The organism is Rhizobium sp. CECT 9324 (assembly GCF_918741265.1).
In the GTDB taxonomy this organism is placed as follows: Bacteria; Pseudomonadota; Alphaproteobacteria; order Rhizobiales; family Rhizobiaceae; genus Allorhizobium.
In genome coordinates this window covers 1,502,463-1,557,693 of sequence record NZ_CAKKMZ010000001.1, presented here as the reverse complement: position 1 = coordinate 1,557,693, position 55,231 = coordinate 1,502,463, and the positions used below count along the sequence as shown (strand labels likewise).

The following is a 55,231-nucleotide window of genomic DNA, read 5'->3' as shown; positions in this document are numbered from 1 at the left end:
GCCGATGCCACCGATGCCGACTATTTCGGCGTTCTCACGCCGGAGGAACACACGGTTCTCAGCCAGACATTGAGAACCCTCGCCGAACGGCGCGGGATCAGGACCATCCCGGTCGACTGAACGCCGACTGACCGCCGACTGACAGTCGCCGGCCACAGCCAATCTTTCAAACACAAGGAGAACCGCCATGGACGCGGAACGCATTTCCATTGCCCAGACCTGCCTGAACGCCGCCCATGACGGCAGCCTCAGCTTTCCCGAGATCGTCGGCCGACTGATCGCCGCCGGCTTCGAGGGCTATACCGTCGACTACCGGCGCGACAGCCAGACCTTTTACCTGCCCGATGGCGACAGCACGGTGCTGGCCATGCCCGCGCATGCCGGGACGATCGGCGCGGCGTTCGACGCCAACGAAATCGAACGCCTCGTGCGCTGGGCGCAATCGGGTGGCGCCGACTACAGCTACCAGGCCTTCAGCGCCGAGGCGAAAACGGCGGGTTGTGCGGGGTATATCGTCTCCTTCCTCGGGCGGCGCGTGGTGTATTTCGGGCGCACGGCCGAGACGCATGTGGAGGTGTTTGCGGGGTGAGTGGGGGAGTGAGCGGGGCGCAACCTCGGCCAAATCAGACTGCGAGCCCACCTTATCTGAAGCCATAGGAAGGGCCCAGCCAAAACACCACGGCGATACGCAGCCACAGATATCTGCAGTCGCGTATATTTGACAAACTCCGCATCGGTCTGATATACGCAATCGCAGATATCTTCGGTCGCGAATAGGTGAAACATGGCTCTGGAATTGCACTACGGCAATGCGGTTAGCGGTGCGCAGCGGTTCGCGCGACCCGACCTGGAAGAGCGCTTCATGCGAACGCTCATGAAGAGCAATGGCATCAAGATGTTCGGGCTGAGGCGAATCGGGAAGTCCACGCTTCGGCAATATGCCATCGAGCAGTTCCAGAGTGCGGGCACGCCCTACGCTTTCTTTAATGGTGAGGGACTGAATTCGCTTTCGGACTTTCTCGCCGGCTGGTTGGGCGCCATGCCCAACCGCAAGGACTTTCTCGCGAAGACGCTCGACGTGGTTGGCAAAAGCCCGGCAAAGAACGTCCTCGACGCATTGACCAACGGGACGCCGTTCGAGGAGACCTCGCTCGAAGCCTATTGGCAAATCGTGGCACAAGCGATCGGGCGAGCGAACAAGGAAGGCACGCCTCCGATCCTCATTATTGATGAATTCTCCACTTTCATGCACAACCTGATCAACAAGCATGGAGCAGAGAAGGCAGATCGGCTACTCGCTTCGATGCGTGAATGGCGCGGGGTCGGCGTCCGAATGCTCCTAACCGGCTCCATCGGCATGAAAGCACTGTCACGCCAGCATGGTCTCAACAGCGAACACCTCAACGACCTTCAGCCTTTCCCCGTCCCGGAATTGACAGAAGAAGAGGCACGAGAATTCGTGCGACAGGCGACCGATTCCGCAGGTTGGACGACGGAACACACAAACGAATTCCTGAAGCAGTCGGGCGTCTTCTATCCCTGTTTTCTGGTCAAAGGCCTCCTGGAGGTTGGGAACAAGGCAGAGCCTGCGGACTTTGCCAAAATTTTTTCCGAACGCGTGCGCCCTCATATGCACGCGGATTTTTTCAATCAGTTCGACAGGCGCTTCAAGGCCTATTCCGGGCTGGCGGCCAACCGGCGCGAAGAGCTGCTGCTGCCCGCTATGAAAGCTGTCATGGCGGTCGAATCCTGTCGCGGCGAGAACCTTCCCTGCGCCGCTGCCTTTGACCGGATCGACCTTATGGAAGCGATGGAAATGCTGGTGGAGGACGGCTTCGTGGATTTCACGGAAGACGCCGACTACGAACGACATTGGAAGGCCGGCTCGCGATTGGCCAAGAACTGGTGGAAAAGGTCGGGGCTGGCATGAACACGAATTCGAGACCCGCAGTCGTGCGCACCTTCATGACGCACGACATGACCGATGCCGATATCGTCGCCGTCTCAACCGGGCGCGAAGAGGAATTCGGCAGGATCATGGCCGCCATCAGCCGCTCCCGCTCGGCGACGCCGGGCGCCCTGCAGCACGTCGTGCTTTATGGCTCACGTGGCTTCGGCAAGTCCTTCATGATGCGACGAGTCGAGATCGCGCTCCAGCAGACACCACCGGACAACAAGCCGATAATCTTCCTGTTGCTCCCGGAAGAACAGCACAACCTCCAGAAAAGTCCGCATGCCTTTCTCGACTACATCACGGTCCTTCTCACGAAGACCGAGGGTGACGAGGCCTTTGCAGAGGCCATGTTTCAGTGGCCGAAACCGGGCGAGGCAGCACGGCGTTGGAAGGAGTCTGTCGCTAGGCTGGAAGCAGCTCTCGATGCGGAATTGCCTGATGGCCAAGGGCTCGTTGTTGTTGCGGTTGAGAATTTCGACAGCCTGCTGGCAACCCTCTTCGCGAACGACGAGGATGAGCAGCGCCTTCGCGACTGGTTGTTTCGACAGAAGAACCGAGTGATGCTGCTTGCCACTGCGACCGGCACCGTCGACATGGATTACGACAAGCCGCTGTTCCAGGCATTTGAGCCGGTACGCTTGCAGCCATGGACGACCGATGACTGCATCACCTATTTCAACCGAAAGCGTGAGAGCGAGAACAAGCCACCACTTGACGGCAGGCAGGAAGCCAAGGCCCGAGCGGTCGCAGAGTTCATCGGCGGCACGCCGAGACTGGCCCAGTTGCTTGCCGAGGTAATTGAGACCGAGGATGCTCTGACGGTTGCGGAAACGATGAACGCGCTGGCCGACCGCCTCGCGGAGTATTACCGCCGTCGTATCGAGGATCTCGCTCCGTTGGTCCGAGGACTGCTGGATGCACTAATCCGCGGGGGCGAACCGGCATCGCAAACACAGCTGGCGGAGCGCGTCGGCGCCGCAGGACAGAGCCAGATTGCGCGAGCCATGTCCGATTTGCAGACGGCCGACATCATCCGTGGCCGCCCTGCCCCAGACAGCCGCGAGACGCTCTACGCCGTTACGGATCGCGTGTTTGCCCACTACTACAGGCGCCGGCAGGGCAGTCGGGTGGCGCAGGAAACACCGCTTGCCAGCATTCTCGATTTTCTCCGTAGCTTCTATGACCGAAAAGAGCAGAAGCAGCAGGGTCTACGCCATTTGCTTGAAGGTAGATTGGCCGAGGGCGCGCTCTTCAGCCGGCTTGCGATGGAGGACGGAACAGATGCAAAAGGCAGTTACGTCAAACAATTTGAGTACGGACTATCAGTTTGGCTAGGCGCCGCCACGACAGACTTGGGCCCAACAATAGATTGGTGCAACCAATTGCTTCAGGCGCCAGAGCAAGTTCTCCATAAATGCAAGGCCTACGCGAGCATCGCATCTGTCGATTCCGCCATACTTGCTTGCTTGAGAGCCCAAGCGCTGTATCGCCTCGGACATGAGGAGCAAGCAGAGACCGAACTGCGCAACGCATTGGATGAGGTTCAGGATGACATATCGGCAACCATTATTGTTTTAGACGCCCTTATGCGTTTTCTTTCGATTGTGAAGGACGACCAGACAGCAATGGCCGCGCTAGGCTTCAGCTTCGTTGAGCTAGAACTCGGCGCCCTCCCCGCACTATTGAGGTGCCTAGCACACCGGATGTTTGGCTGGTCACTGGATGAGTATCTTCACCATGAGGACGCGCTAGCCCATTGGGACCGGATGGTAAAAGCTGCGCGCGAAATTGACGATAAGCTCCAAGAGGCGCTTGCACGCACGCATTGGGGCTGGTCACTCGGCGCCCTCGGGCAGCATATCGAAGCGCTTCGGCAACTGGACCAAGGAATCGAGCTGGCAGAAAAATTCGACGAGCAATCTCTACTGGCAGATGCTCGGCGTTTCGCAGGCTGGTCACTTAAAGAGCTTGGCCGCTATGAAGAAGCACTAGCACAGCTTGACCGAGCGATCCAACTGTCGCGTGAGCGGGGTGCAAAGTATGAAGAGGCGGTTGCTAGACAAACAGCTGCTACGTCGCTTAGCCCCCTCGGCCGTCATGATGAGGCGTTAGCTCACCTGCGAGAGGCAATCCGGTTAGGCAACGAAATCGGAAACAGCTTTGAAACCTGCTGGAGCATTTCTTACACGCTAGACGTGGCAGCACATATCGCGGTACCCGGAATTTCGACCATGTTTACCGACTGGATATTTACATTCCAGGAGGCATCCGACGATGCTCTTCCCGATCCCCGAGGCGAGATATCCGAGTTCACCGTTGCAGCGATGAGGGCAGGTGAGTGGGAGGAGTTTGACAGTGTCATGGACCGGCACGGAGAATGGCTGACAACCTATGAACATCTATTCTTCTACCGTGATCAGGGCGAGATAATTGCTGACATTGCAGATAGGGGTGGGCGCGCAAAGGGATGGCATGCCGTTTCGAACCTTTTGACGCGCGTCGCGCGATTGCAGGCACTTGCGCCTGAGAACCACAGAGATCACACTTGGCTTTCAGACCTAATGGTAGGTTTCGCCGAAAAATGTCGTGATCCCGGCCTACTGCGCGATGTTGCGGGCCTGTTAACGCCCGACCTCTCACCGGAAGCAGAGCAATATTCCGCGCTGCTAATAGACCTCTCTAATATGGACGAGGCAGAAGACCCTGAGCGACTGCTCGCCCGCATGGACCCAGACAGGGCTTTGCTAATCCGCCTCTTGCGTGACTTGCCCGACCCTGAACCACCACGTCCTTCGAAGTCTGGTAGACGGATACGTCGCTGATAACACGCCAGGGACGTCAACTCACCCCCGCGCCTTGATCGCCGCCTGGGCCGCCGACAGCCTGGCAATCGGCACACGAAACGGCGAGCACGAGACATAATCCAGCCCGACATCCTCGCAGAAATGGATCGAGGCCGGGTCGCCGCCGTGTTCGCCGCAGATGCCGAGTTTCATGTCCGGCCTCGTCTTGCGGCCGCGTTCGGCGGCGATGCGGATCAGTTCGCCGACGCCGTCGAAATCCAGCGAGATGAAGGGGTCATGCACGATGATGCCCTTGCGCTGGTAGGTCGGGATGAAGGCGGCAGCATCGTCACGCGACATGCCAAAGGTGGTCTGGGTCAGGTCGTTGGTGCCGAAGGAGAAGAATTCTGCGGCTTCCGCGATGATATGGGCGCGGATGGCGGCGCGCGGCAGTTCGATCATCGTGCCGACGAGATAGGAGATCTCGAGCTTGGCCTCGGTCATCACCTCGCGGGCGACGCGGTCGATGACGGCCTTCACATAATCGAGCTCGGAGCGCAGGCCGACCAGCGGCACCATGATCTCAGGCACGACCGGGGCGCCGGTGTCACGGGCAGCCGTGACGGCGGCCTCGAAGATGGCGCGGGCCTGCATTTCGGCGATTTCCGGATAGGAAATGGCAAGCCGGCAGCCGCGATGGCCGAGCATCGGGTTGAACTCGTGCAGGGCATCGATGCGGCGGCGCATGAAACCGGGCTCGATGCCCATGGCATCGGCGACTTCGTCGATTTCCTCGTCGGTCTTGGGCAGGAATTCATGCAGCGGCGGATCGAGCATGCGGATGGTCACCGGCAGGCCGTGCATGATGGTGAAGAGTTCGGTGAAATCCGAACGCTGCATCGGCAGCAGCTTTTCCAATGCTGCCCTTCGCCCGGTCTCGTCTTCGGCGAGGATCATCTCGCGCATGACGTGAATGCGGTCGCCCTCGAAGAACATGTGTTCGGTGCGGCAGAGGCCGATGCCTTCCGCGCCGAAGGAGCGGGCGGCGCGCGCATCGGTCGGCGTGTCGGCATTGGTGCGCACGGTCATGCGCCGGGTGGCGTCGGCCCATAACATCAGCTTGGCAAAATCGCCCGAGAGTTCGGGCTGCAGCATCGGCACCTCGCCCTTCAGCACCTGGCCGGCCGAGCCGTCTATGGTGATGATATCGCCCTTTTTCAGGGTGACGCCCATGCCGATCAGCTGTTCGTTGCGCAGGTCGACGCGCATGGTGCCGGCACCCGAGACGCAAGGGATGCCCATGCCGCGGGCAACGACGGCTGCATGGCTGGTCATGCCGCCGCGTGTCGTCAGGATGCCTTCGGCGGCATGCATGCCATGAATGTCTTCCGGGCTGGTCTCGACGCGCACGAGGATGACCTTGCGGCCTTCGCTGTCGGCCTCGACCGCCTCTTCGGCGGTAAAGACGATCGCGCCGGTCGCGGCGCCCGGCGATGCGGGAAGACCGGAGCCGATGATGTGGCGCTCAACGCGCGGATCGATGGTCGGGTGCAGCAACTGGTCGAGCGACGAGGGCTCGATGCGCAGCACGGCCTCCTCCTTGGTGATCACGCCCTCCTCGACCATGTCGACGGCGATCTTCATCGCCGCCTTGGTGGTGCGCTTGCCCGAACGGGCCTGCAGCATCCACAGCTTGCCGCGCTCGATGGTGAATTCGAGATCCTGCATGTCGCGGTAATGAGCTTCGAGCCGGTCGCCGATGCGGCCGAATTCGGCAAAGGCCTCCGGCATCAGCTTTTCCAGCGACGGCTTGTCGGAGCCACTGTCGATGCGGGCTTCCTCGGTGATCGACTGCGGCGTGCGAATGCCGGCGACCACGTCCTCCCCTTGCGCATTGACGAGGAATTCGCCGTAAAGCTCCTTGGCGCCGGTCGACGGATTGCGGGTGAAGGCGACGCCGGTGGCAGACGTCGAGCCAAGATTGCCGAAGACCATGGCCTGTACGGTGACGGCCGTGCCCCATTCCTGGGGAATGTTGTGCAGCATGCGATAGGTGACGGCGCGCGGGTTCATCCAGCTTGAAAAGACGGCGCCGATCGCGCCCCAGAGCTGGACATGCGGATCCTGCGGAAAGGGCTGATCCAGTTCCTGCTCGATCGTCTCCTTGTAGAGCGAGACGACATGCTGCCATTCGACGGCGGACAGATCGGTATCGAGCTCGTGGCCGAGGCGGCCCTTCTCGTCTTCGAGGATCTCCTCGAAAACCTCGTGATCGAGGCCCATGACGACATCGCCATACATCTGGATGAAACGGCGATAGCTGTCCCAGGCAAACCGGGCATCGCCGGAATGATGGCCGAGCGCCTCGACGGTGTGGTCGTTCAGGCCGAGATTGAGCACCGTATCCATCATGCCGGGCATGGAGGAGCGCGAGCCCGAGCGCACGGAGAGCAGCAGCGGATGGCTGGTATCGCCGAAGCCGCGACCGCTGATCGCCTCGATACCCTTGATGCCGGCCAGCACTTCGGCCTTCAGATCATCGGGCAGGGTCTTGGCATTGCTGTAATAAAAGCCGCAGGCATCGGAGATAATGGTCAGGCCCGGCGGCACAGGCAGGCCGAGGCTTGCCATCTCGGCGAGATTGGCCCCCTTGCCGCCCAAATGGTCGACATCGGCCATACGCCCCTCGGCCGCTCCTCCGCCGAAGGTGTAAACCCACTTCCTCATTGCCCTCTCCACCCAAACAGGCTTGTTTTTCCATCGTTTACAGCAAATGTGACGGAATGAAAACGCCAAGCGCCGATGTTTATGCTGCAATGCATCATAAATGAGGCAGGCTGCGTGATCCGGGTCACGCCAAAGTGAGTTTGCCGAGACGGCCGTGACGGGCAAAACGAGGGCCCGGGGTGTAAGGCGAAAGCAGTGAGACACAGGATTTGCGGGGGCACGTATGCAGACAGACCTGACGAGACGGCGGCTTTTGACCTTGGCGGGCACGGCGACGCTATCCGGCGCCATGGCCGGTGCGCTCAGGGCCGAGGGAATCGAGATCCAGGCGGTGATGCGCTCGGCGCCCAGCGACCTGCCGTTTGCGCTGACGCGCCCGATGCATGTAGGCGCCGTCTGCCTTCGCGCCCGCGACATGGGCGCGCTGAAGGCCTATTACACCGGCATGCTGGGGCTGGAGGTTTTGCGCGAAGACAAGGACGAGGTGACGCTGGGTGCCGGCGGCGCAGCCTTGCTGCATATCCTCAGCCGGCCGGACGCCGCCCCCGAGGCCAGCGGCCAGGCGGGCCTTTATCACACCGCTTTCCTGATGCCGTCGCGCAGCGATCTCGCCCGCTGGCTGGTGCATGTGGCGCGCAGCCAGTTTCCGCTGGTCGGCTTTGCCGATCACAGCGTGTCGGAGGCCGTCTATCTTGCCGACCCGGAAGGCAATGGCGTCGAGGTCTATAGCGACCGGCCGGTGGAGCGCTGGCTGTGGGCCGGCGACCGGGTGTCGATGGGCACCAAGGAACTCGATATCGACGATATCTTCATCAAGACGAAGACTCGCACCGACCGCGACGACTACAAGACGGTTCCGGCCGGTTTGCGGATCGGGCATATCCATCTGAAGGTCGGGGCACTGGAGGCGGCACGCGGTTTCTACAACGCCGGCCTCGGGCTTGACGTGGTGGCGGGTGACGACCAGCGCGGCGCGACCTTCCTGTCGTCCGGCCGCTACCATCACCATGTCGGCGCCAATATCTGGGAGAGCCCGGACGCCGGCCCGCGGCAGGAGGCGATGGCCGGGCTCGACTGGTTTTCACTGGCCACGACCGACGATGCAATCCTTGCCGCCCGCAAGACGGCGCTTGCCGCCAAGGGCTTCGCCGTCACCGACATCCATGGCGGCTTCGAGGCGCTGGATCCCTGGGGCACGCGGGTAAGGCTGGTCAAGGCATAGCGCAGAAGCCCTGTTCCCTCAGGCGCGAAAAGTAGGGCTCGACACCGTGCGCGGGCTCACATTGCCGGCAGATCGAGACTGTCCGGCCGTGATCGCGGCTGGACACCGCTGACGCATGATGTCACTGCCATGACGTCCCATTCAAACACCTTTGAGTCCCATCATGCCGATGCCCCCGCAGTTTCGCATCTATCTCGCCTTTTTCCTGTTTGCCATGTCGACCGGGGCTTTGTTTGCCCGCATGCCGGACCTGCAGGCAAGCCTCGGGCTGAACAAGGCCGAACTTGGAATGACGCTGATCGGCATGGCGATCGGCACGCTGGTGTCCCTGACATTGTCGTCGTCGGTTATCGTCAGGCTCGGCACGAAAATATCGCTGGCCATCTCCCTACTCGGCATCGTCGCACTGCTGTCGCTCATTCCGCTGATGCCGAATGCGCAGGCGGTGTTCTCGACGCTGTTTTGTATCGGGCTTTTGGCCGGGGCACTGGAAATCACGCTGAATGTCGAGATCGGCCGGATCGAGGCGCAGATCGGCTTTGGCATCATGAACCGTGCGCATGGCTGCTGGAGCCTCGGCTTCTTCATCACCGCCATCACCGCATCTGTGATCCGCCAAGCCGGCATGTCCATGCAACTGCATCTGCATCTGGTGCTCGGACTGGTTTTTGTCATCGCGGCGATCGTCATCGCCGGCATGAAAAACGCGCCGGTCATCGCCATGGCAGACGGCGAGACAGCACCGCATTTCGCGCTGCCGACACTTGCGCTCTTGCCACTCTGCCTGATCGGCACATCTGCCTTCCTGATCGAAGGTGCGGGCATCGACTGGTCGGCGATCTACATGGACGATGTCTTTGACGTTTCGCCGCTGGTCGGTGGCTCGGGGCTGACGCTGTTTGCCTTTTTCATGGCGCTGGCACGGCTTTCGGTCGATCCCGTTGTCGACCGCTACGGGCCAAGGCGCGTCGCACTCGTGCTGCTGGCGACGGCGGCCCTTGGCATCACCCTGGTCTGGCTTGCGCCGCATCCGTATGTCGCACTGGCGGGTTTTTCCCTGATGGGCGGCGGCTGCAGCGCGGTCTATCCGATGGCGGTGACGGCCGCGGCACAGCGCACGGACCGTCCGGCCGTCGTCAATGTCGCGGCGCTGGGGCAGATGGCCTTCGTCGTGTTCTTTCTTGCGCCGCCGCTGCTCGGCTTCGTGGCGGAAGCCTGGGGCATGCGCAACGCCTATCTCGTCTGCCTGCCGCTGATCCTCGGCTCGATCTTTGCCAGCCGCGCGCTGGCGACCAAGGCACCGGTCAGGGGCGAAGTGGTGGTGGCTTGACGGTTCCGCGCGTTCTGCGCATTGGTCTAGAGGCCCAAAGCCCGCAACTCACCAATCGAGGGCTCACCGAACAGCTTTTCGCCAAGCTTGCTATCCGAAATCCGCAGAACCGCACGCTTGCCGTCGGCGGAATAGAGCACCCGTACCCGGCTGTCGTCGCAGCGTTTTGCCTCACAGGCCTCGAACAGCTGCATCGGTTTTCCCGCCACATCGACCTTCTTCGAAGCCAGTGCCACGTAACGCGGCTGCCGCACCATGTTGCGCAACCAGAATGGAGTGCCGGGCTTGCCCTTGATCAAGGCCTGAAGGCTTTCGCGATGCGGCTCGGAGGCGGCCAGCACAGCGGGCAGGAAATTGCCCGACAGCGAAGCGTCAGGCGCTTGCGCATTGGCAGATGTGGCCACAAGCATGGCCATAGAGACTGTCAAAAACCATCTGCGGCCGCGTGCTAATCTCACGCCGCCACGTCTCCGATCAGGGCACCAGGGGGAATGTGCCAGGCACGACTGATCTTCTTGATCTGCTCCAGATTGATTTCACGACGACCATTCAGCAGATCGGCAACCCGCGCCTTGGAACCGATGATTTCAATCAGATCGGCACGGGTATAGCTGTTCGCTTCCATCACCGCCTTGATGACGTCAACGGGAGTGGCTCGTGCGATCGGATAATTGCGATCCTCATATTCCTCGATCAGCAAGACCAGAGCATCGAAATGGGCGGCTTCCACCGTGCCTTCGTCTGGCTCGCAGTGGAAATACGGCCGCACCGCCAACAGCGCAGCCTGATATTCCTCCTCGTTTGCCAATGTCCTGATTGACTGAAGATCCATGTCCCTAGGTTCCCTACAGCTTGGCCACGTCGATCGCATCATACTCGGCGTGGGATCCAACAAACAAAATGAATACACGCCTTGTGCGAAAGCCAATGCGCGCAACGATGCGATATTTGTTGCCGCCCACGTCGAAAACGATCTTGCCGCCCGCAATATAGTCCGCCGAATTGAACGTCGCCTTGACGTCGGAAAACCGGGTCCAGTCGGCATCCGACACCGTCGTGTACCAATCCGCCATTGCCGCTCTGGCTGGGGCCTGCCTGCTTTTTGGCAAGGCGTCACAAAATTTCACCAAAGTCGAGCGAGCGATGACGCGCATGCAATCTTGCTAGCATGTTTCCACCTTGGGAACAATCAAAGTTCCCAAAATGGAAACCCGTCGGGATGTCTCACGGAGACGGCATGCCTCACACGAGATCCCGCTCGCGCAACTGTTCCGCCGTCTGCAGATCGACCGAGACCAGTTGGCTGACGCCCTGCTCGGCCATTGTGACGCCGAAGAGGCGGTTCATGCGGGCCATGGTGATCGGGTTGTGGGTGATGATGACGAAGCGGGTCTCGGTGGAGGCGGCCATTTCGTCCATCAGGTTGCAGTAGCGCTCGACATTGTGGTCGTCGAGCGGGGCATCGACTTCGTCGAGTACGCAGATCGGCGCCGGATTGGTGAGGAAGACGGCGAAGATCAGCGCCATCGCCGTCAGCGCCTGCTCGCCGCCCGACAGCAGCGTCATGGTCTGCGGCTTCTTGCCCGGTGGGCGTGCCAAAATTTCGAGGCCGGCTTCCAGCGGGTCGTCGCTTTCGATCAGCTGCAGTTCGGCCGTGCCGCCGTTGAACAGGTGGGTGAACAGGCGCTGGAACTGGGCGTTGACCACGTCAAAAGCGGCGATCAGCCGTTCGCGGCCCTCGCGGTTGAGGCTCTGGATCGCGCCGCGTAGCTTGCGGATCGCGTCGATGATATCGTCGCGCTCCTTGATCAGGGCAGCAAGCTTTTCCGACAGTTCCTTCTGCTCTTCTTCGGCACGCAGGTTGACGGCACCGAGCCGCTCGCGCTCCATTTTCAAGCGGTCGAGATTGCGCTCGACTTCACGCAGGTCGGTGATCTCGGAGGCATCCTTCAGGCCGGTCAGGCGGAAGGCTTCGTGCGGGGCGACGTTCAGCGCCTCGGCAATGCGGGCCTCGGCGTCCTTTCGCCATTCCCTGGCGGAGACGAGGCGTTCTTCGGCGCGGCCGCGCTTTTCGCGGGTTTCGGCGAGTTCCGCCAAGGCGGATGCCGCCTTCTGGTCGGCCTCGCGCTGGCGGGTTTCGGCCTCGACCAGGCGGTCGGCGGCGTCGCGGCGTTCCTTCTCGGCCTTTTCCAGCGCCGACATCAACTGGCGGCGCTTGTCCTCGAATTCGTCGGGCGCCATTTCCAGCGACATGATCTCGTCGCGGGCTTCCGCCTCGCGGTCGCGCAGCGTGGCGATATGATCCTCGGCGCTCCTGGCGCGGGTCTGCCAGCTGGCGCGCTCCTGCTGGATGGCAAGCACGCGGCGGCGGCGCATGTCGTCTTCACGGGCGAGCCCCTCGAAACGGGCGCGGGCTTCGGCTGCCAGACCGCGGTCGCGGGCGACGGTGGTTTCGGCATCCTTGAGGCGGGCATCGAGTTCGGAAAGGTCCGGCGTCTCCTCCATCTCGATGCGGGCGTTTTCTTCCTGCTCCAGCGCTTCCTCGATCTGCGCCTTCAGGCCATTGACGGCTTCGGCGACCACTTCGCGGCGGCGGATCAGGTCACCTGAGGCTCGCTCGGCCTGGGCCAGCGCATCACGCGCTTCGGCCAGTTGGCGGACCGTCAAGCGCTGGCGATCGCGGGCGTCGGCCAGGCGGCTTTCCTCGGCGCGGATGGTGTCGGCGGCTTCTGCCAGCCGGTCCTCGGCCTCGATCATTGCATCGCGGGCTTCATCGGCCTCGCGCTCGATCTCGGCCAGGCGGTTGCGCTGGGCAAGCCTGAGGGCGGCGGCACTCGGCGCTTCCGAGCCGGTGACATGGCCATCCCAGCGATAGACGGCGCCCTCGCGGGTAACGAGCCGCTGGCCGGGCTGAAGCTTCGCCATCAGGGCAAGGGCGTCGGCATCATCGACGATGCCGATCTGGCGCAATGCGCGGTTGAGCGACGACGGTGCGCGCACATGGGCAAGCAAAGGATCGCAGCCGGACGGCAAAGCGGGATCGGATGCTCCGTCGCCATTGCCATGCCAATGGGCGGGGGCTGCCGGATCGAGCGCGCTTTCGAGATCGTCGCCAAGGGCTGCCCCCAGTGCGGTCTCGAAGCCGCGATCGACGGAGAGTTCGTCGGCAACCGGCGGGAAATCGCCGGTGGTCGCCGAGGCCAGCATGCGGGTGATGGTGCGGGCTTCGGTTTCGAGACCGTTGACCCTGGCGCGGGCGGCCTCGAGCGGGCCGCGCAGCATGGCCTCTGTGCGGCGCGCCGCGTTCAGGGCCGCTTCCGCTTCCATGGCGGCTGATTCCGCATCGGACAGCGCCTGCTCGGCCATCTCGACCATTTCGCGCTTTTCGTCCGGATCCGGCAGCGCGGCAATCTTTGCGGCGACATCGTCGAGTTCGCGAGACGCGTCGCCGATCTGGCGCTCGAGGCGGCCGCGGCGATCGGCGAGATCGCGGATCAGACGTTCGAACTGGTTGCGACCGGCAGCGGCCGCGGCGCGCTCGGCGGTGAGTGCTGTAAAGGCACGTTCGCTGTCGTCAAGGGCGGCGGCAGCCGTATCGAAGGCTTCCTTCGCCTCTTCGCCAAACCGGCCGGAATCGGCGAGCATGTCTTCGAGTTCGGCTTCTTCGCTGGTCAGGCGCTCGATGACCTCGGCATTTTCCGAGACAAGGCGTTCCTCGCGGCGGATGTCCTCGTCGAGTTGGGCGAGACGGCGGGTCAGTTCGTCGCGGCGGCGCAGCAGGCGCGAGGCTTCCTCGTCCAGTTGCGAGCGGGCGATCTGCAGGCGCTGGAGGGCGGCTGCACATTTCGCCTCCTCCTCGCGCAGTTCCGGCAGCTTGAGGCTGGATATGGCCTGGGTCTTGGCCGCCTCCATCTGGGCATTGGCCTTTTCGGCGACGATCGACATCGCCTGATTGAGCGCGCTTTCCGCTTCGCCTTCGGCCTGTTTGGCCTGGGCCCAGCGGATATGCAGCAGCATCGCCTCGTGGCTGCGGATTTCGGCCGACAGCATCTTGAAGCGATTGGCCTGGCGGGCCTGGCGCTTCAGGCTTTCGATCTGGGTCTCGAGCTGGGCGGTGATGTCTTCCAGCCGCTCCAGATTGGTTTCGGCAGCGCGCAGGCGAAGCTCGGCCTCGTGGCGGCGCGAATGCAGGCCGGAAATGCCGGCGGCTTCTTCCAGCAGCTGGCGCCGGGCCTGAGGCTTGGCCGAGATCAGTTCGCCGATACGGCCCTGGCCGACCATCGACGGCGAGCGGGCGCCGGTCGAGGCATCGGCAAACAGCAGCTGCACATCCTTGGCGCGGGCTTCCTTGCCATTGATCCGGTAGACCGAGCCCTGGCCGCGCTCGATGCGGCGCGTGATCTGGATCTCGTCGGCATCGTTGAAGGCGGCGGGCGCCGTGCGGTCGGAATTGTCGAGATAGAGGCCGACTTCGGCGGTGTTGCGCGCCGGGCGGTTGCCGGAGCCGGAGAAGATGACGTCGTCCATGCCGGACGCACGCATGTTCTTGTAGGAATTCTCGCCCATGACCCAGCGCAAGGCCTCGACGAGATTCGACTTGCCGCAGCCGTTCGGGCCGACGACGCCGGTCAGGCCGCGCTCGATGACGAATTCGGAGGGTTCGACGAAGGACTTGAAGCCGAGCAGGCGCAGGCGATTGAACTTCATCGCGCCGCCCTCCCCTTCTCTCCGCTTGCGGGGAGAAGGTGGCCCGCTGGGCCGGATGAGGGGCAAAGTTTGCGCAAGCTCGCCCCCCTCTGCCCTGCCGGGCATCTCCCCCACGCGGGGGGAGATCGGAGGGAGGATGGCTTGCCGGACCTCAAAAGATGTCTTGCGGATGTAAATTCAGAAACACAGGCCGAAAAAGCGGAGGTCGGCGTTAGGCCGATCTCCCCCCTTGTGGGGGAGATGTCCGGCAGGACAGAGGGGGGTGACCCACAGTGCCCAACGCCCCTCATCCGCCTGCCGGCACCTTCTCCCCGCACGCGGGGAGAAGGACGACCAGCGCGAACTTTGTCATTCCCTCGCCCCGCTTGCGGGGAGAGGGTCAGGGTGAGGGGCAAATTCGAAAGATCAGAAGCGGGCGCGCAGCTTCTGCCGCCGCCCGTCATGATGACGAAACGTGGGTCAGAGCAGGCTGTCGATGAGGGCCGACATGGAGTCAACCGACATGTCCCCCGAATAGGCCTTGCCATTGATCAGGAAGGTCGGAGTGGACTGGACCCCGAATTCCTCAGCGCCGCGATCGCGGACTGCCGACACATCACCGGCAAGCTTCGCGTTCGTCAAGCAGGCATCGAAGGTCTCCTGTGTAAAACCACCGAGTTTCGACAATTGCAGCATGGCCGAGCGCACATCGTTGTCAGCCGGGGCGGCCCAGGTGCGCTGCTGCTTGAGGAACATCGAGACAAACGGGAAGTAGCGGTCTTCGGTGGTGCAGCGGGCCAGCATGAAGGCGGCGAGCGATGCGGTGTCCTGCGGGAAGGGGAATTCGCGCAGAACGAAGTAGACCTTGCCGGTGTCGACATACTTGGTCTTGATCGTGTCGAAGGTGGTTTCGTGGAAATGTGCACAATGCGGGCAGGTCATCGACATGTATTCGATGATCTTGACCGGCGCGTTCGGTTCTCCCAGCGCCATTTCCTTCAGCGCACCCGGCTTGAGCGCGGCATCCATGTCGACATCACGGTCGGCCGTCGGCATGTCGACTGCAAAAGCCGTCGGGGCGGCGAAAGTCATGCCTGCAGCAGCCACGGCAATACCGCCCAGAAGACGACGCTTGGTGATCGAAAGTTCAGAAATCGACATGTCTCTTACCCGTTAGGAATGAATTGAACGTGGCCAACCGATATAACGCGAAAGGGTGGCAAACAAGGCACCAGACAAGCGGAAATATCAAAGTTCCGTGACATTTAGGCGCCGCGGCGATTAAACTTTGTCCATGTTCGTTCGAACGCGGATCGATGGCAGGCGCTGAATTGCGGGGCTCATTTGCGTTTGGCGGAAAACACGCCGGTGCCAAGCCGCTCGATGGCGCGGCGCAGGTTTTCGTTTTCGATCCCTTCCATCATGCCCTCGAGCCGGCGGGCCTTTTCGCCTTCGAGCTTGCGCGGGCGGCTGGGCCTCAGGCTGGCATTGGAAACCGGCTTCTGGACGATGCGGATCTGGCCGATGGCCGGATAGCCGAAGAAGCCGTTGATCCGGGCGATCAGTTCGCCTTGGGCATGGGACAGAAACAGCGCGCGCGCGCCTTCGCAGGCAATGGTCAGCACGCCGGGGCGATGACCGCCCTCTTCCGGCAGATCGCCGCGGCGCGGCCAGGCGATCTTTTCCGGCCGGGTACAGTCGGCAAAGCTGTCGCCGGCGATTTCATCCCAGGAGCCGAGCAAAGCCGTATTGATGCCGGCGCGGCGGGCGAGCACCGGGTCGATGATGCCATTGGCGATCTCAGCGATCTGGGTAACACCCTTGCGTGGTGCCATGGAGAATGGGAATCCCTTCGCTTACCCCCTTCAACAGACTTGAACATGGGGGCGATTTGAACAGATATACGTCATTGACCCCCATTCCGGCAAATGAAGCGCGTGACACTGCCCAAATTTCCAAAAATACAAGCAACCGCCGAGACCTTGCTCGGTTGGTATGACCGCCATCACCGCGAATTGCCGTGGCGCATTTCGCCAGCGATGGCCAAGCGGGGCGTCTTGCCCAATCCGTATCACATCTGGATGTCGGAGGTGATGCTGCAGCAGACGACGGTGGCGGCCGTGAAAGCCTATTTCGCCAAGTTCATTGAAAAATGGCCGACGGTCGAGGATCTGGCCCATGCCCCGACTGAGGATGTGATGACCGCCTGGGCCGGCCTTGGCTACTATGCCCGGGCACGCAACCTGAAGAAATGCGCAGAGGCCGTTGCCGTTGACCATGGCGGCACCTTTCCCGACACCGAAATGGACCTCAGGGCACTGCCGGGCATCGGCGACTATACGTCGGCGGCGGTTGCGGCGATCGCCTTCAACCGGCAGGCGGCAGTGATGGACGGCAATGTCGAGCGGGTGATCTCGCGGCTGTTTGCCATCGACGCCCCCCTGCCCGGCTCCAAGCCGCAGATGAAGGCGCGGGTCGCCCAGATGACGCCAGCCGACCGGCCGGGCGATTTTGCCCAGGCAATGATGGATCTTGGCGCGACGATCTGCACGCCGAAGCGCCCGGCCTGCGCGCTCTGTCCGTTCAACGACGCCTGTCTGGCGCTTTTCACCGACGAGCCGGAACGGTTTCCGGTCAAGGCGGCGAAGAAGGAAAAACCGGTGCGACTGGGGGCTGCCTTCATTGCGGTCGATCATGATGGAAGGCTGCTCTTGCGCAAGCGTATCGACAGCGGCCTGCTCGGCGGCATGACCGAGGTGCCGACCACGGCATGGACCTCGCGCATCGACGGCCTGACCGGAACGGAGGCTGCGCCCTTCCCGGCCGACTGGCAGGCGGCGGGCAGCATCGCGCATGTGTTTACCCATTTCGAGCTCCGCCTTTCGATCTTCCGGGTCGGGCCGATCGTGGTACCACCTGGCGATCACGGATTCTGGGTACCCGTCACCGAACTTGATGGGCAAGCGCTGCCCACTGTCATGAAAAAAGCAATTGCGGCGGCTATTCCAACCGCCTTTGCAAACACCAAGGGATAAAACATGCCTGCAGACATCCGCCATATCGTGTTCGACATCGGCAAAGTGCTGATCCACTACGATCCGAACCTGCCTTATTCCCGCATCATTCCGGATGCCGAGGAGCGCCAGTGGTTCTTCGCCAATGTCTGCACCCATGACTGGAATATCGAGCAGGATCGCGGCCGCGACTGGGCGCAAGCCGAGGCGCTGCTGATCGCGCAATATCCCGAGCGCGAAACTCAGATCCGCGCATTCCGGAAGCATTGGGCGGAAATGGTGCCGCATGCCTATGACGACAGCGTCGCGATCATGACCGGGTTGATCGATGCCGGGCATGACGTCACCATGCTGACCAATTTCGCCGCCGATACGTTCAGCGAGGCGCGCCAGATTTATCCGTTCCTCAACATCCCCCGCGGCGTCACCGTGTCCGGCGAGATCGGCCTGATCAAGCCGGATGTGGCGATCTATCAGCGACATGCCAGGGATTTCGGGCTGGAGCCTGCGCATACGATCTTCATCGACGACAGCTACCCGAATGTCGAAGGCGCGCGCGCTGCCGGCTGGCAGGCGGTGCATTTTACCGGGGCTGAGACGCTGAAGGCGGATCTTCTCGCTGCCGGGATTGCTGTGTAAACGGCGGAGGCAGATTCTGGCGCGGGTGGAGTTGGCGGACCCCGGCCCGCGCCAGTTCGGTCGCAAGCGACCAAAGCCTTGGGGAGACGACAATATGCGCGATCATCCCCATGTTTCGCTATCCTGAATACGCGGACCGGCTTGTCCGAAACTGGCGCGCGCGCAAAGATGAGCAGGACGGCCTACGGCGTTTCGGCCTAGGCACCACCACTGCCACACCCATTGCCCCGGAGCCTGCATGCCCTTCGATCCCGTGACTGCTGCCCAGCGTTTTCACCATGCAATCAACGATCTCGACTTTGCCGTCATCGACGATTTCTTTGCCGACGATGCCGTCTACGGCTCGGTGAAAGTCGGCCAGCTCAGCGGCAAGGCGGAGATCATGGCGGCGTTTCGCCGCTATTTCGATACCTATCCGGACCAGGTGGCGGTCGATGAGTTGACAGAGGCGGTTTCGCCGATGGCGGCACGCGCCGTCTGGCGGCTGAAGGCGACACATTCCGAGACCGGCGAGCCGCTGGTGCGCTTCGGCGAAGAGACGATCACGTTCAATGATCAAGGAAAGATCGTTTCGGTCGACGTCACCGACTACAAGGTCTGATCGACCGCGCTGCGGCAGCGCGATCACGGCGCCTGCAAAACAAAAGACGCCCGGTGCGCGAACACCGGGCGTCGGACTTTCCCCGGCAGGACTAGAGGTACAAAACCGCCCGGGAAAGCTCGTCATAAAACCAAGCCGGATGGATCGTTAGTCCAGCTTGGCCATGCCATTGCGGATGACCGTGCGCAATTCGTCGATCGGGCGCAGGGTCGATCCCTCTTCATAGTGCCAGAAGGTCCAGCCGTTGCAGGCATCAAGGCTCTGAACCTTGGCGCCGAGACGATGGATGGAGCCGGCCTCACCACCTGACACCAGCGTACCATCGGCACGAATGATGGCAGAATGCCGGCGCTTGAGGTCGAACAGAACCTGGCCGGGCTTGACCAGGCCACTCTCGACCAACGTGTTGAAGGCAACGCGGGGCTCGGCCTTCTTGCCGGTCAGCACGGTCAGTTCGGTCTTGCCAAGCGGTTCGACGGCGGCAATGCGGGCAGAGGCCGCGTCGATATAATCCTGCTCGCGCTCGATGCCGACGAAATGACGGCCGAGACGCTTGGCGACGGCACCGGTCGTGCCGGAGCCGAAGAACGGGTCGAGCACGATATCGCCGGGCTTGGTCGAGGCCATGATGATGCGGGCGAGCAAAGCTTCCGGCTTCTGGGTCGGATGGACCTTCTTGCCGTCATCGCCCTTCAGGCGCTCGCCACCCGAGCAGATCGGGAACAACCAGTCGGAGCGCATCTGCACGTCGTCGTTCGACGCCTTCAGCGCATCGTAATTGAACGTATAACCCTTGGCCTTCGGATCGGGCGAGGCCCAGATCATCGTCTCATGGGCGTTCTGGAAGCGACGGCCCTTGAAGTTCGGCATCGGATTGGTCTTGCGCCAGACGATGTCGTTGAGGATCCAGAAATTCAGGTCCTGCAATGTCGCGCCGACGCGGAAAATATTGTGGTAGGAACCGATGACCCAGAGGGTGCCACTCGGCTTCAGCACGCGGCGGCAGGCCAAAAGCCAAGCGCGGGTGAAGGCATCATAGGCGGCGAAGGAGGCAAACTGGTCCCACTCGTCGTCGCAGGCATCGACGACACTCTGGTCGGGGCGGTGCAGAGCTCCACCGAGCTGCAGGTTGTAGGGTGGGTCGGCGAAGATCACATCGACAGATTTGTCGGGAAGGGCTTCGAGGGCGGCAACGCAATCGCCCTTGATGATGCTGTCGACCCAGGACAAGGGGTCCGAAGAACGGCGGAGTTCGGCAAGCGGGAATACAGAGGCCATCGGTTACTCACTCTTACGCTGACGCAGCACGGGAATAGAGGCCTATGGTTACTGATCTTGGTTACCAAACACTGAATGGAACCGGAAAAAATCCATTGGTTCCGGAGGGTTCGCGCCGAAACGGTGCGAAACATGGTGAATCACGGATCGAAATTCGTGGCGCGACGTGACGCTTTAAAGCCGCCAGCGGGATGCGTTTACCACACAGCCCGCTCCGGCCATCGTCAGCTTTTTTGCGCGAGCGCAACCGCATCGGGGCCAGCCGGGAACCTGAGTTGGCCCGACAGGTCATGAACGGCACGCCAGACCGCATCGGCGACATCCGTTTCCTTCGTCACCAGCGGCGGATTGGCGAAGGCGGCGAAAATTGGCGCGGCAAAAGTACGATATGGCTCGGGGATCAGGGCATCCAGATCGATATCCGTATTCGCGGCGAAGCGGGTTGTCGGCCCGTATCCAGGCTCCACCAGCTTGACACGCACGTCGAAGATGCCGAGTTCGTGGGCAAGCGAGCCGGTGAAGCCTTCGATCGCCATCTTGCTGGCGGTGTAGGCTGCTGCCAGTGGCATGGGCGCCAGCGTGACGCTGGATGTGACGTTGACCAGGACGCCGGATTTCTGGCTGCGAAAACGCGGCACTATCGCCTGCGTCATCGCCATGACGCCGAAGGTATTGGTCTCGAAAACCTTGCGGACATGATCCATCGGGGTTGCCTCGAATGCGCCGACGACGCCGATGCCGGCATTGTTGACCAGCACATCGATCGGACCGCTGTCGGCCAGGGCGGCGGAAATGCTGGCGGGATCCGTCACGTCGAGCGGCACGAGGCGAAGGCGCGGGCCAGGTGGAAGGATGTCTTCACGCGGTGTTCGCATTGTCGCGATCACATTCCAGCCTTCAGAGAGGAAGCGTCGCGCGGTTTCGAGCCCGTAGCCGGAGGAGCAGCCAGTGATCATGATGGTCTTCATCGAGGTTTCCTTCAGTTCGTGGCGATCACCTCGATCGCCCTGGAAACACCAAAGCAGCTTTCCCGCTCGCAGCGGTATCAATACTCTATCGATCACTTGCCTAATTCTATCATTGCTGAGAGAATTGCTCATGGAGGGTTGCCGGATGGAACTCGATGAACTGCGGATGCTGATCGCACGCCATGTCAGGCCCGACATGAGCACGCCGATCGACCGCGTCATGATTGCGAGCCAGGAAGACGTTGAAAGCCAGCCCTCGATGTCGGGCGCCGTGATGGCGTTGATCGTGCAGGGCGGCAAACGCATAGCCCTGGGAAAACGCGTCTATGAATATCGGGCGGGACAGTATCTGGTTGCCTCCATCGACCTGCCGATCACCGGCCAGTATCTGGATGCCAGCCGCGCAAACCCGGCTCTCGGCTTCGGCCTGACATTGGAGCCGATCCGCATTGCCGAGCTATTGCTCCAGGCACCGGCGGCAAGCCTGCCGGTAGCCGGCGGATATAGCGGTACCAGCATGATCGTCGCCAATGCTTCGCGGCAGTTGCTCGATGCGATCACGCGGCTTTTGCGCCTGCTCGACCAGCCACGCGACATTGCCGTTCTCGCGCCGATGATCAAGCGCGAGATCCTGTGGTGGCTGATCGTCGGCGAACAGGGGGCGGCCGTGCGGCAGCTCGGGCTTGCCGACAGCCATCTCAACCACGTAGCCCGCGCCGTGCGCTGGATCCGTGATCACTATACCGAGGCATTCCGGGTCGAGGATGTCGCGGCATTTGTCGGCATGAGCGTCTCGACCTTCTACCGGAATTTCCAGGCGGCGACCGCGATGAGCCCGATCCAGTTCCAGAAGCAGATCAGGCTGCAGCAAGCGCGACTGCTTCTTGCGGCATATCCGGGCGATGTCACCGGCGCCGGTTTCCGCGTCGGCTACGAAAGCGCTTCCCAGTTCAGCCGCGAATACCGCCGCCAGTTTGGATCAGCGCCCAGCCAGGATGCGGCCTCGCTTAGTCTTCGCAAAGGAGAGCAGGGTCACGGCTGATCCGAGCCGCCCATGGACGGACGGCACAATCACCGTCCCGCATCAAACGCCTTGACCACCGTCTTCTTCGCCTGGGCGCGCCAGACGCGGGCGATGTTGGCCCTCGCCCATTCGATGTCGACGCTGTCGGGACGCGCCAGCACCAAGGGCGACGACCGGTGATGGTCGGTGGTGAAGAAGGTTTGCGGCTCGACCTCGATCAGGTGGTCGCGCTCCTCAAAGGGGACCTTGAAGACCGGGCAGTCGTGGGTCGGGTTCCAGAACAGGATCGCCTTGTTGTTGACCTTGAGGGAGACCGCACCCCAGGAGCGGGTCTCCTCGGTTTCGGGAAAGGCCAGGATGATCGTGCGCAGGTCGTCGAGCGTCAGCATGGGTGCAATCCTCCGGTCGTCAGTCTGCCAGACGCGCACGGCGTCGTCACCTCATGCAACGACCCAGCAAGCGGGCGGGCTCGACAGCCTCGGCAACCGCAATGCGGGCCTTGGCATACCCTTCGGCAGCGACCGTGTCGCAGAGGCCGGACCATTCGCAGCCCGAACAGGCGGCGCGGATATGACCTTCGGCAAAGGCCCGGCGCAGGCGCAGAAGAAGCGATGCGCTTGGTTTGAGGCGGGTACCGGCAGCAACCGGCATGGCCAGAGGCGTGGCCACAGCTTGGGCCGCATTGCGGTCGCGTTCAGTGACACTTTCACCCAGGCAATGGGGTTGCGCGCCGCAGAGCAGCGGCGCGCAGATGTCGTCAGGTCCATCGACGATCACAATGTCTTCGCCTGCCGAGAGACGGGCGGCGATCGCCTCGTAATTGTCGACGAAGGCCGGCGAATAGCCCTTGCCGACATAGGTCAGCATGCAGAGCAGGTGATGGGCGCGGAGCCTGACCGTCATCAGCGGTTCAGATATCGATGCGGCGGGATACGCGGCGACCAAGCGCCATCAGCACGGCGGCGGCGAGTGCGGATTTCAGCACCGCACCGAGGATGAACGGGGTGACGCCGAGCGCAAGACCCTTTTCCAGCCCGATCAACGCGGACAGCCAGACGCCGCCGATGGCAAGGCACAGGATGTTGGCCGAGAGATGGGCGGCGAAACTCAAAACCACGCGCTCGCCGGTCCAGCCCTTCTCCGCCAGGAAACCGGCGACAACCGCAATCAGCGGAAAGGACACGAGATAACCCGCCGTCGGGCCGACAAAGGGCGCCAGACCCGCGCCGCCATTGGCAAGCACCGGCAGGCCGAGCATCGCTTCGCCCAGCCAGGCGAGCACGGTCAGGGCGCCGAGCCGCCAGCCGTAGAGCACGCCGATCATGGTGATGGCGAAGGTCTGCATGGTGATCGGCACCGGGACCATGGGCACGCTGATCTGCGAGGCAATGGCGAGAACGCCGGTGCCGATCAGGAGAAGCACGGCCTGAACGGCGAGAGAGCGGCGCTCGATGCCGAGCGGATCGAAGCGATGAGCGGGCGCAGAAGAGATGTAAGTCATCAAGATCTCCATTTTATAGATAATTTTCTCTACAGGTTTATTTTTATCTATAATCTATGCGTCCGACAAGCGGGCCGAACACAAAACGCTGCCCTGCGGCAGCGGAAGACCGGGCGGAGATCACCGGGACGACGATCAATACGCGGAGATTTTATCCGTAAAATCAACGCGAACGGAGACGCCACGGAGACGCCACGGAGACGCTATCCACAGGTCGCGAATTTTTATCTATAGTTTTGAAATTCAGCCGACGATGGCAAAACCTTCATCGTCACGGGCACCGGACTGCGGCATCGGCGCGCGGCCGATCCACTGTACATGGCGCTCCAGAATGCGGCAGGCTTCGTTGGTATCGCCCGCGCGCAGGGCGCCGAGAATGGCGCGATGGTCGTGGTCGGTGCGCGCTTCCCAGGCGGCGCGCCAGGCGATGAACAGAAAGCGGGCGCTGACAGCATGCAGGTCATCGATGACGGTCAGCAGGCGCGGCATGTCGCAGGTCGAGACGATCAGCCGGTGAAAGCGGCGATTGGCCTCTTCCCAGCTGCGCACATCCTTGGCGTTGTCGGCGTCACTTGCCGCCTGCTCTGCCGCATCCAGCACGTCCGATGTCAGGTTCGGCGCGGCATGGCGGAGCGCCAGAACCTCCAGCGCGGCGCGCATTTCAGCCACTTCGCGGACCTGCTTCAGATCAAACGAGGCGACACGCACGCCGCGGCGGGGAATGCTGACGACCAGCCCTTGCGCCTCCAGCTTTCGAAAGGCCTCGCGCACCGGCACATGGCTTGCGCCGAATTCCTCGGCGATGTGATCCTGGCCGAGACGTGAGCCGGGGATCAGTTCGCCATGGATGATGCGCTCCGCCAGGGCGCGGCTGATGCGGCTTGCAAGGGTATCGTCCCGATCCTTTTCCATGGATCCTTGCATAGTCAGCCAACCGGCGCTTGTCGAGCATGGCGCACAAGGACAATCAGTCCGCGCAGGCGGCGATCTCAGCCATGCAGCGCACGACTGTCGACCGGCGCCTCGTCGCGCGCCTCGAGACCATAATCGCGCAGCACATGGGCGACGCGCAGGCGGTAATCGGCAAAGACGCCGCCTCTGCCTGCCGATTGCGCCGCGCGATGGGCGTCCGTCTCGCGCCAGCGGCGGACGGCTTCCTCGTCGCGCCAGAAGGACAAAGACAGGAGCTTGCCACGCAAGGTGAGGCTTTCGAAACGCTCGACGGAAATGAAGCCGTCGATCTTTTCCAGTTTGCCGCGCAAATCGCCGGCGAGATCGAGATAGCGATGGCGCTCGCCGAGAAACGGCGTCACTTCGAAAATCACGGCGATCATGGCTGCACCCGATCGGACGGCAGGTCGGAGACATTTTTCAGGAAGAGACGATCCTCCTTGAGGATGAAGCGCTCGCTGGCGGCAAAATCATAGTTGGCCTTGCCGAGCGGATCGATGGCCAGCCTTTTACGATAGGCTTCGTAGGCCGCCAGATCCTTGACGTGATAAATGCCGTAGGCGGTGGTGGCGGAGCCCTCATGCGGGGCGAAATAGCCGACGAGATCGGCACCGCAACGCGGGATCGCCTCGCCCCAGTTGCGGGCATAGGTGGCAAAGGCATCCTTGGCAAACGGGTCGATCTGGTAGCGGATGATGCAGGTGATCATGGGTGGTCCTCGCGTTTCGGGAGGCCCGGTGTGACACGGCAGGAATGCGCCTTGCTTCGTTCGGGATCGAAGTGTCGAGCCTGAAACCTCCATGACGACAGTTCGACGGGGATCGAAGCATCTGCTACATTGGCAAGCTAGAAAAGCATAGATGGGCTAATCGGCTTCGTGCTCCGTCTCATCCGCCGGGAGCGATATTGGGCCTCACTCCAGTGCTCAAGCAGTCCGGCGAAATGAGCCGGGTTGGCCATGTCTCTCTACGCGGGGACGCCATGATGCGGCGACTGCTCTATGAGGCCGCACAGTCGATGATGACGCGCGTGGCGAAATGGTGCTGGCTGAAGGCATGGGCCATGAACATTGCCAAGCGCCATGGCAGCAAGAAGGCCAAGGTTGCGTTGGCCCGCCGCCTCGCGGTCGTCATGCACCGCATGTGGGTGGATGGCACCGAGTTTCGCTGGACGAGGGAGGACACCGTCTCAACGGTCGCGGCATGACGATCGGCTATAGAGGCGAGAGAGACATTCGAATCCAAGGTTCCGTGTAGCAGCGGAAGACGTCCTTCGCGGACGATGGTGATGTGAGTTCGCGGCGTCGCTTATAACGATGATCCGTCATCAGGATGCAGCATAGATTGGACCACTTCATCTACTGGACCCCATCATGGGAGGGCCGAGTGCCGATCCCGGAGAGAAGCGCGGGCCGCGAAACGATGTTTAACGTTGCACAAGCCGGACGCAGACAGTGAACACCTGCTTCCGTAGAGCAGCGATTTCGGCTTAAAAGCGTATGAACTTGACATTTGCGGCATCGTGATAAATGGATTCAAGCATGGTTGAGAAGGACATTCACATTGTCGCCCGGTTGGCCGGTATTCCCTTGGCGGGATGCCGGGATGCCGATCACGCGAACTAACCACGCTGATTGCCAGCCTCGGCCTCGCCCCTTCGGACGAGGTTTTCAGGCGTTGAAACCTGCCTCGTCCTCCTTTTCTTTGGAGACAAACATGGCACAGAATATCTACGACAATCCCGATTTCTTCGCTGGCTACAGCCAGCTTCCCCGACAGGTGAACGGACTGGACGGTGCGCCAGAATGGCCAGCAATCCGGACCTTACTACCTAAACTGGCCGATCGGCGGGTGGCCGACTTGGGTTGCGGCTTCGGATGGGCCGCACGCTGGTTCCGTGGTCAGAGAGCGTCCTCGGTTCTCGGTTTCGATCTGTCACAGAACATGATCGAGCGTGCGAGGGCCGACACAGATGATGCCGGTATTGAATACAGGATTGCCGATCTTGAAACACTTGAACTGCCCGAGGCTGCCTTTGATCTGGTCTACAGTGCACTGACCTTCCACTATGTGCGGGATTTCGAGCGGCTGATCCGCGTGATCCACGCGGCGCTGGCTCCTGGTGGAGACTTGGTTTTCACGATCGAACACCCGATCTTCATGGCAGCCGCTCATCCGCAATGGACGTTGGAAAAAGACGGTCGCAAAACATGGCCGGTCAATGGCTATGCCCTCGAAGGCGAACGCCGCACTGACTGGTTCGCAAAAGGTGTGCTGAAGCACCATCGAACCCTGGCCACCACGCTCAACACACTGATCGGCACGGGGTTCGAGTTGCGCAGATTGGAAGAATTTGCGCCCACGCCTGAACAGATCGCGTCGATACCGGAGCTAGTCGAAGAGCTGGAGCGACCGATGATGGCGTTGGTTTCGGCGCACAAACGTTGATCCCACCCGTCGCCCAGCCTTTTTGTCTGGGCGACGGGAAATCGAATGACTGGAAAGGGACGACTGCGGACGATGATCTTGCCTCGTCCCGCCCAGGAAAAAGCCAGAAAAGAGCTTGACCTCACCACGCCGATTAGAGAAGCGACGCCCGTGGCACGGCACTGAGCAGAGACCCCTGAAACAGAGAGCAAGACCATGGCAGAAGGCCCCGACATTGCCCGCATCGCCTCCCTGATCGGCGATCCTGCCCGCTCCAACATGCTGCTCGCCCTGCTCGGCGGCAAGGCGCTGACGGCCACGGAACTGGCGGGCGCTGCCGGCGTCACGCTGCAGACCGCGAGTTCGCATCTCTCCAAGCTCGAAGACGGCGGCCTGCTGACGTTGCGCAAGCAGGGGCGCCATCGCTATTTCGCACTGGCCGATGCCACCGTCGGTACGATGATCGAAAACCTGATGGGCTTTGCCGCCAGCCGTGGGCACCTGCGCCACCGGATTGGACCGAAGGAGCCCGCGCTGCGCAAGGCGCGGATCTGCTACGACCACCTGGCCGGCGACTATGGCGTGCGCATGCTCGACAGCCTGATTGCTCAGGGCGCCATCGAAGCCGAGGATGATGCACTGCGGGTCACGTCCTCCGGCGAACGCCTGTTCGACCGGTACGGGATCGCCCTTGCCCCGATGCGCGCACTGCGCCGTCCTCTCTGCCGCTCCTGCCTCGACTGGAGCGAGCGGCGGGCCCATATGGCCGGTTCGCTCGGCAAGGCGCTGCTGTGCCATTTCACCGACACGGGCCATGCCCGCAGGATCGAGGGCAGCCGCGTTATTCAGTTTTCTCCGGAAGGCGACCGGCGTTTCCAGCAGATGTTTCCAACAGCCGGCTGAACCGCCTCTTCCGGGGAGCGTGACGCGCAGCCCCGACAGCATCTTGCCACTGTCGCCGTCAGTGCGAACATATCTGAATTTCTGGCCTGTTGCAAAGAAACCGTCCAGACGGTATCTTTTGGTCCAATCGCCCCTTGCTTGAGAGATCCGCCATGAACCCCACCATGCTCGTCTATGGTTCCCTTGCCGCCGCCATCGTCTTCGAAGTGATCGGCACGACCTTCCTGCAGAAGTCGGAGCAATTCAGCAAACTGGTGCCGACAGCGGCCATGGTGCTGTTCTACGTGGCATCCTTCTACCTCCTGTCACAGGCCTTGAAGGGACTGCCGCTCGGCATCGCCTATGCCATGTGGAGCGGGCTCGGGATCGTGCTGACGGCGGCCGTCGGCCTGCTGGTGTTCAAGCAGTCGCTGGACATGCCGGCGCTGATCGGCATGAGTCTGATCATTGCCGGTGTCGTGGTGATGAACGTGTTTTCCACTTCGGTGTCGCACTGAGATGGCAAAGGCCCATCAGCGCAAGAAGCAACCGGAACAGGTCAGGCGCGCGCTGCTCGACTGCGTCGCCCAGATTGCCATTGAACAAGGACTTGGCGCCCTGACCATTCAGGCCGTCGCCGAACGTGCCGGGGTGACGAAGGGCGGATTGCTGCATCATTTCGACAGCAAGCAGGCGCTGATCGAAGCGGTGTTTGCCGATCTGCTGGAAAAGCTCGATCGGCAGATCGACCAGGCGATCGAGGCCGATCCGGAGCCGCGGGGAAGCTTCACCCGCGGCTATATTCGCGCCTGCTTTGCAGACCGGACACATGGCACGCAGAACCTCTGGGCGGCGCTTTCGGTCGCCACGCTGTCGGAGCCCGCCCTGCGTGCCCTCTGGTCGGCTTGGCTGGACGCCCGGCTGGCGCGTCACCACGCAACCGACAACACGCCGACACTGACGATCGCGCGACTTGCCGCCGACGGCGTCTGGCTCGCCGACATGCTGGAAAAGGAGGCGGGTCTGCAGCGCTATCCAATGGAACTGGAGGCACAGTTGCTCGCCATTGCCTCTGCCGCGACCAGCGATGACTGACAGACGCAGAGTGACCGGCAGCCATGCGTCGGTGCGGATTGTCCTTGCCCGGTTATTGGTGTAGTCAGGCCGCCTCCCTGACGACAAACGGATTTCCCCACATGAGCGGTTTCGACCTCATCCTTTTCGACTGCGACGGCGTTCTGGTCGATTCCGAAATCATCGCTGCCAAGGTCGAATCGAAGCTTCTGACCGAAGCCGGCTATCCGATCTCCACCGAAGAGATGGGCGAGCGTTTTGCCGGCATGACCTGGAAGAACATCCTTCTGTCGATCGAGAAGGAAATCGATATTCCTCTTTCGGCCAGCCTGATCGACAAGTCGGAAGCGCTGCTGGACCAGCGGCTCGCACGCGAAGTCAAGGCAATCGAGGGCGTTGCCTTTGCGCTGGCACGGCTGAAAGGCCCGCGCTGCATCTGCTCCAATTCCTCGTCGGCCCGGCTCGACATGATGCTGAGCAAGGTCGGCCTGAAGGAGCAGTTCGCCCCGCATATCTATTCCGCCAAGGATCTCGGTGCAGACCGGGTCAAGCCGAAGCCGGATATCTTCCTGCATGGCGCTGCCCAGTTCGGCGTTGCGCCGGCCCGCTGCGTGGTGATCGAGGATTCGGTGCATGGCGTGCACGCCGCACGCGCAGCCGGCATGCGGGTGATCGGCTTTACCGGCGCCTCGCATACCTATCCGTCGCATGCCGACCGGCTGACCGATGCCGGCGCGGAAACCGTGATCGCCCGCATGGTCGACCTGCCGGCGGTGATTGCCGCGATGGAGAACTGGGTCGGCGCCCTCTGAGGCGCCGCACCTTTCGGGAAAATGGCTGATCAGGTCTGACTGGTTAGAGCCGTATGGTCAGGGCGCCCGGCTGTATCTCGGCAACGAACCCACCCTCGACGAGGGTTTCGCCATCGACTTCTACCGGAAAGCGCTTCGGCACGAGCGGCTGGATCTCGACCTTGCGACCGCGGTGAAAGCTCAGTTTTGGATGGCCGATATGGCTTGCCGAATACAGCCTGCCGAGCAGGTCGAGCAGTCCCAGAACCGTATCCTGGCGCATGACGGCGACATCAAACAGACCATCGGACAGATCCGCCTGCGGCACGCAATGCATGCCGCCGCCGAACCAGCCGCCATTGGCGATTGCCGCTATCGCCAGCGGCCCTTCATAGACCAGAACGCCATCGATCCGGATCGAGAACAGATAGGGGCGGAATTTCAGGATCGAACGAATGGAATGATAGAGAAAGCGGGCAGGGCCGGCGAGCAGCTTGCGTTTGCCCGGCGCGTTGACCGCATCGACAATCTCACCTGAAATGCCGACGCTGGTGATATTGGCGAAGTAGCGCGTCACCGTTTCGCCGCTCCTGGTGCGGCTGGTCACCCGGCCGGCATCGATGCGGCGGCTTGAGGCATTGGCAATGCGCTCGGCAAGCGCTGCCGGATCCTTGGGCAGGACGAAGTTGCGGACAAAATCGCAGCCGGTGCCGAGCGGCATCAGCGCAATCGCCGTCTGCGGCCGTGTCGATTTCAGCACGCCATCAACCACTTCGTTGATCGTGCCGTCTCCGCCTGCAGCGATGATCAGATCATAACCCGCGTCGGCGAGTTCGCCGGCCAGGCGGGCGACGTCACCTTGGGACCGGCTCTCGCGGATGTCGATATCGGGGAAACGCCCGACAAAGGCATCACGGGCCGGATTCCAGAACTTGGCGTTCCTGCCGCCGCCTGCGGCCGGATTCCTGATGATGGCGATTTTCACGCGGCCGTATCCCCTGCCCTATCCAAGCTGTCTGCCCCAGCCGACGAAAACCGGCTCGACAAATCCCGGGCGCGCCTTGCGATGAGGGCGCGCTCAGTCAAGGGGATGACACTAAACCAGCAGGCGTTACTTTTTCTTGTTGTTTTCGAAGCCGACATAGACGCGGGTCGCACCGGAAACGTCGCCCGGAACAGTGACCTGATTGCTGAAGACGAATTGCGTCGGCTGGTTCACGTCGGTCAGCGACACCGCCTGCTGCACCACTTGCGAGCTGACTTCATTGTCACCATCGAGCACGGTCACACGGATCGGCAGGTTGAAGGTTCCCGCCTTGCCCTGCGGCCCGGCAACAAGGCGCCCCTGCAGCACGGCCGTGATGGTCAGCGAGGTATCGGTGCGGGCGCAGGCACGCGTGCTGTCGGCGAGCGAGGCCTGATAGACAACCTGCTTCGGATCGTCCTGCTTGCCGCCAGCGTAGCTGCGATGAAAGGCCGTGCCGTCGCGCAGGATCACCGTCGGGCAGAAGCCCTGGACGACGGCGCCGGTTTCGGCCGTGGCTGTGGTTGAGACCCTTCTGTAGCGCGTGGCCGGGTCTCCGGTCGCCTTCATAGGGTCAGTATTGACCGTCGACACGACAAGATCGCCACCGGGATCGCTGGAATTGCACCCAGCGAGAAGCATCATAAGCGAAACGGCCACTACACCGCGCGACACCAATACAGACACGAGACTCCACCTTCCGCATGCTCGGCTCAAAGAGCCGCAAAACTGTCGAACTTGAGGCTTTTCAGCGCCCTTGCGGATGGTCTATACCAGCGGCGCTGATAAAAATCGATTGGGTAGCCGGCGTTTTGATTCAAATTTCACCGCATCTCCAGCGCCGTCTCCAGCGTTGGCCGTTCACGACGCGAAGCCTCAAACCTTGCGGCACTGCCGAGCCTGCGAAATCGAGCCGCCGAGTCTGGCGCAAACTGGCAAACCTCTTTATCGAAAACGCCATAGTCTCGGGGCAAGCACTCCCCGCTTCTACTGATCAAGGATAATGCTCGTGGAATATATCTCGACCCGCGGCGAGGCCGAAAGCCTCGGTTTCTGTGACGCATTGCTCGCTGGCCTTGCCCGCGACGGCGGTCTCTATGTGCCACGCACCTTTCCGCAGATGTCGAAAAAAGCCATCCGTGGCTTGCGCGGCAAGAGCTATCAGGACGTCGCCTTCGAGGTTCTGTCGCCCTTTGTCGATGGCGAGATCGAGCCGGACGTATTCCGCAAGATGATCGACGACGCCTATGCGACGTTCCGCCATCCGGCCGTGGCACCGTTGGTGCAGACCGGTCCGAACACCTATGTGCTGGAACTCTTCCACGGCACGACGCTTGCCTTCAAGGACGTGGCGATGCAGCTGATTGCGCGTCTGATGGACCATGTTCTGGAGAAGCGCGGCGAGCGCGCCACCATCGTCGGCGCCACCTCGGGCGACACCGGCGGGGCTGCGATCGACGCCTTTGCCGGCCGGTCGCGCACCGATATCTTCATCCTCTTCCCGCATGGCAAGGTCTCGCCGGTGCAGCAGCGCCAGATGACCTCGTCGACCGCCGACAACGTGCGTGCCGTCGCGATCGAGGGCAATTTCGACGATTGCCAGAACCTCGTCAAAGCGATGTTCAACGACATTGCGTTTCGCGACCGGATCAAGCTGTCGGGCGTCAACTCGATCAACTGGGCACGCATCATGGCGCAGGTGGTCTATTATTTCACCGCCGCCGTCTCACTCGGTGCACCGGACCGGAAGATTTCCTTCACCGTGCCGACCGGCAATTTCGGCGACATCTTCGCCGGATACGTTGCCAAGAAGATGGGCCTGCCGATCGACAAGCTGGTGATCGCCACCAATGACAACGACATCCTGGCGCGCACGATGAAGACCGGCCGCTACGAGATGAAGGGCGTTTCGGCAACGACCTCGCCGTCGATGGACATCCAGATCTCGTCGAATTTCGAACGTCTGCTGTTTGAAGCTTACGGACGCGACGCCGCGTCGATCCGCTCCTCAATGGAAAGCCTGAAGCAATCCGGCGCCTTCGAAATCAAGGACAAGGCGCTGAAATTCATCCGCAAGGATTTTCGCGCCGGCCGTGCGACGCAGAAGGAAGTTGCCAAGACAATCAAGGCGGTACTGGACGATACCGGCTATCTTCTCGACCCGCATACGGCCGTTGCCGTGCATGTGGCAAAGAAATTCGAAAAGCCGCAAAGCCCCATGGTGGTGCTGGCAACAGCCCATCCGGCGAAGTTTCCGGCCGCAGTAAAATCAGCCTCCGGTATTGACCCCGCGCTTCCATCGTGGCTTGCTGATCTGATGGACAGGGAGGAGCGTTTCGATATCCTGCCCGCGGAACTTAAAGCCGTCGAAAGCTTTGTCGGCTTACATGCCCGGGCGGATAAATAAGAAACGCAGAAAGACGGACCATGAATGTTGAGTGCACCCGGCTGCCTTCGGGGTTGACGGTCGTAACAGAGAATATGCCGCATCTCGAGAGCGTGGCGCTCGGAACCTGGATCAAGTCTGGTTCACGCAACGAGACGGAGGCCGAACATGGTATCGCGCATCTTCTCGAGCACATGGCATTCAAGGGCACAAGCCGACGCGGCGCCCGGCAGATCGCCGAGGAAATCGAGAATGTCGGCGGCGAACTGAACGCCGCCACCTCCACCGAGACGACCTCCTATTATGCCCGCGTGCTGAAGGACGACGTGCCGCTTGCCGTCGATATCCTCGCCGACATCCTGACGGAATCGGTGTTCGACGAGGAAGAACTGGCCCGCGAAAAGCATGTCATCCTGCAGGAAATCGGTGCTGCCGACGATACGCCGGACGATGTCGTGTTCGACCGCTTCTCCGAGCGCGCCTTCCAGAACCAGACGCTCGGCCGCAGCATTCTCGGCACGCCGGAATCGGTGCTGTCTTTTAGCAGTGACGAGATCCGCGGCTATCTTTCGCGCAATTACACCACCGACCGGATGTTCGTCGTGGCAGCAGGTGCTGTCGACCACGACGCATTCGTCAAGCAGGTCGAACAGCGGTTTGCCGGCCTGCCGACCCAACCATCGGCGGCACCGGTAATGGATGTCGCACATTATACCGGCGGCGAGGCGCGCGAGGAGCGCGACCTGATGGATACGCAGGTGCTTCTCGGCTTCGAGGGCAAGGCCTATCACATGCGCGACTTCTACTGTTCGCAGATCCTCGCCAACATCCTCGGCGGCGGCATGTCGTCGCGGCTGTTCCAGGAAGTGCGCGAGATCCGCGGGCTGTGCTACTCGGTCTATGCCTTCCACTGGGGCTTTTCCGACACCGGCATCTTCGGGATTCATGCTGCCACCGGCGGCGAGAACCTGCCTGAGCTTGTGCCTGTGATCATCGACGAGTTGCGCAAGGCGTCGCAGTCGATCGACCAGCAGGAAATCGAACGGTCGCGGGCGCAGATCCGTGCACAGCTGCTGATGGGCCAGGAAAGCCCTGCAGCCCGTGCCGGACAGATTGCCCGCCAGATGATGCTCTACGGCCGGACCATTCCGAACGCGGAAATGATGGAACGGCTTGCCGGCATCACGACGCAGCGGCTGACCGATCTTGCCGGACGCCTGTTCTTCGACACCGTGCCGACGCTTTCGGCGATCGGCCCGGTCGAGCAACTGGTGTCGCTGGACGAAATCGCCGGCGCACTGTCCGCACGCAACACCACCTCGCTGAAGGCGGCGGGCTGAAACGAGCACGAAACTTGATCTGCCGGCGGTATAAAACCGCCGGCGCTTTCTTTTTGGGGACGGCAAATGACGCGCTCGGTCTTTCGGTTTCTGTCCCGGCAGCCGGAGCCACCGGAGCTGACCAGCGAACGGCATCTGCTGCGCCTGCCCCGCTACCGCGACTTCGACCAGTGGCATGAACTGCGCCGCGACAGCCGCGCCTTCCTGCAGCCATGGGAACCGAGCTGGCGCTCGGACGAGCTGACCGAACGGTCTTTCCGGCAGCGAGTGATCCGCAACGAACAGGAATTTCACTCCGGGCTGGCGGTGCCGTTCCTGCTGTTTTCACGCGATGACGAGACCTTGATCGGCGGACTGACGATCGGCCTCATCCGTCGGGGGGCCGCGCAAGGCTGCATGATCGGATACTGGATGGGCGAGCGTCATGCGGGAAAAGGCCATATGTTTGCCGCACTTCAATTGGCTATTCCGTACATCTTCGGGCCTCTTGAGTTGCACCGAATTGAAGCAGCCTGTATTCCGGACAATGTCAGCAGCATACGGCTACTCGAAAAATCGGGATTTGAGCGAGAAGGTCTCTTGCGCGAATATCTGAAAATCAACGGACAGTGGCGCGATCACATGCTGTTTTCCAAAATAAGAGACCAGAAGACACGGAACGGCAAAGCAGCTTCATGACGCGTTTCTGGAATAACACCCCGAAGGCCGGCCGTTCGCAATTGCCGTTCCTCGTCACTCTGTTGCTTGCATCCCTGTTTGCATCGCTCTTTGCACCCCTGGCCCATGCCGTCGAGCCGGTGAAGATCGCCCGTGACGACACTGCGCTCGACCTGACCGCCACAACGGAAATCTACACCAACCAGGGCGAGGCCTTCCAGGTTTCGACCGCCGCCGGCACCGACGGCATCCGACGGCGCATCGAGGTCCGCTCCAGCACCCCCGAGCACCAGGGCGACTGGGCCGTGTTTGCGCTTGCCAATGTCTCGGAGGAACAGCTGGAGCGCGTCATCGTCGCGCCGCATTTCCGGCTGGCCGGATCGCGGATGTTCTGGCCGGATCTCGGCTCGCAGCGCATCATGGCGATCACGCCGTCGGAAGGCTTTGCGCTCGACCGCGTGGCAAGCCCCGATGCCGACGTCTTTCGCATCACGCTCAACCCGGGTGCCGTGATCACCTTCGTGGCCGAGCTGGCGACACCGAACCTGCCGCAGATCTATCTGTGGGAACCGGACGCCTACAAGGATACGGTCAACGCCTTCACGCTCTATCGCGGCATCGTGCTCGGCATCGCCGGCCTGCTTGCGGTGTTCCTGACCATCCTGTTCGTGGTCAAGGGAACGTCGATGCTGCCGGCAGCAGCGGCACTCGCATGGGCGGTGCTCGCTTACATATGCGTCGACTTCGGCTTCCTCGAAAAGCTGATCAGCATCACCTCCGGCGACACGCGAATATGGCGCGCGAGCGCGGAAGTGGCGCTTGCCTCATCGCTCGTCATCTTTCTGTTCACCTATCTCAATCTCAATCGCTGGCATGTGCATCTCGGCTACGCGACGTTTGCCTGGATCCTCGGCCTTGCTCTTCTGTTCGGGGTGGCGATCTACGATCCGTCGATCGCATCCGGCATCGCGCGTCTTTCCTTCGCGCTGACCGCGACCGCCGGGATCGGGCTGATCATCTATCTCGGCATCAACCGCTATGACCGGGCGATCCTGCTGGTGCCGACCTGGGCGTTGATCATGGTCTGGTTGTTCGGCGGCTGGCTGACGGTGACGGGCCGACTCGACAACGACATCATCCAGCCGGCGCTCGGCGGCGGCCTGGTTCTGATCGTGCTTCTGATCGGCTTCACGGTCATGCAGCATGCCTTTGCCGGTGGCGCCTATCAGCAGGGTTTGTTCTCCGATCTCGAACGCCAATCCTTGGCGCTGACGGGATCCGGCGATACCGTCTGGGACTGGGACGTGGCGCGCGACCGCGTCGTCACCAGCCCTGATGTCTCGGTGCGCCTCGGCCTGTCTCCCGGCACGATGCATGGACCGGCGCGCAACTGGCTGCCGCGGCTGCATCCCGACGACCGCGATCGTTTCCGCGCGACGCTCGACGTGCTGCTCGAACACCGCAAGGGACGCCTCAGCCACGAATTCCGCATCCGCGCCGAAGACGGCCATTTCCACTGGCTGAAGATCCGCGCCCGGCCGGTGCTCGGCTCGAACGGCGAAGTGATCCGCTGCGTCGGCACGATCATCGACGTGACCGAGCAGAAGAACTCGATCGACCGGCTGCTGACCGATGCGATGCATGACAACCTGACGGGGCTTCCCAACCGCGAGGTCTTCCTCGACCGGTTGCAGAGCGTGCTGTCGCTGGCGGGTACATCGGAAACGGTGCGGCCGACGGTTCTGGCTATCGACATCGACCGCTACAAGCAGGTCAATGACAGCCTCGGCATTGCCGCCGGCGACAATATCCTGATTGCCATCACCCGCCGCCTGCGCCGCCTGTTGAAGCCGCAGGACACGCTGGCGCGGCTCTCCGGCGACGAATTCGGCCTGATCCTGGTCTCCGAACGCGATCCGGCCAAGGTCGCCGATTTTGCCGACGCGGTCTCCAAGGCGATCATGGTGCCGCTCAATTTCGCCAATCGCGAAATCGTGCTGACCGCCTCGATCGGCCTCGTCTCCTGGGTCGACCAGCAGGAAAGTGCGGCCAGCCTTCTGTCGGATGCGGAGCTCGCGATGTACCGGGCCAAGCGTGGTGGCGGCAACAAGGTCGAGCCGTTCCGCCCAGCTTTCCGCAGTGTCAGCACCGACCGGCTGCAGCTCGAAACCGATCTGCGCCGGGCCATCGAGCGCAAGGAGCTGACGATGGCCTATCAGCCGATCGTCAAGCTGGCCAATGGCGAGATCGCTGGTTTCGAAGCGCTGATGCGTTGGGATCATCCCAAGCGCGGCAGCATTCCGCCGTCGGAATTCATCCCGATCGCGGAAATGTCGGACCTGATCGAACCGCTCGGCATGTTTGCCTTGGAGCGCTCGACGACAGACCTGATGGACTGGGAGAGGCAGACCGGTGAATTGCCGATCTTCCTGTCGGTCAACCTGTCCTCGGCGCAGCTGATCTCGAGCGAAATCTACAACGACGTGCGGGCAATGCTCGCCAAGACCCAATGCGATCCGAAGCGGATCAAGCTGGAACTCACCGAATCCGTCGTGATGGAAAACCCGGAACAGGCGCGCCTGATGCTGGAAAAGCTGAAGGAAACCGGCATCAGCCTGGCACTCGACGACTTCGGCACCGGCTATTCCTCGCTTGCCTACCTGACCCGCTTCCCCTTCGACACGATCAAGCTCGACAAGGCACTGGTCTGCGACCAATCTGAGAAACGCTCGATCCTGCTCAAATCCGTCGTTGCCATGGCGCGCGGGCTGGAGATGCAGGTGGTGGCAGAAGGCATCGAGACCGACCAGGATGCCGCAGAACTTGCCAAGATGGGCTGCGATTTCGGGCAGAGCTTCCTGTTCGGGCCGCCGCTCGGTTCGGAATCGGTGCTGCGGCTGTTGAAGGAACGCTTTCCGCTGATGAAGCGGGCTTAGCCGCTTTCTCGTCCTTCGAGGATCAGCTGCGCTGGAAGGCGACGTGCAGGCCAAGGCCGACCAGCACGGCGCCACCTGCCCTTTGCAGATTGCGCTGCAGCGAGGAAATCCGCGCCAGCCGCTTGGTCACGAGACCGGCGGCGAGGACGCAGATCACGTCGGCGAACGAGAACATCAGGTTGACCACCGTTCCGAGGATGAGGAACTGCAGCCAGACGGGGAAGCTTGCACCCGCGTCGACAAATTGCGGCAGGAAGGCGAGGAAGAAGATCGCCGTCTTCGGGTTCAAGACCTCGACCAGGATACTTTCGGCAAAGGCCTGCGCGGCCGATTTCTTCTCGAATGCGGGCACGGTGTTGCCGGCTGCCTGACGGCTGGCGCGGAACATGCGGATGCCGAGAAAGATCAGGTAGGCTGCACCGGCGAGCTTGACCGCGAGATACAGCGTCGGCACCAGATGAAACAGGATCGACAGGCCGGCCGCGGCTGCGATCACATGCACATAACAACCGATATGGATACCCAAGGTGGCCATAAGCCCGGCGCGCCGATCGGCCGCCAGCGTGCGGGCGGCGACATACAGCATGGCAGGCCCCGGGATGAAGGCGAAGACCGCGGTGGTCAGCATGAAGGCAAGCAGGATATCGATCGAGGGCATATAACTTTCTCACAGTGTCGGCACCATCAGCCGAAGCGCACGACACTGACTGAACTACCCACGGCATGCAAGCGAAGCCCCTGATTGATCGGTGAGCTTCATCACTTCAACGAAGTGGCGCCGAATCCAATGTCTGTTGATCCAGCCATGAATGCCATGCGTCTTTGCACTCCGCCATCGCTCTCGGCGCCCTGTGTTGGTTCAGCTGTTCGTTCCAGTAGGAAAGACTGCGGGCCATACTAGGCCAGGCACCCGGATCGGTACATGAGGCTACGTGCTGCGTGTCCAAGCATCCCGCATTTTCATAACGTTCAAAGTCAGACTTGCTCCAGGCCTCTTTGAGAAATTGACGCTTCATGTCCATCGACGCCTTTGTGTAGACTTCGTCGGCCGAAGAGATTTCGATACGCACGGAGAAAGCAAGATCGGTCAAAAATCCCAGGTACTTCACCCATCGAGGATCCATTTCCCCCTCAGGCCCCGTCAATGGAGCGAAAGGCGGTAAAATACGTCCGAAAGCGGCTTCATCGATGATCATCGCAGCCGCATCTGACGAACCGCCCAAGGCATGTTTCCACAGAATGTCCCATGCCGCGTCACATTGCTTCTTTTCCAGAAGCGCAACGACATATCCCGCTTCCGCGTCGCCGAAGGTCTGCACTCTATCCGCATTCTCAGAAAATGCGACCGCTGGCATTGCAAGAACAGCCATTGTCACGCTGAGCATTCTGATCTTCACGCGTGGCCCGCATCCATCGACAGCATGGCCGGGTTGATGCCCATCAGGGACAAAGCGCGCTCGTATTTGTTGTCGAGCGAGCGGTCGAAGATCAGCTCTTCGCTGGCGGGACAATTGAGCCAGCCGTTGTTGGCGATCTCGAGTTCGAGCTGACCGGCACCCCAGCCGGCATAACCGAGCAGCATGGTGGCGCGGACCGGGCCACGACCGTCGGAGATCGCGCGGACGATATCGAGCGTGGCGGTGAGCGAGATATCATCGCTGACAGGGATGCTGCTGTCGGAGAGATAATCGTCGGAATGCAGCACGAAACCACGGCCTTGTTCGACCGGGCCGCCGCACTGGATGGGGAAATGGCGCGCATGGTCTGGCAGCATGATCGCATCGTTGCGATCGATCAGTTCCAGATGCAGCAGGATGTCGGCGAATGTCACCGCCTGGGCGCGATTGATGATGAAACCCATGGCACCGGCCGGCGAATGGGCGCAGATATAGACGACCGAGCGGGCGAAATTACCATCAGGCATTCCGGGCATCGCAATCAGGAACTGGCCATCCAGAAAGCCGCGTTCCCGTTCACCTTTGATCGACGACAAAGCCATGCCTGCCTCCCTCAACTTGCCCATGGGCAATGGACCGGATGCGTGGTTTAAAAGGCCCTCTCCATCAAGATGGGGCAGAAGGGCTTTGCGATCAACCGAAAATGATGACAATTTCATAACCGTGACTGGCAGCCCGCCGAGCGATCCTCTAGAGCCGATGGCCATGATGAACACGATCCGCCACAGCTCGAACCTTGCGCTTCACCGGCGCACACTTGGGCTCATCTTTGGGCTCATGCTTGGGTTTGCAACCCTTGCGCTTGCTTTGGGCCATGCTCACGCGGCGAGCAGCGACTGGGCCGTCAATGAGGGTGGACGCATGCGCCTCGTTCTTCTGCCCGCCGATCCGGACGGTCGGCGCGAGGGTGCCCTGGTGATCGAGCCAAACCCCGGCTGGATCACCTATTGGAAGGAACCCGGCGATGTCGGCATTCCGCCGGCGCTGACGCTTGCACCGGGCAGCACGGCGGTGATCGAAAGCATCGGCTTTCCGGTGCCCAAGGTGCTCGACAACAGCGGCATGCGCGATGTCGGCTACGATCATGCAGTGACTTTGCCGCTTATGATTGCGGGTCTCGGTGCAGACACCGATACGCTGACTGTCAACGCCTTCGTCGGCGTCTGCAAGAATATCTGCATCCCGTTTCAGGCCGATCTGAGCGTCGCACTCAGCCATGACGATGCTGTTGCAACGGATGAGGCCCAGCTAATCGCGACCGCCAAACAGAGTTTGCCGGAAGTCCCTTCCGACGATTTCGCCGTAACCCATTATGCGATGCGCGCCGATCTCAAGCAGCTCGACCTGACGCTGCGATTGCCGGCCGGAACGACCGGCCCGCAAGTCTTCGTCAGCGGCCCGAGCGGCCACGTGTTTCTCGATGGCAAGGCGGAAATTCTGGAAGACGGCAAGGTTCAGGTGTCCGTGCCGATCGGCAAGCTGCCGAAAACCTACACGATGAGCGGCAAACGCTGGGGCATCCTGGTGCTGGCCGGTGGGCGGGCGATGGAAACCGCACTTGCCTTTGATTGACCCGCTTCTATATTCGCCAGCGACGTCCACAGCACCCCTGTGCCGCTGGGCAAACCCTAAAGCGAGGAGACTTACATGACGATTGCGATTGGCGAAAAGCTGCCCACGGCGACGTTCAAGGAAAAGACGGCCGACGGCCCGGTGGAAACCACCACCGAACAGCTGTTTGCCGGCAAGAAGGTCGTTGTCTTTGCCGTTCCGGGTGCTTTCACGCCGACCTGCACGCTCAACCACCTGCCCGGCTATCTGGAAAACCGCGACCAGATCCTTGCCCGCGGCGTCGATGATATCGCCGTGATCGCCGTCAATGACTGGCATGTGATGGGCGCCTGGGCGCAGCATACCGGCGGGCTTGGCAAGATCCACTTCCTCGCCGACTGGGATGCCTCGTTCACCAAGGCGCTCGGCCTTGATGCCGACCTGTCTGCCGGCGCGCTCGGCGTGCGCTCCAAGCGCTATTCGATGCTGGTCGAGGATGGCGTGCTCAAGAGCCTGAATGTCGAGGAAAATCCTGGCCAGGCAACCGTTTCTTCGGCTGCGACGATGATCGAACAGCTCTGATCGTCAATCGATTCTGATGCGAAGGCCCGGCTTCTCGTGAAGCCGGGCCTTCGTTTTTTCAAGCAGGATCAGGTTTCGAGATCGAATACCAGGATGCCGGCGAGGCCGCCGTCGGTTGCATGCACGATGCGCTCGCCGACCGCGACATGGGCGGGGTGTTTCAGGTAATAATCACGCACCATCGCATCCTCGAAGGTGACGATGAAGCCGTCATTGTAGCCGCTGCTCAGGCCTTCCGGCGATGTGTTCGGCCCGGCCTTCACATCCAGCATGCCCGGCACGACATCCTTCAGCTCGGCGATCGCTGCATAGATCGCCTTTTTCTCGGGTTCCTGGACAGCGGCCTTGAAGCGCAAAAATACGCAGTGCTGGATCATCGATATCTCCCTTGACGTGTTTTGTCGGAGCATAGGGAGAATGGGGGAAAGGGCAAGGTCACCGCGTGACCGCATTTTCGTCGTCGACAGAAGACAGGCTTTGGAGGCAGGGCCTCACTTCACCAGCAGCGACTTGCCGAATGTCGAGGCCTTGAACGGCTCCATGCCGCGGCGGGCCAGTTCATCGGCGCGTTCGTTTTCCGGATGGCCGGCATGGCCCTTGACCCAGTGCCACTTGACCTTGTGGGCCTGGTTGGCGGCATCAAGCTGCTGCCAGAGTTCGCCATTCTTGACCGGCTTCTTGTCGGCGGTCTTCCAACCGTTCTTCTTCCAGCCGAAGATCCATTTCGAAATGCCGTCCATGACATATTTGCTGTCGGTGTGCAGATCGATCTCGCAGGGCGTCTTCAGGGCGTTCAGCGCCGAGATCGCCGCCATCAGCTCCATGCGGTTGTTGGTGGTATCGGCTTCGCCGCCGAACAGTTCCTTTTCGACCTCGCCGTAGCGCAGGACCGCGCCCCAGCCGCCGGGGCCGGGATTTCCCGAGCAGGCGCCATCGGTATAGATCTCGACATGTTTCATGACAGCAGCCCATATTCGGCGGCGCTTTCCACCGCCCGGTGGAAGCGCAGTTTCTTCAGATATTCCAGCGGATCCTTCTTCACCACCAGCGCGCCCTCCGGCGTCGTCAGCCAGTCGTAGAGACGGGTGAGGAAAAATCGCAGGGCGGAACCGCGCGCGAGAATCGGCAGGGCCAGGATCTCGTCATTCGACAGCGGGCGCACCGACAGGTAACCCTCGATCATCGCCTTGCCCTTGGTGATGTTGAAGGCGCCATCCTTCTCGAAGCACCAGGCATTCAGGCAGATCGACAGGTCGTAGACGAGGTAGTCGTTGCAAGCGAAATAGAAGTCGATCAGGCCCGAGAGAGTGTCACCGAGGAAGAAGACATTGTCGGGAAAGAGATCGGCATGAATGACGCCTGACGGCAGGTCCTTCGGCCAATGGGCGGCAAGATAGGCAAGCTCCGCGCCGATCTCGTCTTCCAGTCCTGCCTCGACCTCATCGGCGCGATCCTTCGACCTCGCCCAGAGCGTCTGCCATCCGTCGAGCGAGAGCGCATTCGGACGCGCAATCTCGAAGCCCTCGCCGGCGATATGCATCTGCGCCAGCGCCTTGCCGACCTCGCGGCAATGCTGCGCCTCGGGTTTTCTCAGCCACATGCCTTCAAGGAAGGAGATCAGCGCCGCCGGACGGCCGGACAGCTCGCCGAGAAGCGCGCCATCCTTGCGCGGCAGCGGCAGCGGGCAGGACAGGCCACGCTCGGACAGATGGTGCATCAGGCCGAGGAAAAAGGGCAGATCGTTCTTCTCGACGCGCTTTTCATAGAGGGTCAGGATCAACGGATCTTTGGTCGTGTGCAGCAGGAAATTGGTGTTTTCCACGCCTTCGGCAATGCCCTTGTAGGAGGTCAGCTCGCCCGCATCATATTGCTCGAGAAAGGCCTTGAGATCGCCTTCGGAAATGTCGGTATAGACTGCCACAGCGATTTTCCCGTGCTGCTTGAATTGAAGCTGAACGCATAGCGCGCGCGACCGGCAAGTGCCAGTCCTCAAGCGACATCCGGCACAGGAAATGGGGGAAGAGAGAACCGCGACTGCGCCTCGCACACATATGCCGGGTGCCGGTCTCGCTTGAGCCATGTACCAGGGGTCTGCCGCGGCGCAGCCCCCTGGCGATATCGACGACTACCTTGCCAGTGCCGCTGCGGCAAAGAACTCCTCCGGCCCCTCGACCTCAACTAGGCGCTTTCGGTCGATCTGCCAGAAGCGGTTGCCGATGGCGCGGACGAAACTGCGGTCGTGCGAGACTAGCAGGCAGCTTGCCTGGTGCTTCATCAGTTCGCTTTCAAGCGCTTCCTGCCCCTCGATGTCGAGATGGTTGGTCGGTTCGTCGAGCAGGTAGAAATTCGGTTCCGTGAGCCTCAGAACCAGCATGCCGAGCCGCGCCTTCTGGCCGCCGGACAGGCGGCCGATCGGGCGCGCCTGCATGTCGATGCTCATGCCGGCACCAGCCAGGAGAGCCCGTGCCCGCTGGTCGCCGATATCGAAGCGATGGATGATCGCCTGCATCGGCGTGTCGGTGTCACGCAGATCGGCAAGCGCCTGGTCGCCGTAGCCCAAGACCAGCGACGGCGTCGCCTTGATTCCGTCCTGCGTGATGTCGGGCTTGTCGATCGCCTGGCGCAGCATGGCGATCAGGCGGGTCTTGCCGACGCCATTGGCGCCGAGCAGGACAATCCTGTCGCCCTGGCAGATGAACTGCTTGCCGGTGCGAAACAGTACCGTGCCATCGGGGGTGCGCACGTCCGCATCGTCGAGCGTCACCAGAACCTTGGCATGGGTGCCGCGATTGGCAAGCCTGATGGCTCCGGCCGAACGTTCGAGATGAGCGGGCTTTGCCGCATCCTCAAGCCTTTCGGCGCGCTCGCGCAACTGCTTGGTTTTCACCACCAGCAGGTCGCTGCCGGAATTGATGCCTATATTGTTGAGTTTGGCGGCCTGCTTGCGTAGCTGATCGGCCGTTTTCATGTCGCGCTCGTAGCGACGTGCATCGGCCGCATCCGCCTCCTCCAGCGTCAGACGCGCCCGCGAATAAGAAAGCGCGAAGACCTGCGACTGCTCAGCCCTGAGAAAGACGGTGCGGTTGGTGACGGCATCGAGAAAGGCGCGGTCGTGGCTGGCCAGGATCACCGGCACGTCGCGCGGCAGGGCATTCAGCCACGCCTCGAGGGCGGCGATCTTGCCGAGGTCGAGGTGGTTGGTGGGCTCGTCCATCAGAAGCACATCCGGCTCGGTGACACAGACGCGGGCAATCAGCGCCATGCGCTGCCAGCCGCCACTCAGCGCCTTCAGCGGCCGTTGGTGGAATTCCATCGGTACGTCGAGTTCACCGAGTACCACGTCGACGCGCCAGCTCTCGCTTTCGGCCTGTTCGGGTGAAAGCGCATCCAGCACAGCGTAGTAGAAAGTCAGATCGAGAAGGTGCGGCGGCACATTCTGCTCGACATAGCCGATGGTCAGGCCACGCGCCTTGGTGATCTCGCCCTCGCTCGCATCGAGCGTGCCGGCGATGCAGCGAAAGAGCGTCGACTTGCCACGGCCATTGGCGGCGGCAAGGCCGATGCGATCACCGGCATTGACGACGAGGTTGAGATTGGAAAACAGCGGGCTCGACAGGGTGATGCCGAGGTTGCGGATATTGATCAGGGACATGATGGTTCTCTGGTCTTGCCGCGCGACGGCCCGGACAGGCCTTTCGCCTTGTCGAATGGATGTCGCTGCGGTCGGAAATTCACTGCAGAGCGCAAGCCGGAATGGCTTGGCGCTGCGGGCCACGAAGGGCAGACCAGGAGAAGGTGTCGCTGAGAAACAGTCTCTGATCAGCCCTGCAAACGCATTTGCAGGGCCTGGACGGGACCACGTTGCCGGTTGAACCGGAAATAACGATTGTGCACGGGATCCCTCCTTTCTTTAAAGCGCAGGGACAAATCTACATGATGGGCGGGGCGGAAGGCAAGGAGGTCGTCGCTCAGTTGTCACCTTTGTCTTGCGGAAGGTCATCGAATTGACTGGCGACATCCCTGTGGCCTTCAAGAATATTGACGATCTCCAAGGTCTCGCTGGTATAACGGAGAAAGATCACATACCCGCGGAAGGCGAAGCTGCAAATATCCGGCCGCAACTCTGGACGAGGCCGTCCGACACGGCCGGGCAGATCCGCCAGATGCCGACATTTTTGCCGCAAGATGCCGACAAACTGCTGAGCGACCGATATGGATCTGCTTTCACTGGCGATGTAGCGCAGTATTCCAACAAGGTCATTTTTCGCGCTTTCGAGAAAGATCAGGCGCCGCGTCAAAGGCCTTGACGGGACAGCCTGTCCGCCTCTGCTGCCAGCGCCGTATCGAGCTCATCCTCGCCTACGATGCCACCGTGCTCGATCGAGGCGGTCAACATTTCCCGCAGAGCCGTCAGTTTGACTTCGCGCTCTTCAACCAGTCGCAAGCCTTCGCGCACGACTTCGCTCGCGGAGCCGTAACGACCGGTCTGCACGGTCGCCTCGACAAACTTCTCCCAACGCTCTCCCAAAGATACATTCATTCTGATGTCTCCGTTGCCATCCCACGATAGCGAATAACCAAAAATGCGCAAGTTTGGCCATCAGGCGCGAGCAAAAGCATTTCGCCAGCAAAAACCGGCTGTCGACGCGAACTTCACTTGTCGTGCCTCAGCCGTTGACCCAGGCCATGTCGTCGCGGGTCAGTTCGACCTCGCGCAGCTCGCGATTGACGAGGAAGTGTTCGTTTTCTTCCGTGGTGATCGCCAGTTCGACCTTGGCGTCAAAGCGGGTGCGGAAGGCTTCGATGATCTCGTCGACGATGACTTCCGGGGCCGAGGCTCCGGCGGAAATGCCGAGTGTGCCAATCGTGCCGACATAATCCCAGTCGATTTCGGCGGCGCGCTGGACGAGCAGGGAGCGGGTTGCCCCTGCCCTCAGCGCCACTTCGACAAGCCGCTTGGAATTGGACGAGTTGGGGGCACCGACGACGATGAACAGGTCGCAGCCGGGTGCCGCCTGCTTCACCGCTTCCTGGCGGTTGGTCGTCGCATAGCAGATGCTGTCGGCAGACGGCGCGGTCAGATTGGGGAAACGTTCGTGCAGCTTGGCAATGACGCCGGCGGTGTCATCGACGGACAGCGTGGTCTGGGTGACGAAGCCGAGATTGTCAGGGTCGAGCGGCTGGTAAGCCTCGGCATCCTCGATGGTCTCGACCAGCGACACGGTTCCCGGTGGCAATTGCCCCATGGTGCCGACCACTTCGGGATGACCGGCATGACCGATCAGGATGACATGGCGGCCGAGGCGCTCGTGGCGCATAGCCTGCTTGTGGACCTTGGAGACCAGCGGGCATGTGGCATCGAGATAGAAGAGGTTGCGGCTCTGGGCATCCTCCGGCACCGATTTCGGCACGCCATGGGCCGAAAAGACAACCGGCTGCTGGCGATGCTCGGCGGGGATCTCGTCCAGTTCCTCGACAAAGATCGCGCCCTTGGCTTCCAGGCCTTCGACAACGTAGCGATTGTGGACGATCTCGTGGCGCACATAGACCGGCGCCCCATAACGCTTGAGGGCAAGCACGACGATCTGGATGGCACGGTCGACGCCGGCGCAGAAGCCGCGCGGGCCGCAAAGCCTGATCGTCAGAGGTGGTCGGTCGATATGCATGTTCATTCAGTTCAGCCAGCGATCAGGACAGCAAGGATGGCGAGGGTGGCGGGCAAGGCCTGGACGAAAAGGATCTTGCGCGACGCCGTCATCCCCCCATATAGGCCAGCGACCAGCACACAGCCAAGGAAAAACAGCTGGAGCTGATAACCGACGGAGAGATCCGGATGCAGCAGGCCCCAGATCAGGCCGATGGCGAGGAAGCCATTGTAGAGCCCCTGATTGGCGGCGAGAACCTTGGTCGCCTCGGCTTGCTCGGGCTTCATGCCGAAGGCCTTGCGGCCATAGGGCGTGGTCCAGAGAAACATTTCGAGGATCAGGATGTAGATATGCTCGAGCGCGACGAGCGCTACCAGTGTCGAAGCCAGAAATCCCATTGTGTCAGTGTCCCCCATGCGCCAGCGCGAATCCGGCCTGGCGTCTGTTCTAGCGGAATTTGACGCTTGTCACGAGTGGGACGCGCCCGACCGCTTCCTTCGACCGAACAGGCCGGTGATCGACACGGCGAGCAGGGCGACGGCAAGGCCATACCAGGTGACGGCATATTGCAGATGGCTGTTGGGCAGGTCGATCTGGGTCACGCCGCCCATGGGCAGACCGCCCGGCACGGGGGTCGCATCGGCGTCGAGGAAAAATGGCAGCACCTTGCCATCCGGCAGGTTCGTGGTCGCTGCCATGCGGGTCAGGTCCTTCCAGAAGAAGATGTTGCGGCCTTCGTCATTGTCGGGAACCATGGAGGACGGCTTTTCGCCCAGACGCGCGCGGGCAAGACCGGTCACCTTCACAGGCCCTTCGATGAGGCTTTGCGGACGGGTGGATGCCTCTTTGCGGTCGTAGGGCACGAAGCCGCGATTGACGAAGAGATAACGCCCGTCGGCCAGTTGCAGCGGCGTATAGAGGTAAAAGCCCGACTGGCCCTGGAAGGTGGCGAGGAAATGGCGCTCCTTGTCATGCAGGAAGCGGCCCTCCGCGGTGGCGGCCCGATAGTCGACATCGTCGCCCGCGGCCAGCATTGCCTCGATCCCGACTGCATCCAGCGGCTGCGCATGGCGGCGCTGCTCGATCGAGGCGATCAGGGCTTCCTTCCAATAGAGACGCTGGACCTGCCAGGTGCCGAGCGACACCAGGATCGCCAGCGCCACGGGCACCAGCACGAGACCGGTCCAGAAGCGCCAGCGGCGCGCCGGTGCCGGCGGCTCGACAGGTTCTGTCGGCTGATCAGCCACGGTCGATCGCCCCTTCGGAGGCATTGTGCTTGTACTGCATGGCAATCAGCCAGGCCTTCAGGGTGCGCATCAGCCACAGCGAGAGGGCGACGGCGAGCGGCGCAAAGACCAGCAGATGCAGCCAGATCGACGGCTGGTAGTTGATCTCCACCCAGACAGCGAGACCGACGACGAGGAAGTCGACGAGCAGGATGACAAAGATCGCCGGACCATCGCCGGCATCGATAAAGGAATAGTCGAGACCACAGCTCGAACACTGGGTCTTCGGCTTGGTCAGGCCATCGAACAGGCGGCCATTGCCGCAGCGTGGGCAGGAGGCGGACAATGCCGCCTTGACCGGATCGACGGGCGGAAACTGGGCTGTATCTTCGGTCATGGTTTTCTCCCATAGGGCGTGCATTTGGCTTTTGCCAAGCATTAGACCAATGCGCCGCTGCACTCTATTGGCCCGATGGTCGCAGGCACCAAGAAAATTCGGCAAGAAAAAGGGCGGCACACGGGCCGCCCTTGATCCGGTTTTCGACGCGCGGCGCTCAATGCGCCAGCGGTGCGCCCCAATCGCCCCAGATATAGATGGCGAAGAAGAGGAACAGCCAGACGACGTCGACGAAATGCCAGTACCAGGCAGCGGCTTCGAAGCCGAAATGCTGCTGCGGGGTAAAGTGACCGGCGAGCGCCCGGAACAGGCAGACGATCAGAAAGATCGTGCCGACCAGAACGTGGAAGCCGTGGAAACCAGTCGCCATGAAGAAGGTCGCGCCATAGATCGAATTCTTGAAGTCGAATGGCGAGTGCATGTACTCGTAAGCCTGAACGAAGGAGAACAGGACACCGAGCAGAACCGTCAGGGTCAGGCCGGAGATCAGGCCCTTGCGGTCGTTGTGCAGCATGGCGTGGTGCGCCCAGGTGACACAAGTGCCGGACAGCAGCAGGATGATGGTGTTGTAGAGCGGCAGATGCCACGGATCGACAACCTCGATGCCAACAGGCGGCCACTGACCACCGGTGAACTCGACGCGGCTTGCCTGGATCGCTTCGTGCGGGAAGAGGCTGGCGTCGAAGAAGGCCCAGAACCAGGCGACGAAGAACATCACTTCCGACGCGATGAACATGATCATGCCATAGCGCAGATGCAGCGACACCACGCGGGTATGATGACCGGCATGGGCTTCCTTGATCGTGTCGGCCCACCAGGCGAACATGGTGAACAGGATGATCGCCAGGCCGATGAAGAACAGCCACGGGCTCGCCATTTCCAGGCCGAACAGCTTGAACGAGCCACCCGACAGGAAGCGCATATAGGCTACGCCGCCAAAGGTGATGATGAATGCACCGATCGATGCCAAAAGCGGCCAGGGGCTCGGATCGATGATGTGGTAGTCGTGGTTCTTGGTGTGCGCTTCGGCCATCTCAGCAATCCCCGAATGTCAATTTCATAACGAGACCCGGCGAACCGGACCCCTCTCTCACAGTTTCGGCTGTCCAACCTCTTCCCCGGCCGACAGAGCGGCCACCGGCTTCTGATCCTCGCGCGGATAGAAGGTGTAGGACAGGGTAATCGTGCCGAGGCCTTTCGTCTCTTCCGCGTCAACAATCGCGGGATCGACAAAAAACACGACCGGCATTTCCATGGTTTCGCCCGGCTGCAACGTGGTCTCGGTGAAGCAGAAGCACTGGACCTTGTTGAAGTAGGCGCCGGCTTCGCCCGGCGTGACGTTGAAGATCGCCTCGCCGGTGACCGGACGCGACGAATGATTCGTCGCGACATAACGAATTTCGACAGTCTCACCGATACGCGGGCTGATCTCCTTGTCGACCGGGCGGAAATCCCAGTTGAGACCGTTCGAGACATTGGCATCGAAGGTGACATCAATGGTACGGTCAAGCACGACATCGGAGGCCTGCTCGACACGCTTGGTCGTGCCGCCGTAACCGGTCACCTGACAAAACAGTTGATAGAGCGGCACCGCGGCATAGGCTGCGCCGACCATCGCGCCGACGAAGACGAAACAGGCCGTCGCAACCCCGAGGTCGCGGCGCTTGGCGGTCTTGTCTTTCTGGATGAATTCGCTCACGTCCGCTGTTCCCTAATGCCCGACGCTGCCGATCTTGACGATCGTGACGACGTAAAAGATCACAACAAGCGCTGCCAGCAGCACGCCGAGCGCAACATTGCGGCCGCGACGCGATTTCTTCTGGCTTTCGTTCAGCTTGACGGTTTCCATCAGGCGGCACCTCCGAAGAACTGGGCAAACGGCGCGATGTAATGGTCGACCAGAAGGGCCGAAAAGATCGCGAAGAGATAAAAGATCGAATAGGCGAAGAGCTTCTTGGCCGGCACCATCTTTTCGTCGCCGTCAGGCATGCGCCAGACGGCGATGGAACAGAGGACGAAGACGATGCCGAGACCGCCGGCAAACAGGCCGTAGCCGATCGAGGCAAGCCCGGTCACGGTCGGGATGACGCCGGTCACGGCTGTCAGCACCGCATAGGCGGCGATCTGGCGCTTGGTCGAGGGGACGCCGGCAACATTCGGCATCATCGGCACACCGACGGCGCCATAGTCCTTCATCTTGAACAGCGCCAGCGCCCAGAAATGGGCCGGCGTCCACAGGAAGATGATCATGAACAGAACGACGCTGTCGAGCGACACGCCACCGGTGACACAGGCCCAGCCGACCATGGGCGGGAAAGCGCCGGCGGCGCCACCGATGACGATGTTCTGCGGTGTCGAGCGCTTCAGCCACATCGTGTAGACGACGGCGTAGAAGAAGATGGTGAATGCCAGGATCCCGGCCGAGAACCAATTGACTGCGAGACCGAGAATGACGACCGAGAACACCGAAAGCACGAGGCCGAAGGCCAGAGCCTCGGTCGGATGGATGCGGCCAGCGGGAATCGGGCGGTTTGCCGTGCGGGTCATGACCGCGTCGATATCGGCGTCATACCACATGTTAAGCGCGCCAGAGGCGCCGGCACCGACGGCGATGCAGAGGATCGCGATGGCGCCGAGAAAAGGATTGATCGAACCCGGCGCGAGCACCAGGCCGGCAAAGGCGGTGAAAACCACAAGCGACATGACGCGCGGCTTCAGCAGTTCGAAATAATCGCGCGGGCCGGCCTCGGACAGGCGGACTTCGCCTTCCATGCCGAATACGTCGCGATTGTCGATGACTGTCATAATCTTAAACTCGCCTTCCAAGGTCTTGACGGGCGCCGCGATCTTGAAGGTCGCGGCGCCCGGTTTCTGTCTGTCGGCTGAACCGGCGCTTACTTGATGCGCGGCAGCTGTTCCCACTGGTGGAACGGCGGCGGCGACGACAGCTGCCATTCCAGCGTGGTCGCACCTTCACCCCACGGATTGTCGCCGGCGACGCGCTTCTTGGCGAAGGCTTCGAAGACGCCGTAGAGGAAGATCAGGACCGCGAAGGCCGAGATGTAGGAGCCGATCGACGACACGAGATTCCAGCCGGCAAAGGCATCCGGATAGTCGATGTAACGGCGCGGCATGCCGGCGAGACCGAGGAAGTGCTGCGGGAAGAATACCATGTTCACGCCAATGAACATGACCCAGAAATGCAGCTTGCCGACGAACTCGTTGTACATGTAGCCGGACATCTTGGGGAACCAGTAGTACCAGCCCGCGAAGATGGCGAAGACGGCGCCGAGCGACAGAACGTAGTGGAAGTGGGCCACGACGTAATAGGTGTCATGCAGCGAACGGTCGAGGCCGGCATTGGCGAGCTGCACGCCCGTCACGCCGCCGACGGTGAACAGGAAGATGAAGCCGATCGCCCAGACCATCGGAGTGCGGAAGGTCAGCGAGCCACCCCACATCGTCGCGATCCAGGAGAAGATCTTGATGCCGGTCGGCACCGCGATGACCATGGTTGCGAAGAGGAAGTAACGCTGTGCCTGCAGCGACAGGCCGACCGTGTACATGTGGTGCGCCCAGACGACGAAGCCGACAGCGCCGATGCCGACCATGGCATAGGCCATGCCGAGATAACCGAAGACCGGCTTCTTGGAGAAGGTCGAGACGATGTGGCTGACGATGCCGAAACCGGGCAGGATCAGGATGTAGACTTCCGGGTGACCGAAGAACCAGAAAAGGTGCTGGTAGAGGATCGGGTCGCCGCCGCCTTCCGGCGCGAAGAAGGTCGTGCCGAAGTTGCGGTCGGTCAGGAGCATGGTGATGCCGCCGGCAAGAACGGGCAACGACAGAAGCAGCAGGAATGCGGTGACCAGAACGGCCCAGGCAAACAGCGGCATCTTGTGGATCGTCATGCCCGGAGCGCGCATGTTGAGGATCGTGGTGATGAAGTTGATCGCACCGAGGATCGACGAGGCACCCGAAACATGGAGCGCGAAGATCGCAAGGTCAACCGCAGGTCCCGGCTGGCCCGAGGTCGCGAGCGGCGGATAGAGCGTCCAGCCACCACCGACGCCATAGGCGCCTGCCGGACCTTCGACGAACATCGACAGGATCAGCAGCAGGAAAGCCGGCACGATCAGCCAGAAGGAGATGTTGTTCAGACGCGGGAACGCCATGTCCGGCGCGCCGATCATGATCGGGATCATCCAGTTGGCAAAACCGCCGATCAGGGCCGGCATCACCATGAAGAAGATCATCACGAGCGCATGCGCCGTGGTGAAGACGTTGAACATGTGCTTGCCGCCGTCGATGGCAGCGTCGCCCTCGAAGCCGTAGACCATGGATGCCAGACCGTGGAAGATCTGGATGCCAGGCTCCTGAAGCTCCATGCGCATGGCAACCGACAGCGCACCGCCGATGATGCCGGCGATGATCGCGAAGATCAGATAGAGCGTGCCGATGTCCTTGTGGTTCGTCGACAGGAACCAGCGAGCGAAGAAGCTCGGCTTGTGATCGTGGTGATGGTCATGATGCGCGCCATGGGCGTGATCGTCGTGGGCAACAGGTCCAGCCATTGTCCGCACTCCTTGTTAGTTCGAAACGTTTGCGGCGGTCTGGACGGCAGCCGGAGCACCGTCGACAGCTGCCATGAGCGCCTTGTTTGCGCCAGCGAGGTCGCTCGTTGCCGCCTGAGCCCAGGCAGCATATTTGTCTTCCGAGACCACGCGGATGGCGATCGGCATGAACGCATGGTCCTTGCCGCACAGCTCCGAACACTGGCCGTAGTAGAGACCTTCGCGCTCGGCTGTGAACCAGGTCTCGTTCAGACGACCGGGGATCGCATCGATCTTGATGCCGAAGGCCGGCATGGCAAAGGCGTGGATGACGTCGGTCGGAGCAGCGGTGATCAGCATGCGCACCGTCTTGCCGATCGGAACGACCACTTCGTTGTCGACGGCGAGCAGACGCGGATAACGGGCCATGTCTTCCTTGCCGGCAGCAGCGCGGTCGGTATCCTTGAGCAGATAGCTGTCGAAGGAAACGGCCTGTTCGCCCTGATATTCATAGCTCCACAGCCACTGGGTGGCGGTCGCCTTGATCGTCAGGTCGGGATTTTCCGGCATCTTCAGCTGATAGGTCAGCAGGTTGAAGGACGGAATGGCAATCGCGAAGAGAATGAGTACCGGCGCAACCGTCCAGACAATCTCGATCAGCGTGTTGTGGCTGGTCTTCGAGGGAACCGGGTTGGCCTTGGCGCGAAACTTGACGCCCACCACGATGAGAAGGATCAGAACGAAAATCGTGACCGGCACGATGAACCAGAGCGTATACTGCTCAAACCATCTGATCTGCGACATCACTGGCGTTGCCGCATCCTGTAGCGTCATCTGCCAGGGCCTGGGCTGGTCGGCGAAGCTTACAGAAGCGAAAAGCAGACAGGCCAGCGCGGCCAATGCTGCATAGGTTCTCTTCATCACGGTTAGGTCTCCCACAAGCGCTTGATCCACATCAAACCATAGCGCAAAAATCATGCTAGTGTCGTCGTTTCAAATCATAGATTGGCCGCATTCGCAATACGCCTCAGGCAAAGCCCGTGCGGCATTTTGCGCATCATCAATTGCCAATGCTCTCAATTGCATGGCTTTCGCCCGTTGCGGTTGGCCAAGGCGGCAATCTTGCTCCCGCAAGGCGAAACGCGGTCCCAATTATGCCGCACTCAACCTTAAAACAAGCGGCGGGGCTTTCATTTCCCAACCCCCACGACGACAATGTGCGGGATGATTCGTTTTCCAGAGGTATCCATGGGTCTCCCAAGACTTCTTTGGTCCGGCTTGACCGCAGGCGCCCTTTTCCTTGGCGCGCTTTCCATGCCGGCCCAGAGCCAACAGCCACAACAACCGCCCGGCACGATCCGCTCCAACCATGGTGCGTGGTCGGTGATCTGCGACAAACCGGCCGGCGCGACGGTCGAACAATGTGCACTGATGCAGAACGTCATTGCCGACGACCGGCCGGAAGTCGGCCTGTCCGTCGTGGTGCTGAAGACCGCCGACCGCAAGGCCCGCATCCTTCGCATCCTTGCGCCGCTCGGCGTGCTGCTCAAGGACGGCATGGAGCTGTTCGTCGACGGCAATAATATCGGCCGTGCCTATTTCACCCGCTGCTTCTCCGAGGGCTGT

General features: G+C 61.6%; 58 protein-coding genes and 1 pseudogene (2 of these 59 only partly in view). 23 read left to right on the top strand and 36 right to left on the bottom strand.

Annotated elements, in window-relative coordinates; all coding sequences use genetic code 11:
• From LQ231_RS07630 to LQ231_RS07615, 4 genes are all read left to right on the top strand, one after another.
• Positions 1–120, top strand: the 3' portion of a protein-coding gene (locus tag LQ231_RS07630; protein ID WP_230170890.1) for a MarR family transcriptional regulator. The gene continues 333 nt to the left of window position 1, outside the view; only the last 120 of its 453 coding nucleotides appear in the window; its start codon lies beyond the left edge, outside the window; it ends in the stop codon at positions 118–120.
• Between the two features lie 67 nt (positions 121–187).
• On the top strand, positions 188–589 hold the full coding sequence (locus LQ231_RS07625) for a DUF1398 domain-containing protein (protein WP_230170889.1): 402 nt from the start codon (positions 188–190) through the stop codon (positions 587–589).
• A gap of 207 nt (positions 590–796) precedes the next feature.
• Positions 797–1,930: an ATP-binding protein gene (locus LQ231_RS07620; RefSeq protein WP_230170888.1), complete on the top strand. Its 1,134-nt coding sequence runs from the start codon at positions 797–799 to the stop codon at positions 1,928–1,930.
• Positions 1,927–4,776: a tetratricopeptide repeat protein gene (locus tag LQ231_RS07615; RefSeq protein WP_230170887.1), complete on the top strand. Its 2,850-nt coding sequence runs from the start codon at positions 1,927–1,929 to the stop codon at positions 4,774–4,776. The genes LQ231_RS07620 and LQ231_RS07615 overlap by 4 nt, the downstream gene beginning before the upstream one ends.
• Positions 4,777–4,797: 21 nt before the next feature.
• Here LQ231_RS07615 and ppdK read toward each other — a convergent pair whose 3' ends face one another.
• Positions 4,798–7,464: a pyruvate, phosphate dikinase gene (ppdK, locus tag LQ231_RS07610; RefSeq protein ID WP_230170886.1), complete on the bottom strand. Its 2,667-nt coding sequence runs from the start codon at positions 7,462–7,464 to the stop codon at positions 4,798–4,800.
• Between the two features lie 223 nt (positions 7,465–7,687).
• Between ppdK and LQ231_RS07605 the strand changes: the two genes are divergently transcribed.
• Positions 7,688–8,686 carry a VOC family protein gene (locus LQ231_RS07605; protein ID WP_230170885.1) on the top strand — a complete coding sequence of 333 codons (999 nt, stop codon included), beginning with the start codon at positions 7,688–7,690 and terminating at the stop codon, positions 8,684–8,686.
• Between the two features lie 163 nt (positions 8,687–8,849).
• A complete protein-coding gene (locus tag LQ231_RS07600) occupies positions 8,850–10,016 on the top strand; it encodes an MFS transporter (protein WP_230170884.1) in 1,167 nt (388 codons plus the stop codon).
• A gap of 26 nt (positions 10,017–10,042) precedes the next feature.
• Here the strand turns inward: LQ231_RS07600 and LQ231_RS07595 are convergent, their stop codons facing one another.
• The 6 genes from LQ231_RS07595 to LQ231_RS07570 form a co-directional block, all read right to left on the bottom strand.
• Positions 10,043–10,432, bottom strand: coding sequence for an Ivy family c-type lysozyme inhibitor (locus tag LQ231_RS07595; RefSeq protein ID WP_230170883.1), 390 nt, complete (start codon positions 10,430–10,432; stop codon positions 10,043–10,045).
• Between the two features lie 38 nt (positions 10,433–10,470).
• Complete coding sequence (locus LQ231_RS07590; protein WP_230170882.1) at positions 10,471–10,848, bottom strand: helix-turn-helix domain-containing protein; 378 nt, start codon at positions 10,846–10,848, stop codon at positions 10,471–10,473.
• 13 nt (positions 10,849–10,861) lie between these two features.
• Positions 10,862–11,170 carry a type II toxin-antitoxin system HigB family toxin gene (locus tag LQ231_RS07585; RefSeq protein WP_230170881.1) on the bottom strand — a complete coding sequence of 103 codons (309 nt, stop codon included), beginning with the start codon at positions 11,168–11,170 and terminating at the stop codon, positions 10,862–10,864.
• An 88-nt stretch (positions 11,171–11,258) separates the two neighbouring features.
• Positions 11,259–14,723 (bottom strand): chromosome segregation SMC family protein, encoded by a 3,465-nt coding sequence (locus LQ231_RS07580; protein ID WP_230170880.1) that lies wholly within the window; start codon positions 14,721–14,723, stop codon positions 11,259–11,261.
• Positions 14,724–15,182: 459 nt separating this feature from the next.
• A complete protein-coding gene (locus LQ231_RS07575) occupies positions 15,183–15,863 on the bottom strand; it encodes a DsbA family protein (RefSeq protein ID WP_230170879.1) in 681 nt (226 codons plus the stop codon).
• Between the two features lie 179 nt (positions 15,864–16,042).
• Positions 16,043–16,537 carry a DUF721 domain-containing protein gene (locus LQ231_RS07570; RefSeq protein WP_113140583.1) on the bottom strand — a complete coding sequence of 165 codons (495 nt, stop codon included), beginning with the start codon at positions 16,535–16,537 and terminating at the stop codon, positions 16,043–16,045.
• 93 nt (positions 16,538–16,630) lie between these two features.
• Here LQ231_RS07570 and mutY point away from each other — a divergent pair, with 93 nt between their 5' ends.
• The 3 genes from mutY to LQ231_RS07555 all read left to right on the top strand — a co-directional run bounded on the left by mutY (position 16,631) and on the right by LQ231_RS07555 (position 18,956).
• Positions 16,631–17,737 carry an A/G-specific adenine glycosylase gene (gene mutY, locus LQ231_RS07565; RefSeq protein WP_230170878.1) on the top strand — a complete coding sequence of 369 codons (1,107 nt, stop codon included), beginning with the start codon at positions 16,631–16,633 and terminating at the stop codon, positions 17,735–17,737.
• A gap of 3 nt (positions 17,738–17,740) precedes the next feature.
• Positions 17,741–18,355 (top strand): HAD family phosphatase, encoded by a 615-nt coding sequence (locus LQ231_RS07560; protein ID WP_230170877.1) that lies wholly within the window; start codon positions 17,741–17,743, stop codon positions 18,353–18,355.
• 238 nt (positions 18,356–18,593) lie between these two features.
• Complete coding sequence (locus tag LQ231_RS07555; protein ID WP_230170876.1) at positions 18,594–18,956, top strand: nuclear transport factor 2 family protein; 363 nt, start codon at positions 18,594–18,596, stop codon at positions 18,954–18,956.
• A gap of 147 nt (positions 18,957–19,103) precedes the next feature.
• On the opposite strand, the gene LQ231_RS07550 is transcribed toward LQ231_RS07555, so the two are convergent.
• The gene (locus tag LQ231_RS07550) at positions 19,104–20,234 is read right to left on the bottom strand and encodes a site-specific DNA-methyltransferase (RefSeq protein ID WP_113140579.1); all 1,131 of its coding nucleotides are present in this window, start codon (positions 20,232–20,234) and stop codon (positions 19,104–19,106) included.
• A gap of 224 nt (positions 20,235–20,458) precedes the next feature.
• The gene (locus tag LQ231_RS07545) at positions 20,459–21,202 is read right to left on the bottom strand and encodes an SDR family oxidoreductase (protein ID WP_230170875.1); all 744 of its coding nucleotides are present in this window, start codon (positions 21,200–21,202) and stop codon (positions 20,459–20,461) included.
• Between the two features lie 145 nt (positions 21,203–21,347).
• Here LQ231_RS07545 and LQ231_RS07540 point away from each other — a divergent pair, with 145 nt between their 5' ends.
• Positions 21,348–22,244, top strand: coding sequence for an AraC family transcriptional regulator (locus LQ231_RS07540; protein ID WP_230170874.1), 897 nt, complete (start codon positions 21,348–21,350; stop codon positions 22,242–22,244).
• 29 nt (positions 22,245–22,273) lie between these two features.
• On the opposite strand, the gene LQ231_RS07535 is transcribed toward LQ231_RS07540, so the two are convergent.
• The 6 genes from LQ231_RS07535 to LQ231_RS07510 all read right to left on the bottom strand — a co-directional run bounded on the left by LQ231_RS07535 (position 22,274) and on the right by LQ231_RS07510 (position 25,387).
• Positions 22,274–22,615: an MmcQ/YjbR family DNA-binding protein gene (locus LQ231_RS07535; RefSeq protein ID WP_230170873.1), complete on the bottom strand. Its 342-nt coding sequence runs from the start codon at positions 22,613–22,615 to the stop codon at positions 22,274–22,276.
• Between the two features lie 46 nt (positions 22,616–22,661).
• Complete coding sequence (locus LQ231_RS07530; RefSeq protein WP_230170872.1) at positions 22,662–23,129, bottom strand: DUF1284 domain-containing protein; 468 nt, start codon at positions 23,127–23,129, stop codon at positions 22,662–22,664.
• Between the two features lie 7 nt (positions 23,130–23,136).
• Positions 23,137–23,727, bottom strand: coding sequence for a biotin transporter BioY (locus LQ231_RS07525; RefSeq protein ID WP_230170871.1), 591 nt, complete (start codon positions 23,725–23,727; stop codon positions 23,137–23,139).
• Between the two features lie 243 nt (positions 23,728–23,970).
• Positions 23,971–24,639, bottom strand: a complete 669-nt coding sequence (locus LQ231_RS07520) for a GntR family transcriptional regulator (protein ID WP_230170870.1) — start codon at positions 24,637–24,639, stop codon at positions 23,971–23,973.
• A gap of 77 nt (positions 24,640–24,716) precedes the next feature.
• Complete coding sequence (locus tag LQ231_RS07515; protein WP_230170869.1) at positions 24,717–25,061, bottom strand: antibiotic biosynthesis monooxygenase; 345 nt, start codon at positions 25,059–25,061, stop codon at positions 24,717–24,719.
• Positions 25,058–25,387: an NIPSNAP family protein gene (locus LQ231_RS07510; protein ID WP_230170868.1), complete on the bottom strand. Its 330-nt coding sequence runs from the start codon at positions 25,385–25,387 to the stop codon at positions 25,058–25,060. Before LQ231_RS07510 ends, LQ231_RS07515 begins: the two co-directional genes overlap by 4 nt.
• Before the next feature lie 188 nt (positions 25,388–25,575).
• Here LQ231_RS07510 and LQ231_RS07505 point away from each other — a divergent pair.
• The 6 genes and pseudogenes from LQ231_RS07505 to LQ231_RS07480 all read left to right on the top strand — a co-directional run.
• Positions 25,576–25,884 (top strand): annotated as a pseudogene (locus tag LQ231_RS07505) (transposase); the annotation flags it as partial.
• Positions 25,885–26,393: 509 nt separating this feature from the next.
• Positions 26,394–27,125 (top strand): class I SAM-dependent methyltransferase, encoded by a 732-nt coding sequence (locus LQ231_RS07500; RefSeq protein ID WP_230173272.1) that lies wholly within the window; start codon positions 26,394–26,396, stop codon positions 27,123–27,125.
• A gap of 195 nt (positions 27,126–27,320) precedes the next feature.
• Positions 27,321–28,007 (top strand): winged helix-turn-helix domain-containing protein, encoded by a 687-nt coding sequence (locus LQ231_RS07495; RefSeq protein ID WP_113140570.1) that lies wholly within the window; start codon positions 27,321–27,323, stop codon positions 28,005–28,007.
• A gap of 152 nt (positions 28,008–28,159) precedes the next feature.
• A complete protein-coding gene (locus LQ231_RS07490; protein ID WP_230170867.1) occupies positions 28,160–28,504 on the top strand; it encodes a multidrug efflux SMR transporter in 345 nt (114 codons plus the stop codon).
• A 1-nt stretch (position 28,505) separates the two neighbouring features.
• Positions 28,506–29,081 carry a TetR/AcrR family transcriptional regulator gene (locus LQ231_RS07485; RefSeq protein ID WP_230170866.1) on the top strand — a complete coding sequence of 192 codons (576 nt, stop codon included), beginning with the start codon at positions 28,506–28,508 and terminating at the stop codon, positions 29,079–29,081.
• 101 nt (positions 29,082–29,182) lie between these two features.
• A complete protein-coding gene (locus LQ231_RS07480) occupies positions 29,183–29,872 on the top strand; it encodes an HAD family hydrolase (RefSeq protein WP_113140567.1) in 690 nt (229 codons plus the stop codon).
• 43 nt (positions 29,873–29,915) lie between these two features.
• Here LQ231_RS07480 and LQ231_RS07475 read toward each other — a convergent pair whose 3' ends face one another.
• Positions 29,916–30,836: a diacylglycerol kinase family protein gene (locus LQ231_RS07475; protein ID WP_230170865.1), complete on the bottom strand. Its 921-nt coding sequence runs from the start codon at positions 30,834–30,836 to the stop codon at positions 29,916–29,918.
• Positions 30,837–30,962: 126 nt separating this feature from the next.
• Positions 30,963–31,562, bottom strand: a complete 600-nt coding sequence (locus LQ231_RS07470; protein WP_230170864.1) for a hypothetical protein — start codon at positions 31,560–31,562, stop codon at positions 30,963–30,965.
• Positions 31,563–31,884: 322 nt separating this feature from the next.
• Between LQ231_RS07470 and thrC the strand changes: the two genes are divergently transcribed.
• The 4 genes from thrC (at position 31,885) to LQ231_RS07450 (ending at position 38,194) form a co-directional block, all read left to right on the top strand.
• Positions 31,885–33,282 (top strand): threonine synthase, encoded by a 1,398-nt coding sequence (gene thrC, locus LQ231_RS07465; RefSeq protein WP_230170863.1) that lies wholly within the window; start codon positions 31,885–31,887, stop codon positions 33,280–33,282.
• A gap of 20 nt (positions 33,283–33,302) precedes the next feature.
• Positions 33,303–34,601, top strand: coding sequence for a pitrilysin family protein (locus LQ231_RS07460; RefSeq protein ID WP_113140564.1), 1,299 nt, complete (start codon positions 33,303–33,305; stop codon positions 34,599–34,601).
• Positions 34,602–34,667: 66 nt separating this feature from the next.
• The gene (locus tag LQ231_RS07455) at positions 34,668–35,279 is read left to right on the top strand and encodes a GNAT family protein (protein ID WP_230170862.1); all 612 of its coding nucleotides are present in this window, start codon (positions 34,668–34,670) and stop codon (positions 35,277–35,279) included.
• On the top strand, positions 35,276–38,194 hold the full coding sequence (locus LQ231_RS07450) for an EAL domain-containing protein (protein ID WP_230170861.1): 2,919 nt from the start codon (positions 35,276–35,278) through the stop codon (positions 38,192–38,194). The genes LQ231_RS07455 and LQ231_RS07450 overlap by 4 nt, the downstream gene beginning before the upstream one ends.
• Positions 38,195–38,216: 22 nt before the next feature.
• Here the strand turns inward: LQ231_RS07450 and LQ231_RS07445 are convergent, their stop codons facing one another.
• The 3 genes from LQ231_RS07445 to LQ231_RS07435 all read right to left on the bottom strand — a co-directional run bounded on the left by LQ231_RS07445 (position 38,217) and on the right by LQ231_RS07435 (position 40,193).
• Positions 38,217–38,852, bottom strand: a complete 636-nt coding sequence (locus LQ231_RS07445; RefSeq protein ID WP_230170860.1) for a LysE family translocator — start codon at positions 38,850–38,852, stop codon at positions 38,217–38,219.
• Positions 38,853–38,958: 106 nt separating this feature from the next.
• Complete coding sequence (locus LQ231_RS07440; protein ID WP_113140561.1) at positions 38,959–39,579, bottom strand: hypothetical protein; 621 nt, start codon at positions 39,577–39,579, stop codon at positions 38,959–38,961.
• A gap of 8 nt (positions 39,580–39,587) precedes the next feature.
• Positions 39,588–40,193 (bottom strand): YqgE/AlgH family protein, encoded by a 606-nt coding sequence (locus LQ231_RS07435; protein ID WP_113140741.1) that lies wholly within the window; start codon positions 40,191–40,193, stop codon positions 39,588–39,590.
• Positions 40,194–40,512: 319 nt separating this feature from the next.
• On the opposite strand from LQ231_RS07435, the gene LQ231_RS07430 reads away from it, so the two are divergent.
• Positions 40,513–41,223, top strand: a complete 711-nt coding sequence (locus tag LQ231_RS07430; RefSeq protein WP_230170859.1) for a protein-disulfide reductase DsbD domain-containing protein — start codon at positions 40,513–40,515, stop codon at positions 41,221–41,223.
• Positions 41,224–41,298: 75 nt separating this feature from the next.
• Complete coding sequence (locus tag LQ231_RS07425) at positions 41,299–41,784, top strand: peroxiredoxin (protein WP_113140560.1); 486 nt, start codon at positions 41,299–41,301, stop codon at positions 41,782–41,784.
• Positions 41,785–41,852: 68 nt separating this feature from the next.
• Here the strand turns inward: LQ231_RS07425 and LQ231_RS07420 are convergent, their stop codons facing one another.
• From LQ231_RS07420 to coxB, 16 genes are all read right to left on the bottom strand, one after another.
• On the bottom strand, positions 41,853–42,161 hold the full coding sequence (locus LQ231_RS07420; protein WP_113140559.1) for a Dabb family protein: 309 nt from the start codon (positions 42,159–42,161) through the stop codon (positions 41,853–41,855).
• A 114-nt stretch (positions 42,162–42,275) separates the two neighbouring features.
• Positions 42,276–42,743 carry a ribonuclease HI gene (gene rnhA, locus LQ231_RS07415; protein ID WP_230170858.1) on the bottom strand — a complete coding sequence of 156 codons (468 nt, stop codon included), beginning with the start codon at positions 42,741–42,743 and terminating at the stop codon, positions 42,276–42,278.
• Positions 42,740–43,705: a homoserine kinase gene (locus LQ231_RS07410; RefSeq protein WP_230170857.1), complete on the bottom strand. Its 966-nt coding sequence runs from the start codon at positions 43,703–43,705 to the stop codon at positions 42,740–42,742. Before LQ231_RS07410 ends, rnhA begins: the two co-directional genes overlap by 4 nt.
• A 204-nt stretch (positions 43,706–43,909) precedes the next feature.
• On the bottom strand, positions 43,910–45,436 hold the full coding sequence (locus LQ231_RS07405; protein ID WP_230170856.1) for an ABC-F family ATP-binding cassette domain-containing protein: 1,527 nt from the start codon (positions 45,434–45,436) through the stop codon (positions 43,910–43,912).
• Between the two features lie 316 nt (positions 45,437–45,752).
• Positions 45,753–46,082: a type II toxin-antitoxin system RelE/ParE family toxin gene (locus tag LQ231_RS07400; protein ID WP_230170855.1), complete on the bottom strand. Its 330-nt coding sequence runs from the start codon at positions 46,080–46,082 to the stop codon at positions 45,753–45,755.
• The gene (locus LQ231_RS07395; protein ID WP_230170854.1) at positions 46,079–46,324 is read right to left on the bottom strand and encodes a type II toxin-antitoxin system ParD family antitoxin; all 246 of its coding nucleotides are present in this window, start codon (positions 46,322–46,324) and stop codon (positions 46,079–46,081) included. Before LQ231_RS07395 ends, LQ231_RS07400 begins: the two co-directional genes overlap by 4 nt.
• Before the next feature lie 127 nt (positions 46,325–46,451).
• Positions 46,452–47,456, bottom strand: a complete 1,005-nt coding sequence (ispH, locus tag LQ231_RS07390; RefSeq protein ID WP_230170853.1) for a 4-hydroxy-3-methylbut-2-enyl diphosphate reductase — start codon at positions 47,454–47,456, stop codon at positions 46,452–46,454.
• A 5-nt stretch (positions 47,457–47,461) separates the two neighbouring features.
• On the bottom strand, positions 47,462–47,827 hold the full coding sequence (locus LQ231_RS07385) for a DUF1304 domain-containing protein (RefSeq protein WP_230170852.1): 366 nt from the start codon (positions 47,825–47,827) through the stop codon (positions 47,462–47,464).
• Between the two features lie 69 nt (positions 47,828–47,896).
• The gene (locus LQ231_RS07380; protein WP_230170851.1) at positions 47,897–48,700 is read right to left on the bottom strand and encodes an SURF1 family protein; all 804 of its coding nucleotides are present in this window, start codon (positions 48,698–48,700) and stop codon (positions 47,897–47,899) included.
• Positions 48,669–49,052 (bottom strand): DUF983 domain-containing protein, encoded by a 384-nt coding sequence (locus LQ231_RS07375; protein ID WP_113140552.1) that lies wholly within the window; start codon positions 49,050–49,052, stop codon positions 48,669–48,671. Before LQ231_RS07375 ends, LQ231_RS07380 begins: the two co-directional genes overlap by 32 nt.
• A 157-nt stretch (positions 49,053–49,209) precedes the next feature.
• Positions 49,210–50,085 carry a cytochrome c oxidase subunit 3 gene (locus LQ231_RS07370; protein ID WP_230170850.1) on the bottom strand — a complete coding sequence of 292 codons (876 nt, stop codon included), beginning with the start codon at positions 50,083–50,085 and terminating at the stop codon, positions 49,210–49,212.
• A 57-nt stretch (positions 50,086–50,142) separates the two neighbouring features.
• Positions 50,143–50,751 (bottom strand): cytochrome c oxidase assembly protein, encoded by a 609-nt coding sequence (locus LQ231_RS07365; RefSeq protein ID WP_230170849.1) that lies wholly within the window; start codon positions 50,749–50,751, stop codon positions 50,143–50,145.
• Between the two features lie 12 nt (positions 50,752–50,763).
• Complete coding sequence (locus LQ231_RS07360; RefSeq protein WP_230170848.1) at positions 50,764–50,901, bottom strand: hypothetical protein; 138 nt, start codon at positions 50,899–50,901, stop codon at positions 50,764–50,766.
• Positions 50,901–51,857: a heme o synthase gene (locus LQ231_RS07355; protein WP_230170847.1), complete on the bottom strand. Its 957-nt coding sequence runs from the start codon at positions 51,855–51,857 to the stop codon at positions 50,901–50,903. Before LQ231_RS07355 ends, LQ231_RS07360 begins: the two co-directional genes overlap by 1 nt.
• An 89-nt stretch (positions 51,858–51,946) precedes the next feature.
• Entirely contained in the window at positions 51,947–53,626 is a 1,680-nt protein-coding gene (gene ctaD / locus LQ231_RS07350; protein WP_113140548.1) for a cytochrome c oxidase subunit I, read from the bottom strand.
• A 15-nt stretch (positions 53,627–53,641) separates the two neighbouring features.
• On the bottom strand, positions 53,642–54,526 hold the full coding sequence (gene coxB, locus LQ231_RS07345; RefSeq protein ID WP_230173270.1) for a cytochrome c oxidase subunit II: 885 nt from the start codon (positions 54,524–54,526) through the stop codon (positions 53,642–53,644).
• Between the two features lie 327 nt (positions 54,527–54,853).
• Here coxB and LQ231_RS07340 point away from each other — a divergent pair, with 327 nt between their 5' ends.
• Positions 54,854–55,231: the 5' portion of an invasion associated locus B family protein gene (locus tag LQ231_RS07340; RefSeq protein WP_113140546.1), read on the top strand. Its footprint extends 153 nt past the window's final position; the window shows 378 of its 531 coding nt (coding positions 1–378); its start codon is at positions 54,854–54,856; its stop codon lies beyond the right edge, outside the window.

What these genes read in the sequence shown, in the direction of transcription:
- LQ231_RS07625 (WP_230170889.1), top strand. Translation starts at nt 188, where the DNA reads ATGGACGCGGAACGCATTTCCATTGCCCAGACCTGCCTGAACGCCGCC.
- LQ231_RS07615 (WP_230170887.1), top strand. Translation starts at nt 1,927, where the DNA reads ATGAACACGAATTCGAGACCCGCAGTCGTGCGCACCTTCATGACGCAC.
- ppdK (WP_230170886.1), bottom strand. Translation starts at nt 7,464, where the DNA reads ATGAGGAAGTGGGTTTACACCTTCGGCGGAGGAGCGGCCGAGGGGCGT.
- LQ231_RS07605 (WP_230170885.1), top strand. Translation starts at nt 7,688, where the DNA reads ATGCAGACAGACCTGACGAGACGGCGGCTTTTGACCTTGGCGGGCACG.
- LQ231_RS07600 (WP_230170884.1), top strand. Translation starts at nt 8,850, where the DNA reads ATGCCGATGCCCCCGCAGTTTCGCATCTATCTCGCCTTTTTCCTGTTT.
- LQ231_RS07595 (WP_230170883.1), bottom strand. Translation starts at nt 10,432, where the DNA reads ATGGCCATGCTTGTGGCCACATCTGCCAATGCGCAAGCGCCTGACGCT.
- LQ231_RS07590 (WP_230170882.1), bottom strand. Translation starts at nt 10,848, where the DNA reads ATGGATCTTCAGTCAATCAGGACATTGGCAAACGAGGAGGAATATCAG.
- LQ231_RS07585 (WP_230170881.1), bottom strand. Translation starts at nt 11,170, where the DNA reads ATGCGCGTCATCGCTCGCTCGACTTTGGTGAAATTTTGTGACGCCTTG.
- LQ231_RS07580 (WP_230170880.1), bottom strand. Translation starts at nt 14,723, where the DNA reads ATGAAGTTCAATCGCCTGCGCCTGCTCGGCTTCAAGTCCTTCGTCGAA.
- LQ231_RS07575 (WP_230170879.1), bottom strand. Translation starts at nt 15,863, where the DNA reads ATGTCGATTTCTGAACTTTCGATCACCAAGCGTCGTCTTCTGGGCGGT.
- LQ231_RS07570 (WP_113140583.1), bottom strand. Translation starts at nt 16,537, where the DNA reads ATGGCACCACGCAAGGGTGTTACCCAGATCGCTGAGATCGCCAATGGC.
- mutY (WP_230170878.1), top strand. Translation starts at nt 16,631, where the DNA reads ATGAAGCGCGTGACACTGCCCAAATTTCCAAAAATACAAGCAACCGCC.
- LQ231_RS07560 (WP_230170877.1), top strand. Translation starts at nt 17,741, where the DNA reads ATGCCTGCAGACATCCGCCATATCGTGTTCGACATCGGCAAAGTGCTG.
- LQ231_RS07555 (WP_230170876.1), top strand. Translation starts at nt 18,594, where the DNA reads ATGCCCTTCGATCCCGTGACTGCTGCCCAGCGTTTTCACCATGCAATC.
- LQ231_RS07550 (WP_113140579.1), bottom strand. Translation starts at nt 20,234, where the DNA reads ATGGCCTCTGTATTCCCGCTTGCCGAACTCCGCCGTTCTTCGGACCCC.
- LQ231_RS07545 (WP_230170875.1), bottom strand. Translation starts at nt 21,202, where the DNA reads ATGAAGACCATCATGATCACTGGCTGCTCCTCCGGCTACGGGCTCGAA.
- LQ231_RS07540 (WP_230170874.1), top strand. Translation starts at nt 21,348, where the DNA reads ATGGAACTCGATGAACTGCGGATGCTGATCGCACGCCATGTCAGGCCC.
- LQ231_RS07535 (WP_230170873.1), bottom strand. Translation starts at nt 22,615, where the DNA reads ATGCTGACGCTCGACGACCTGCGCACGATCATCCTGGCCTTTCCCGAA.
- LQ231_RS07530 (WP_230170872.1), bottom strand. Translation starts at nt 23,129, where the DNA reads ATGACGGTCAGGCTCCGCGCCCATCACCTGCTCTGCATGCTGACCTAT.
- LQ231_RS07525 (WP_230170871.1), bottom strand. Translation starts at nt 23,727, where the DNA reads ATGACTTACATCTCTTCTGCGCCCGCTCATCGCTTCGATCCGCTCGGC.
- LQ231_RS07520 (WP_230170870.1), bottom strand. Translation starts at nt 24,639, where the DNA reads ATGGAAAAGGATCGGGACGATACCCTTGCAAGCCGCATCAGCCGCGCC.
- LQ231_RS07515 (WP_230170869.1), bottom strand. Translation starts at nt 25,061, where the DNA reads ATGATCGCCGTGATTTTCGAAGTGACGCCGTTTCTCGGCGAGCGCCAT.
- LQ231_RS07510 (WP_230170868.1), bottom strand. Translation starts at nt 25,387, where the DNA reads ATGATCACCTGCATCATCCGCTACCAGATCGACCCGTTTGCCAAGGAT.
- LQ231_RS07500 (WP_230173272.1), top strand. Translation starts at nt 26,394, where the DNA reads ATGGCACAGAATATCTACGACAATCCCGATTTCTTCGCTGGCTACAGC.
- LQ231_RS07495 (WP_113140570.1), top strand. Translation starts at nt 27,321, where the DNA reads ATGGCAGAAGGCCCCGACATTGCCCGCATCGCCTCCCTGATCGGCGAT.
- LQ231_RS07490 (WP_230170867.1), top strand. Translation starts at nt 28,160, where the DNA reads ATGAACCCCACCATGCTCGTCTATGGTTCCCTTGCCGCCGCCATCGTC.
- LQ231_RS07485 (WP_230170866.1), top strand. Translation starts at nt 28,506, where the DNA reads ATGGCAAAGGCCCATCAGCGCAAGAAGCAACCGGAACAGGTCAGGCGC.
- LQ231_RS07480 (WP_113140567.1), top strand. Translation starts at nt 29,183, where the DNA reads ATGAGCGGTTTCGACCTCATCCTTTTCGACTGCGACGGCGTTCTGGTC.
- LQ231_RS07460 (WP_113140564.1), top strand. Translation starts at nt 33,303, where the DNA reads ATGAATGTTGAGTGCACCCGGCTGCCTTCGGGGTTGACGGTCGTAACA.
- LQ231_RS07455 (WP_230170862.1), top strand. Translation starts at nt 34,668, where the DNA reads ATGACGCGCTCGGTCTTTCGGTTTCTGTCCCGGCAGCCGGAGCCACCG.
- LQ231_RS07450 (WP_230170861.1), top strand. Translation starts at nt 35,276, where the DNA reads ATGACGCGTTTCTGGAATAACACCCCGAAGGCCGGCCGTTCGCAATTG.
- LQ231_RS07445 (WP_230170860.1), bottom strand. Translation starts at nt 38,852, where the DNA reads ATGCCCTCGATCGATATCCTGCTTGCCTTCATGCTGACCACCGCGGTC.
- LQ231_RS07440 (WP_113140561.1), bottom strand. Translation starts at nt 39,579, where the DNA reads ATGCTCAGCGTGACAATGGCTGTTCTTGCAATGCCAGCGGTCGCATTT.
- LQ231_RS07435 (WP_113140741.1), bottom strand. Translation starts at nt 40,193, where the DNA reads ATGGCTTTGTCGTCGATCAAAGGTGAACGGGAACGCGGCTTTCTGGAT.
- LQ231_RS07430 (WP_230170859.1), top strand. Translation starts at nt 40,513, where the DNA reads ATGCGCCTCGTTCTTCTGCCCGCCGATCCGGACGGTCGGCGCGAGGGT.
- LQ231_RS07425 (WP_113140560.1), top strand. Translation starts at nt 41,299, where the DNA reads ATGACGATTGCGATTGGCGAAAAGCTGCCCACGGCGACGTTCAAGGAA.
- LQ231_RS07420 (WP_113140559.1), bottom strand. Translation starts at nt 42,161, where the DNA reads ATGATCCAGCACTGCGTATTTTTGCGCTTCAAGGCCGCTGTCCAGGAA.
- rnhA (WP_230170858.1), bottom strand. Translation starts at nt 42,743, where the DNA reads ATGAAACATGTCGAGATCTATACCGATGGCGCCTGCTCGGGAAATCCC.
- LQ231_RS07405 (WP_230170856.1), bottom strand. Translation starts at nt 45,436, where the DNA reads ATGTCCCTGATCAATATCCGCAACCTCGGCATCACCCTGTCGAGCCCG.
- LQ231_RS07395 (WP_230170854.1), bottom strand. Translation starts at nt 46,324, where the DNA reads ATGAATGTATCTTTGGGAGAGCGTTGGGAGAAGTTTGTCGAGGCGACC.
- ispH (WP_230170853.1), bottom strand. Translation starts at nt 47,456, where the DNA reads ATGAACATGCATATCGACCGACCACCTCTGACGATCAGGCTTTGCGGC.
- LQ231_RS07385 (WP_230170852.1), bottom strand. Translation starts at nt 47,827, where the DNA reads ATGGGATTTCTGGCTTCGACACTGGTAGCGCTCGTCGCGCTCGAGCAT.
- LQ231_RS07380 (WP_230170851.1), bottom strand. Translation starts at nt 48,700, where the DNA reads ATGCCTCCGAAGGGGCGATCGACCGTGGCTGATCAGCCGACAGAACCT.
- LQ231_RS07375 (WP_113140552.1), bottom strand. Translation starts at nt 49,052, where the DNA reads ATGACCGAAGATACAGCCCAGTTTCCGCCCGTCGATCCGGTCAAGGCG.
- LQ231_RS07370 (WP_230170850.1), bottom strand. Translation starts at nt 50,085, where the DNA reads ATGGCCGAAGCGCACACCAAGAACCACGACTACCACATCATCGATCCG.
- LQ231_RS07360 (WP_230170848.1), bottom strand. Translation starts at nt 50,901, where the DNA reads ATGGAAACCGTCAAGCTGAACGAAAGCCAGAAGAAATCGCGTCGCGGC.
- LQ231_RS07355 (WP_230170847.1), bottom strand. Translation starts at nt 51,857, where the DNA reads ATGACAGTCATCGACAATCGCGACGTATTCGGCATGGAAGGCGAAGTC.
- ctaD (WP_113140548.1), bottom strand. Translation starts at nt 53,626, where the DNA reads ATGGCTGGACCTGTTGCCCACGACGATCACGCCCATGGCGCGCATCAT.
- coxB (WP_230173270.1), bottom strand. Translation starts at nt 54,526, where the DNA reads ATGAAGAGAACCTATGCAGCATTGGCCGCGCTGGCCTGTCTGCTTTTC.